The organism is Bradyrhizobium sp. LMTR 3 (genome assembly GCF_001693485.1).
GTDB lineage: Bacteria > Pseudomonadota > Alphaproteobacteria > Rhizobiales > Xanthobacteraceae > Bradyrhizobium.
Genome location: NZ_MAXC01000010.1, coordinates 1 through 57671 on the forward strand (window position 1 = coordinate 1; position 57671 = coordinate 57671).

45 protein-coding genes (1 of these 45 running past the window's edge) are annotated in these 57671 nt (G+C 63.5%); 21 read left to right on the top strand and 24 right to left on the bottom strand.

The annotated features are described in order from the left end of the window. Window positions 1-383: 383 nt before the first annotated feature. Entirely contained in the window at window positions 384-1664 is a 1281-nt protein-coding gene (locus tag LMTR3_RS08290) for an amidohydrolase family protein (protein WP_065744607.1), read from the bottom strand. A 335-nt stretch (window positions 1665-1999) separates the two neighbouring features. On the opposite strand from LMTR3_RS08290, the gene LMTR3_RS08295 reads away from it, so the two are divergent. Then, entirely contained in the window at window positions 2000-2224 is a 225-nt protein-coding gene (locus tag LMTR3_RS08295; RefSeq protein ID WP_065744608.1) for a hypothetical protein, read from the top strand. Window positions 2225-2321: 97 nt separating this feature from the next. On the opposite strand, the gene LMTR3_RS08300 is transcribed toward LMTR3_RS08295, so the two are convergent. The 4 genes from LMTR3_RS08300 to LMTR3_RS08315 all read right to left on the bottom strand — a co-directional run bounded on the left by LMTR3_RS08300 (window position 2322) and on the right by LMTR3_RS08315 (window position 9679). Continuing rightward, complete coding sequence (locus LMTR3_RS08300; protein WP_065744609.1) at window positions 2322-3494, bottom strand: thiolase family protein; 1173 nt, start codon at window positions 3492-3494, stop codon at window positions 2322-2324. A 364-nt stretch (window positions 3495-3858) separates the two neighbouring features. Beyond that, window positions 3859-5433, bottom strand: coding sequence for an alkaline phosphatase D family protein (locus LMTR3_RS08305; RefSeq protein ID WP_065744610.1), 1575 nt, complete (start codon window positions 5431-5433; stop codon window positions 3859-3861). 188 nt (window positions 5434-5621) lie between these two features. Beyond that, window positions 5622-6062 (bottom strand): hypothetical protein, encoded by a 441-nt coding sequence (locus LMTR3_RS08310; protein WP_065744611.1) that lies wholly within the window; start codon window positions 6060-6062, stop codon window positions 5622-5624. A gap of 143 nt (window positions 6063-6205) precedes the next feature. Further along, a complete protein-coding gene (locus LMTR3_RS08315; RefSeq protein WP_065744612.1) occupies window positions 6206-9679 on the bottom strand; it encodes an indolepyruvate ferredoxin oxidoreductase family protein in 3474 nt (1157 codons plus the stop codon). Window positions 9680-9881: 202 nt separating this feature from the next. Here LMTR3_RS08315 and LMTR3_RS08320 point away from each other — a divergent pair, with 202 nt between their 5' ends. From LMTR3_RS08320 to LMTR3_RS08330, 3 genes are all read left to right on the top strand, one after another. Next, window positions 9882-10823, top strand: coding sequence for a hypothetical protein (locus tag LMTR3_RS08320; RefSeq protein ID WP_065744613.1), 942 nt, complete (start codon window positions 9882-9884; stop codon window positions 10821-10823). Window positions 10824-10889: 66 nt separating this feature from the next. Beyond that, window positions 10890-11690, top strand: coding sequence for an SDR family NAD(P)-dependent oxidoreductase (locus LMTR3_RS08325; protein ID WP_065744614.1), 801 nt, complete (start codon window positions 10890-10892; stop codon window positions 11688-11690). A 384-nt stretch (window positions 11691-12074) separates the two neighbouring features. Beyond that, the gene (locus tag LMTR3_RS08330; RefSeq protein WP_065744615.1) at window positions 12075-12299 is read left to right on the top strand and encodes a hypothetical protein; all 225 of its coding nucleotides are present in this window, start codon (window positions 12075-12077) and stop codon (window positions 12297-12299) included. Between the two features lie 228 nt (window positions 12300-12527). Here the strand turns inward: LMTR3_RS08330 and LMTR3_RS08335 are convergent, their stop codons facing one another. From LMTR3_RS08335 to LMTR3_RS08345, 3 genes are read right to left on the bottom strand one after another with little or no spacing between them, the layout of a single operon-like run. Then, window positions 12528-12911, bottom strand: a complete 384-nt coding sequence (locus LMTR3_RS08335; protein ID WP_065744616.1) for a cupin domain-containing protein — start codon at window positions 12909-12911, stop codon at window positions 12528-12530. 18 nt (window positions 12912-12929) lie between these two features. Then, a complete protein-coding gene (locus LMTR3_RS08340) occupies window positions 12930-13634 on the bottom strand; it encodes an SDR family oxidoreductase (RefSeq protein ID WP_065744617.1) in 705 nt (234 codons plus the stop codon). A 20-nt stretch (window positions 13635-13654) separates the two neighbouring features. After that, a complete protein-coding gene (locus LMTR3_RS08345; RefSeq protein ID WP_065744618.1) occupies window positions 13655-15454 on the bottom strand; it encodes a thiamine pyrophosphate-binding protein in 1800 nt (599 codons plus the stop codon). Between the two features lie 206 nt (window positions 15455-15660). Between LMTR3_RS08345 and LMTR3_RS08350 the strand changes: the two genes are divergently transcribed. From LMTR3_RS08350 to LMTR3_RS08365, 4 genes are all read left to right on the top strand, one after another. Beyond that, a complete protein-coding gene (locus LMTR3_RS08350; protein WP_065744690.1) occupies window positions 15661-16554 on the top strand; it encodes an IclR family transcriptional regulator in 894 nt (297 codons plus the stop codon). A 177-nt stretch (window positions 16555-16731) separates the two neighbouring features. Next, the gene (locus LMTR3_RS08355) at window positions 16732-17976 is read left to right on the top strand and encodes an ABC transporter substrate-binding protein (protein ID WP_065744619.1); all 1245 of its coding nucleotides are present in this window, start codon (window positions 16732-16734) and stop codon (window positions 17974-17976) included. A gap of 227 nt (window positions 17977-18203) precedes the next feature. Further along, window positions 18204-19079: a branched-chain amino acid ABC transporter permease gene (locus tag LMTR3_RS08360; RefSeq protein ID WP_065744620.1), complete on the top strand. Its 876-nt coding sequence runs from the start codon at window positions 18204-18206 to the stop codon at window positions 19077-19079. After that, the gene (locus LMTR3_RS08365) at window positions 19076-21610 is read left to right on the top strand and encodes a branched-chain amino acid ABC transporter ATP-binding protein/permease (protein ID WP_084029487.1); all 2535 of its coding nucleotides are present in this window, start codon (window positions 19076-19078) and stop codon (window positions 21608-21610) included. The genes LMTR3_RS08360 and LMTR3_RS08365 overlap by 4 nt, the downstream gene beginning before the upstream one ends. Before the next feature lie 147 nt (window positions 21611-21757). Here the strand turns inward: LMTR3_RS08365 and hemC are convergent, their stop codons facing one another. From hemC to LMTR3_RS08385, 4 genes are all read right to left on the bottom strand, one after another. Beyond that, window positions 21758-22744, bottom strand: coding sequence for a hydroxymethylbilane synthase (hemC, locus tag LMTR3_RS08370; RefSeq protein ID WP_084029493.1), 987 nt, complete (start codon window positions 22742-22744; stop codon window positions 21758-21760). Window positions 22745-22932: 188 nt separating this feature from the next. Then, window positions 22933-25035 carry an acetate--CoA ligase family protein gene (locus LMTR3_RS08375; protein WP_065744621.1) on the bottom strand — a complete coding sequence of 701 codons (2103 nt, stop codon included), beginning with the start codon at window positions 25033-25035 and terminating at the stop codon, window positions 22933-22935. 10 nt (window positions 25036-25045) lie between these two features. Then, the gene (locus LMTR3_RS08380) at window positions 25046-25831 is read right to left on the bottom strand and encodes an enoyl-CoA hydratase/isomerase family protein (RefSeq protein ID WP_065744622.1); all 786 of its coding nucleotides are present in this window, start codon (window positions 25829-25831) and stop codon (window positions 25046-25048) included. Between the two features lie 56 nt (window positions 25832-25887). Next, on the bottom strand, window positions 25888-26892 hold the full coding sequence (locus tag LMTR3_RS08385) for a Bug family tripartite tricarboxylate transporter substrate binding protein (protein ID WP_065744623.1): 1005 nt from the start codon (window positions 26890-26892) through the stop codon (window positions 25888-25890). Window positions 26893-27120: 228 nt separating this feature from the next. On the opposite strand from LMTR3_RS08385, the gene LMTR3_RS08390 reads away from it, so the two are divergent. From LMTR3_RS08390 to LMTR3_RS08425, 8 genes are all read left to right on the top strand, one after another. Further along, the gene (locus tag LMTR3_RS08390) at window positions 27121-27876 is read left to right on the top strand and encodes an IclR family transcriptional regulator (protein ID WP_065744624.1); all 756 of its coding nucleotides are present in this window, start codon (window positions 27121-27123) and stop codon (window positions 27874-27876) included. Window positions 27877-28000: 124 nt separating this feature from the next. Beyond that, window positions 28001-29248 (top strand): multidrug effflux MFS transporter, encoded by a 1248-nt coding sequence (locus tag LMTR3_RS08395; protein ID WP_065744625.1) that lies wholly within the window; start codon window positions 28001-28003, stop codon window positions 29246-29248. Window positions 29249-29339: 91 nt separating this feature from the next. Next, window positions 29340-30758 (top strand): M20 family metallopeptidase, encoded by a 1419-nt coding sequence (locus LMTR3_RS08400; RefSeq protein WP_065744626.1) that lies wholly within the window; start codon window positions 29340-29342, stop codon window positions 30756-30758. Window positions 30759-31062: 304 nt separating this feature from the next. After that, window positions 31063-32853 (top strand): peptide ABC transporter substrate-binding protein, encoded by a 1791-nt coding sequence (locus tag LMTR3_RS08405; protein WP_065744693.1) that lies wholly within the window; start codon window positions 31063-31065, stop codon window positions 32851-32853. 25 nt (window positions 32854-32878) lie between these two features. Further along, a complete protein-coding gene (locus tag LMTR3_RS08410) occupies window positions 32879-33838 on the top strand; it encodes an ABC transporter permease (protein ID WP_065744627.1) in 960 nt (319 codons plus the stop codon). Continuing rightward, window positions 33804-34724 carry an ABC transporter permease gene (locus LMTR3_RS08415; RefSeq protein WP_065744628.1) on the top strand — a complete coding sequence of 307 codons (921 nt, stop codon included), beginning with the start codon at window positions 33804-33806 and terminating at the stop codon, window positions 34722-34724. The genes LMTR3_RS08410 and LMTR3_RS08415 overlap by 35 nt, the downstream gene beginning before the upstream one ends. Further along, complete coding sequence (locus LMTR3_RS08420) at window positions 34724-35716, top strand: ABC transporter ATP-binding protein (protein WP_065744629.1); 993 nt, start codon at window positions 34724-34726, stop codon at window positions 35714-35716. The genes LMTR3_RS08415 and LMTR3_RS08420 overlap by 1 nt, the downstream gene beginning before the upstream one ends. Next, the gene (locus tag LMTR3_RS08425) at window positions 35713-36681 is read left to right on the top strand and encodes an ABC transporter ATP-binding protein (RefSeq protein ID WP_065744630.1); all 969 of its coding nucleotides are present in this window, start codon (window positions 35713-35715) and stop codon (window positions 36679-36681) included. Before LMTR3_RS08420 ends, LMTR3_RS08425 begins: the two co-directional genes overlap by 4 nt. A 144-nt stretch (window positions 36682-36825) precedes the next feature. On the opposite strand, the gene LMTR3_RS37370 is transcribed toward LMTR3_RS08425, so the two are convergent. Both LMTR3_RS37370 and LMTR3_RS08430 read right to left on the bottom strand, forming a co-directional pair. Next, window positions 36826-37071: a hypothetical protein gene (locus tag LMTR3_RS37370; RefSeq protein ID WP_141686523.1), complete on the bottom strand. Its 246-nt coding sequence runs from the start codon at window positions 37069-37071 to the stop codon at window positions 36826-36828. A gap of 821 nt (window positions 37072-37892) precedes the next feature. Beyond that, entirely contained in the window at window positions 37893-38093 is a 201-nt protein-coding gene (locus LMTR3_RS08430) for a hypothetical protein (RefSeq protein ID WP_065744631.1), read from the bottom strand. Between the two features lie 111 nt (window positions 38094-38204). Here LMTR3_RS08430 and LMTR3_RS08435 point away from each other — a divergent pair, with 111 nt between their 5' ends. Continuing rightward, a complete protein-coding gene (locus tag LMTR3_RS08435; protein ID WP_065744632.1) occupies window positions 38205-38636 on the top strand; it encodes a hypothetical protein in 432 nt (143 codons plus the stop codon). A gap of 21 nt (window positions 38637-38657) precedes the next feature. Here the strand turns inward: LMTR3_RS08435 and LMTR3_RS08440 are convergent, their stop codons facing one another. Together LMTR3_RS08440 and LMTR3_RS08445 are read right to left on the bottom strand one after the other, a co-directional pair. Further along, entirely contained in the window at window positions 38658-39440 is a 783-nt protein-coding gene (locus tag LMTR3_RS08440) for a 2-keto-4-pentenoate hydratase (RefSeq protein ID WP_065744633.1), read from the bottom strand. A 3-nt stretch (window positions 39441-39443) separates the two neighbouring features. Continuing rightward, the gene (locus LMTR3_RS08445) at window positions 39444-41195 is read right to left on the bottom strand and encodes an acyl-CoA dehydrogenase family protein (protein ID WP_141686524.1); all 1752 of its coding nucleotides are present in this window, start codon (window positions 41193-41195) and stop codon (window positions 39444-39446) included. Between the two features lie 182 nt (window positions 41196-41377). On the opposite strand from LMTR3_RS08445, the gene LMTR3_RS08450 reads away from it, so the two are divergent. Continuing rightward, window positions 41378-42316, top strand: coding sequence for a LysR substrate-binding domain-containing protein (locus LMTR3_RS08450; protein WP_084029488.1), 939 nt, complete (start codon window positions 41378-41380; stop codon window positions 42314-42316). Between the two features lie 103 nt (window positions 42317-42419). Here the strand turns inward: LMTR3_RS08450 and LMTR3_RS08455 are convergent, their stop codons facing one another. Further along, window positions 42420-42866, bottom strand: coding sequence for a hypothetical protein (locus LMTR3_RS08455; protein WP_065744635.1), 447 nt, complete (start codon window positions 42864-42866; stop codon window positions 42420-42422). Window positions 42867-43287: 421 nt separating this feature from the next. On the opposite strand from LMTR3_RS08455, the gene LMTR3_RS08460 reads away from it, so the two are divergent. After that, window positions 43288-43854, top strand: a complete 567-nt coding sequence (locus tag LMTR3_RS08460; RefSeq protein WP_176721840.1) for a 4'-phosphopantetheinyl transferase family protein — start codon at window positions 43288-43290, stop codon at window positions 43852-43854. 4 nt (window positions 43855-43858) lie between these two features. Here the strand turns inward: LMTR3_RS08460 and LMTR3_RS08465 are convergent, their stop codons facing one another. The 3 genes from LMTR3_RS08465 to LMTR3_RS08475 all read right to left on the bottom strand — a co-directional run bounded on the left by LMTR3_RS08465 (window position 43859) and on the right by LMTR3_RS08475 (window position 48172). Next, on the bottom strand, window positions 43859-45157 hold the full coding sequence (locus LMTR3_RS08465) for a lysine N(6)-hydroxylase/L-ornithine N(5)-oxygenase family protein (RefSeq protein ID WP_065744637.1): 1299 nt from the start codon (window positions 45155-45157) through the stop codon (window positions 43859-43861). A 20-nt stretch (window positions 45158-45177) separates the two neighbouring features. Further along, window positions 45178-46176: a GNAT family N-acetyltransferase gene (locus LMTR3_RS08470; RefSeq protein ID WP_210184682.1), complete on the bottom strand. Its 999-nt coding sequence runs from the start codon at window positions 46174-46176 to the stop codon at window positions 45178-45180. Window positions 46177-46468: 292 nt separating this feature from the next. Continuing rightward, window positions 46469-48172: a cyclic peptide export ABC transporter gene (locus LMTR3_RS08475; RefSeq protein ID WP_065744639.1), complete on the bottom strand. Its 1704-nt coding sequence runs from the start codon at window positions 48170-48172 to the stop codon at window positions 46469-46471. A gap of 314 nt (window positions 48173-48486) precedes the next feature. Between LMTR3_RS08475 and LMTR3_RS08480 the strand changes: the two genes are divergently transcribed. Then, the gene (locus tag LMTR3_RS08480; RefSeq protein ID WP_176721841.1) at window positions 48487-49548 is read left to right on the top strand and encodes a siderophore-interacting protein; all 1062 of its coding nucleotides are present in this window, start codon (window positions 48487-48489) and stop codon (window positions 49546-49548) included. A 70-nt stretch (window positions 49549-49618) separates the two neighbouring features. Further along, a complete protein-coding gene (locus LMTR3_RS08485) occupies window positions 49619-50443 on the top strand; it encodes an ATP-binding cassette domain-containing protein (protein WP_065744641.1) in 825 nt (274 codons plus the stop codon). A gap of 29 nt (window positions 50444-50472) precedes the next feature. Here LMTR3_RS08485 and fhuB read toward each other — a convergent pair whose 3' ends face one another. From fhuB to LMTR3_RS08505, 4 genes are all read right to left on the bottom strand, one after another. Further along, window positions 50473-52479: a Fe(3+)-hydroxamate ABC transporter permease FhuB gene (fhuB, locus tag LMTR3_RS08490; RefSeq protein WP_210184683.1), complete on the bottom strand. Its 2007-nt coding sequence runs from the start codon at window positions 52477-52479 to the stop codon at window positions 50473-50475. Then, window positions 52466-53401, bottom strand: a complete 936-nt coding sequence (locus LMTR3_RS08495; RefSeq protein ID WP_065744642.1) for an ABC transporter substrate-binding protein — start codon at window positions 53399-53401, stop codon at window positions 52466-52468. The genes fhuB and LMTR3_RS08495 overlap by 14 nt, the downstream gene beginning before the upstream one ends. A 91-nt stretch (window positions 53402-53492) precedes the next feature. Further along, on the bottom strand, window positions 53493-54497 hold the full coding sequence (locus tag LMTR3_RS08500; protein WP_065744643.1) for an alpha/beta hydrolase: 1005 nt from the start codon (window positions 54495-54497) through the stop codon (window positions 53493-53495). A gap of 8 nt (window positions 54498-54505) precedes the next feature. After that, on the bottom strand, window positions 54506-57671 hold the final stretch of the coding sequence (locus LMTR3_RS08505) for a non-ribosomal peptide synthetase (RefSeq protein ID WP_065744644.1). It continues 13277 nt past the right edge of the window; the window shows 3166 of its 16443 coding nt (coding positions 13278-16443); its start codon lies beyond the right edge, outside the window; it ends in the stop codon at window positions 54506-54508.

A 57671-nucleotide genomic window follows, 5' to 3' on the forward strand; every position in this document is an offset into this window, starting at 1 on the left:
GCGGCTGGAATTGCTACTACAAGCCGCCGGGCCCAAAGACCATGCGCGACGGATGGAATCGGCTCGCCGCCACACTCGAGGGATATGCCCTTGCCACCCAACACGAAAATCCGGGAATCCCGTAGCCTTGCGGGGGAGGGTTAGGGAGAGGGGTGCCACACGACGTGCACTCTCAGTGCGGGCGGATCCCACCACGAGCGACCGGGATTGAGAAGGTGGTGCTCGCATCGATTATCTCGCCCGGGGCTTACCCCTCTCCCCAACCCTCCCCCGCAAGGGGGGAGGGAGCCTAACCGGTGTGCTCACCTTACGCAGGCGCAGCGGGAGAGGGAGGCCAATCTCTTCGCGGTCGCCATGCGACCATGATCTAGCGGAGCGGCGGCTCACCGCACCGCGAACGGCGCCTGGTAGGGCCGGCCGAACGGCACGCCGTTGATCACGGTCTGCACGGGTTTGAGCAACAGCTTGCCCTCGCGCTTGTTGTTGCGGGTGTCGACGAACGAGGTCTGCGCCTCCACCAGATCCAGGATGGCGACGTCGCCGGGTGCGCCGATCTGGAGCGTGCCGATCTTGGGCGCGCGGTTGATGATTTTCGCCGGCGTCGATGTCGCCGCCGCCACCACCTGCTCCAATGTGAGGCCGAGCGTGATGAACTTGCTCATGACATTCGGCAGATACGGCATGCCCGGCGAGTTGCCGGAGAAGACGTGGATGTCGGAGGAGATCGTATCCGGTGTGCAGCCGCCGGGAAGCGCGACCTCCGCCACCGTGAAATCAAAACTGCCGCCGCCATGGCCGACGTCGAACATCACGCCGCGCTGCTTGGCGGAGAGCGCTGCCGGCAACAGCTTGCCGTCCTGAACGATGTTGGTGAAGGCGCCGGCGATATTCGGAGCGCCGGAATAGGCATGCGTCAGCACGTCGCCCGGCCGCATCAGATCGAGAATCTGCGACATCAGCTCCTTGGTCTCGACGCCGCCGATATGCACCATCATCTTGGCCGGCCAGCCGCACATCTCGCAGGCCTTGATGCCGCGCTTCAGCGGCTCCAGCCCGTGCTTGGCGATCACGTTCTCCGACATCCTGACCTTCACGCCGAGCAGGAAGTCCGGATTTTCCGCCAGCGCCATCGCGCAGGCATCGACTTGCGCGTAATCGATGTTGTAGAGCTCGGCGACCGGGAAACCGGACAATCCGTTGTTGGCGATATGCACGAAGGCATAAATTCGCGCCCGCGATTGCGCCACGATATAACGCCGCAGCGCCGCGAGATTGTTGACGCCGGCATCGCCTGCCGACACCACCGTGGTGGTGGCCTGGGCCTGCACCAGCTCGTCGGCGGGAATGCCGATCGCCGAACCATAGGGGTAGACGTGCGAATGCAGATCGATCAGGCCGGGTGTCACCAGCTTGCCTGAGGCGTCGATGGTCCTGGCGGCGCGCGCGGCCGGAATCTCGTTCTCGACGGCCTCGATCATGCCCCAGCGGATACCGATGTCTCGCTTGCCCTTGAGCGACTGACTCGGATCGAGCACGTCGCCGCCCTTGATCACCAGGTCGAACTTGTCATTCGGCCCCATCGCGGCATGGGCGCTTCCGGACATCGCGGCGACCGCGGCCGATCCGGTCAGGCTCAGGAAATGACGGCGTGAAACCTCGCTCATGGCAGCCTCCCCAATTTGATTGTTGTGGCGCGATGATGCGCCCGCTCCCAACCTTCCGCAAGCAAGAGTAAAACCTGCCCATTCTCGTCCCACGCTGGATTGAAGCGCCGCGCTGCCGGTTTCCAGTGGGCGCTTGCTGTATCGACGTTCGCAGCTTTGCCTGTCGCGGCGCATGCATGCGAGACACGGCCACAAAAAAAGAGGCGATCGGACGATGATCGATTCGGGCTGCATTACACACGCGTCTGAACAAGCGTTCAGAATTCTCTTCCAGTTCCGCGGGAACGTTCTGCAAAATTTGATGTTCTATCCCTGCTCAATTGAGGAGGATTGGAATGAGGAAGCTTGGATACGTGATTGCCGCACTCGGCGCGCTCGTCATTGCGGCGCCGTCGATTGCGAGCGCCGAGACCGTCGTGATCAAGAAGCGCGGCTACCATGTTGGACACCATCACCACCATCACGGCGCACGCGCCGAATTCAGGCGGCATCGCGGCTGGCATCGCGGACACCATCATGGCCACAGGACCGTGGTCATCAAGAAGAAGTATCGTTACTGACGCCTCGGATGGCATCGCACGTTCGATCCGGATGCCCCCAAACGAAAAATGGCCCCTCGCGGGGCCATTCTCTTTGTTTTGCTGCGTTCGAAAAATCTCAGCTATAGATCTCGAACAGGCCGGCGCCGCCCTGGCCGCCGCCGATGCACATCGTGACGACGCCCCACTTGGCCTTGCGCCGGCGGCCTTCCTGCAGGATGTGGCCGGTGAGACGCGCACCGGTCATGCCGAAGGGATGGCCGATCGCGATCGAGCCGCCGTTGACGTTGTACTTCTCCGGATCGATGCCGAGCTTGTCGCGGGAATACAGACACTGGCTGGCGAAGGCTTCGTTGAGCTCCCAGAGATCGATGTCGTCGATCTTCAGGCCATGGCGCTTCAGAAGTTTTGGCACGGCGTAGATCGGACCGATGCCCATCTCGTCCGGCTCGCAGCCCGCCGCCGCCCAGGCGACGAAGCGGCCCATCGGGTTGAGACCGCGCTTCTCGGCATCCTTGGCTTCCATCAGAACGACCGCCGCCGCGCCATCCGAGAGCTGGCTGGCGTTGCCGGCGGTGACGTACTTGCCCGGGCCCTTGACCGGCTCGAGCTTGCCAAGGCCTTCCATCGTTGTATCGGGACGATTGCACTCGTCACGGTCGACGGTGTAGTCGACGATGCTCTCCGCCTTGGTCTGCTTGTCGACCACCTTCATCTTGGTCTTCATTGGGACGATTTCGTCCTTGAACTTGTTGGCCTGCTGGGCGGCGGCCATGCGGCGTTGCGATTCCAGCGAGTACTCGTCCTGATATTCACGGCTGAGTTTGTAACGCTCGGCAACGATATCGGCGGTATCGATCATCGCCATGAAGATATCGGGCGCGACCTTGAGCAGGTCCGGATCGATCGATTCCTTGGGCGAGCCGCCGCCTGGGATCGAGATGCTCTCGACGCCGCCGGCCACGATGCAGTCAGCTCCGTCAGAGCGGATCGAGTTGGCGGCCATCGCGATGGTCTGCAGGCCGGAGGAGCAGAAGCGGTTCACCGAGACGCCGCCTGTCGACTTCGGCAATCCCGCGAGCAGCGCGGCCTGGCGGCCGATATTCGGCGCGCCATGCGCGCAATTGCCGAGATAGCAGTCCTCGACATATTCCTTGTCGACGCCGGCGCGCTCGACGGCGTGCTTGATGGCGTGAGCCGCCATCGACATCGGCGGGGTGATGTTGAACCCGCCGCGGCCGGACTTCGCCAGCCCCGTACGTGCATAGGAAACGATGACAGCTTCACGCATTTGAAAGACCTCCCTTTGATGCGATCCAGTATGGACTGGCGCCGCGGCAGTGTGTAGCGAAAACCAGAATTCCGGCGGGCGGAACAGAATGAACCGCAGGCCGGCTCAAGGCCGGGATTTGCACACTGACTGTCCGTCGGCAAGGCCGCGTTTGGCTTCCCGCCGCGTTAAGCCGATGTGCGACCCTCCAGCTATTTCACTAAGCGAAATTGAGCTTTGGAGATCGCCGCGCGAAAGGCAATCACGACCAAGTCAGGGGTGCGATGGTAAGGGCGTTCGCCACCGTGCTCGGGGGTGATCATCGCCCTCTCCGTGCAAACCTTGGTCGGCGGCTATCTGCTGGTGCGCCCCTGACAACGCCGCCTCAGATATGCTGCGCCATGATCCGGCCGGGCCGCGCATCGGGGCGAGGCTCGATATCGACCGACCACAGGTCGCGGTTGTCGACGTCCTTCAATGTCACGGTCATGACTTCGGTTTTGCCGTCGATGTCGACGCGGCCGAAAAACTGCATCCCAAAACACGGCGCGAGATTCTCGCCGCTGCACCCCTTCTGGAACATCGCTTTCGGCCCGAACGTATTGTCGATCGGGGCCGGCGCCCAGGTGCCCGCATGCAGCGGGCCGGAGACGAACTCCCAGAACGGCTCGAAATCCTGATAGATCGCGCGGCTCGGATCGTAGTGATGCGCGGCCGTGTAATGCATATCGGCGGTCAGCCAGACAATGTTGCGGATGCCGGCCCGCTTCATGAACGACAGCAAATCGGCGATCTCATGCTCGCGCCGCTCCGGCGGGCCGTCGCCGAGCGCAATCGCGTCGTCGCTGATCAGGCCGATCGGCATGTCGGCCGCGATCACCTTCCAGGTGGCGCCGGAAGCCACCAGTTCGCGCTTTAGCCAGGCCAGTTGCGCCGCGCCGAGGATGCAGGTGTCGCTGTGGTCGTCGCGCTGGTTCAAAGTGGAATCGCGGTAGCTGCGCATGTCGATCATGAAGACATCGAGCAGCGGACCGTAGGCGATCTTGCGATAGATGCGGCCGTCTTCCTGTGCGGGTGCCGCGCGCATCGGCATGAATTCATGGAACGCGCGGCGCGCCCGCGCCACCAGGTGCGAGGTGCCGTCCTCGGCGTAGCCGCTCGCGTCGGCCGTGCCGACCGGCGCCCAGTCGTTGGTGACCTCGTGATCGTCCCATTGCGCAAACAAGGGGACGGCGGCATGGAAGGCGCGAAAATTTGGATCGAGCCAGTTGTATTTGTAGTTGCCGCGGAACTGGGCGGGGGTTTGGGCGACGACAGACTTTTCCTCGGTAACGAGGTTTCGCCAGACCCCGCCATCGGGCAGCTTCAGTTCCCGCTCCACCGGGCAGTCCGCATAGATGTGGTCGCCGCAATGGATGAAGAAGTCCGGGCGGTTGTCGAGCATGGTCCGGTAAGTCCGCATGCCGCCGCGGCTTTCGTCGATGCCCCAGCCCTGCCCCGTCGTATCGCCCGACCAGGCGAACGACACTGAGCTGCGCGCCGTGGGCGCCGTGCGGAAATGCCCGACCTGCGCCTCGCCGGCGATGCCCGGCTCGCTTTCAAACCGCACGCGATAGAAGATGTCCCGTCCCGGCGGCAATCCGTCGAGCAGAACTTTCGAAGTGAAATCGGCATCCGGCAACGCATCGGCAGAAGCCGTGCCGATGATGGTCCTGAAATCTTCGCTGGCCGAACATTCGACCTGCATCCGCGCCGGCCGGTCGGCGCGTGCCCAGACCACTGCGGAATTGGCCGAGACGTCGCCCGATTGAATGCCGCTGGTGATGAGCGGCCTATCCGCGGCGCGGCTGAGGTAGGGTCTGGCGAGGCCGCCGAAACCAGCGACGGCGAATGTTGCGGCGGAGCGGACCAGCCATTGACGCCGCGTCACGGCGGGCTTGGCGCGAATCGCAATCGGCATCGAACACCCCTCGTCGAATCACGACGAAGGTGTGCCCGAGCAATTTGAATGCTGGCCGAAGGTTTTACGACAGGTGGATGAAGGTGAAGAATTGTAGGGTGGGTTAGCGAAGCGTAACCCACCAAAGTGGCTTCCGCGAGGAGATCAAAGTGGTGGGTTACGCTTCGCTAACCCACCCTACGAAGCAACTACCGCTGCCAGTCGCAGATGCCGCCTGACTTGCACGGCCAGGTCTGGATCCGCGTGTCGCGGGCCTGCGCGTCGAGCGGGTTGCTGTGGGGTCGCGCCAACTTGGTGCGGGCAGCGCCGCGCGGTTTCTGCACGCGCTCAACACGCTCATGTGCCGCGTGAGCTTTGGTCGCAGCCGTCTTGGGCGCAGCCGTCTTGGGCGCGGCGGCGGCCTTTGGCACGACCACGCGCTCCGTCTTCACCTGCTTGCGATCTGTTCTGGCCTCGATCCGGACCGGGGCGAATCGCGTCTCCGGGCCGAGTCGCTTCGGTGAGAGCATGGCTTGGGAAGGATCGAGCTCGAAAAGTTCGCCCGCGCGATACTCGTCTGCCAGCGCGGCGCTGCCCGACATCAGGAGCCCCGTGCAAAGTACTGCGGCAATAGCGTTTTTCAGGACCATCGCAGGCCTCCTGAAATCAACCCAAAGAATTAAGAACAGCCGACATGTAGGGAGCCGGCTGGGCAATTCCAGCCGCTCCTGCGCTCAGGGTACCGGTGACTGAGCCAGCCTGTGAAAAACTTCAGGTGCCGGATGAACAGTCCCTACTCGGCGGCCTGCGCCACCGGCTGGCCGATCGCCGCTTCCAGCCGCGAGCGCTCCGCACGGTATTTCGCGACATTGGCTTCCTTGACGTGGCCATAGCCGCGCACGAGTTCCGCGGATTTTGCCAGCGCCACCAGACGCGGCCAGTCGTGCGGCTTCGCCTTGTCGAGATGGCCGAGGATCATCGCGGAGTATTCTCCCGGCAGTGCCCGTTCCATCCGCCGCTCGGCCGTATAGCCAAACGGATCGAATGCGGTGCCGCGCAGGAACTTAAACCGGGTGAGAATATCGAAAGTGCGGAATATCCAGGCGCCGAACTCGCGCTTGCGCAAATGCCCGGTCAGTCTATCGCGGGATGCCAGCAGCGGCGGCGCGAGGCTGACTTTGACGCCGGGGTCACCGTCGAACTGCTCTTTCAGCGCTTTTGCAAACTCGCCGTCGGAATAAAGCCGGGCGACCTCGTATTCGTCCTTGTAGGCCATCAGCTTGAACAGGCCCTTGGCGAAAGCCTCGGTCAGTTCATGCGAGCCCGGCGCGGCCTTGGCTTCCGCGCCGCGGACGCGCTCGACATCGGCGAGGTAGCGCTTCGAATAGGCCTCATTCTGGTAGTCCGTCAGGAACCTGGCGCGGAACGCGATGCTTTCGTCGAGCGTGCGCCGGACCGGCGCCGCGCCCGAACTCTTGAAGCGCGCGGCGCTGACGACGCGCGGCAGATCGTGCGCCGCGAGCCGGCCCCAGGAGAACGCGAGCTTGTTCATCTCGATCGCCGCGCCATTGAGGTCGATCGCCTTCATGATCGCTTCCAGCGACAGCGGAATCGCCCCGCGCTGGAACGCAAAGCCGAGCATGAAGGAATTGGTCGCGATGCTGTCGCCCATCAGCGCGGTGGCAAGCCCGGTGGCATCGAGAATGTCGAGGTCGGAGGCGGTGACCGCCTCGTTGAGCGCATCCCGCATCGTTCCCGCCTCGAAATCGATGTCGGGATTGATGACGAAGCTCGCGGTCGGCAGCAAGTCGGCATTGACGATCGCCCGCGTCACGCCGCGCTCGGCCCGGCTCAGCGCCGGGATGCTGGTGGCGACCACGATATCGCAGCCGAGGATGAGATTGGCGCCGCCGGGGGCGATGCGGACGGTCGAGAGATCGTCAGCCTGCGGCGCGATGCGGACATGGCTCATGACCGCGCCGTTCTTCTGCGATAGCCCTGTGAAGTCGAGCGTCGAGCACGCCCTGCCCTCGACATGGGCAGCCATGCCGAGCAGCGCGCCGATGGTGATGACGCCGGTGCCGCCGATGCCGGTGACGAGGATGTTGTAGGCGCCATCGAGCGCGGGTGTGGCGGGCGTCGGCAGATCGGAAAACAGCGCCGAGGGATCAGCCGCGGCGCGGTCGGCTTTCCGCAAGCGTCCGCCATGCACCGTGACAAAGCTCGGGCAAAAGCCCTCGATGCAGGAAAAGTCCTTGTTGCAGTTCGACTGGTCGATCCGCCGCTTGCGGCCGAACTCGGTCTCCAGTGGCTGCACCGAGACGCAGTTCGAAACGGAAGAGCAGTCGCCACAGCCTTCGCAGACGCGCTCGTTGATGAATACGCGCTTCGGCGGATCCGGATAGAGTCCGCGCTTGCGGCGGCGGCGCTTTTCCGCCGCGCAGGTCTGGTCATAGATCAGGACAGTCAGGCCCTTGACCTCGCGCAGCTCCTTCTGCACGGCGTCGAGTTCGCGGCGGTGGTGGACGGTCGCGCCGGAAGGGAAATAACTCGTCGGATATTTCTCGGGATCGTCGGAGACGATGACGAGGCGCTTGGCGCCCTCCGCCGAAACCTGATGCGCGATCTGCGATACGGTCAGGCCGCCTTCGGCCGGCTGGCCGCCGGTCATCGCGACCGCATCATTATAGAGGATCTTGTAGGTGATATTGACGCCGGCAGCCGCCGCCGCGCGGATCGCGAGCAGGCCGGAATGGGTGTAGGTGCCGTCGCCCAAATTCTGGAACACATGTGCTTCGCTGGTGAACGGCGCCTGCCCGATCCAGGTGACGCCTTCGGCGCCCATATGCGAAATCGTCTGGGTGCGGCGGTTCGGCACCGACAGCGCCATGCCGTGACAGCCGATGCCGGCCATCGCGCGGCTGCCCTCGGGGATCTTGGTCGAGGTGTTGTGCGGACAGCCCGAGCAGAAATACGGCGTGCGCTGCAGCTTTGCCGCGCCGGCGCCGTCCCCGGGACGGTCGAACGCCTCGAGTTTTGCGAGGCGCTGTTCCAGCGCCGGGCTGCGATGACCGAGCTTGCGTAACCGTGCGACCACGGCAGCCGCCACCATGGTCGGCGTCAGTTCGCCCTCGCTCGGCAACAGCATGGCGCCGCTCTCGTCACGCTTACCGACCACCGAGGGCCGCTTCGACGCATCGACATTATAGAGAATGCGCAGGAGCTGGTCCTCGATAAAGCCGCGCTTCTCCTCGACCACGAGCACGTCCTGCAGGCCTTCGGCAAAGGCCCGTGCACCGGATTCCTCCAGCGGCCAGGTCAGCGCCACCTTGTAGATGCGCAAGCCCAGCGCCTGCGCCTCGGCATCATTAATGCCGAGATCGGCCAGCGCCTGCCGCAGATCCAGATAGGCCTTGCCGGTCGCCATAATGCCGAGCCGCGCCGGCCTTGAATCCAGCACGACCCGGTCGAAGCGATTGACGCGCGCGAATGCGGCGACCGCCTGCATCTTCGGGCCGTGCAAGCGCCGCTCCTGCTCCATCGGCGCATCGGGCCAGCGGATCGAAAGCCCGCCCGGCGGCATTTCGAAATCATCGGGCGTGATGATCTTGATGCGGTCGGGATCGCTGATGATCGAGGCCGAGCTTTCGACCGTCTCGGAAATCGCCTTGAACCCCACCCAGCAGCCGGAATAGCGCGACAGCGCAAAGCCCAAAATCCCGAGATCGAGATAATCCTGCAGCGTGGCCGGGTTGACCACCGGCATCAAGGCTGCCGCGAATACCTGCTCGCTCTGGTGGGCGAGCGTCGAGGACTGGCAGCCATGGTCGTCGCCGGCCAGTGCAATCACGCCGCCATTCGGCGAGGTGCCGGCGGAGTTCGCATGCTTCAGCGCATCGACGGAACGGTCGACGCCGGGGCCCTTGCCATACCAGATGCCGAATACGCCATCGACCTTGGCGCCCGGGAACATGCCGACCTGCTGGCTCCCCCATACAGCGGTAGCCGCCAGGTCCTCGTTGAGACCGGGCGAGAACTCGATGTCATGCTGCTTGAGGAAGGTTTTGGCGCGCCACAGCGCGTGATCGTACATGCCGAGCGGCGAGCCGCGATAGCCTGATATGAAGCCTGCGGTATTGAGCCCCTGTGCGCGGTCGCGTTCGCGCTGCAACATCGGCAACCGGACCAGCGCCTGCGTACCGGACAGAAAAATCCGCTTCGCATCCAGACGGTATTTGTCGTCCAGACCCACTTCCATCAACGCCATTTCGTCCGCTCCCCGTCGCGCTTTTCTGTCCGCCGATTGTTCGAACCGGTCTAATTGCGAACAGCATGCACCGATTTTGCTATGCGTGCCCAGCGTGAATTCATGGCCGCAGGGCATATCTCGCCCGTCGTGTGGATCGGCCGGGCCTCTTGCGGGAGCCCGCCTTCTTTGAAACGCTTGGGGGTAAAGGGAGACACCAGCGATGACAGAACCGGCGTTCAGGACCGAGATATTGGAGAACGGTAATCTGCTCGCCGGGCCATGGCGGAGCCCGAGGCAAATGCTCCACGCGCAGGTCTATGATTCGCACGCCTCGATCCACGACGATGCAACCGCGCAGAAGCTCGGGTTTCAGGGCGGCACAATCGAGGGCCCGACCCATTTCAGCCAGTTCGCGCCGCTGTGCGAACGCATCTGGGGCCAGGCTTGGTTCGAAACCGGCTGCCTGTCCGCGCACTACCGCAATCCCGCCTTCGAAGGCGAAGAAGTGCAGGCCAACATCGAGAAACCGAAGCCGGGGCAAACGACTTGCGCGATCGGCATGACCAAGCGCGATGGCACCGAGATTTTGCGCGGCACCGCCTCCGTCGGCGAAGTAATGGAAACGGCGCTTTCCCGGCGGCTCGGCGAATTGAAGCCGCTCGCCGATCCCGTCATCCTCGCCGATCTCAAGGTCGGCATGAAGACGCCGCGTCAGATCGTGAAAATGGATTTCGACCAGCATATGGGCGATCTCTATCCGTTTTCGCTTGAGCAGAAGTTGAAGGTTATCACCGAACCATCGGCGTATTATTCCCAGGAGCTCAATCCCTGGGGCCGCGCGATCATCCCGTTCGAAATGCTGAGCGTGCTGTTTCAGTACCGCGCCCGCGAGGACCGGCTGCCGGTCCGCGGACCCGCGGTCGGGCTGTTCGCGGATCAGGAGATCCGCCTGCTACGCGGGCCGCTGTTCGTCGGCGAGAACTATGCAACCGAACGCGAGGTCGTCGCGCTCAGCGGCAGCCGCCGCACCGAAAGCGTGTGGATGCGCACGACCGTGTTCGCCATGGACGATACGCTCGTCGCCACCATGCTGTTGAACATGGCGAGCATCAAGGATTCCTACGCCAACTACGAGCAGGAGCATAAAGCGCTCTATGGCTAGGTGAGCCCGAGCCGACAACGAACAATGAGGTACTGCAACAGTACCCGATCCCGGGAGTGGAACGAGATGCGCCTGAAAGATCGTATCGCCATCGTCGTCGGCGCTGGCCAGAGCCCCGGCGAAGGCATCGGCAACGGCCGCGCCACCGCGCTGACCTTCGCGCGCGAGGGCGCCAAAGTGCTGTGCGTCGATCATAATCTGGCCTCTGCCCAGGAAACCGTCGACATGATCGCCGAGAGCCACGGCGTGGCGGCAGCATTCAGGGCCGACGTTACCAAAAATGCCGAGCTCAAGGCGATGGTGGCAGACGCGCAAGCACGCTGGGGCCGCATAGACGTGCTGCACAATAATGTCGGCGTCAGCCTGGCCGGCGGCGATGCCGAGCTGCTCGAGATCAGCGAGGAAGCGTTCGACCGCTGCGTCGCGATCAACCTGAAGAGCTGCGTGTGGGCGGCCAGGCACGTCATCCCGATCATGCGCCAGCAAAGAAGCGGCGCGATCATCAACATCTCCTCGATGGCCGCGATCACGACCTATCCGTACGTCGCCTACAAGGCGACCAAGTCGGCGATGATCGCCTTCACCGAACAGCTCGCCTACCAGAACGCGCAATACGGCATCCGCGCCAACGTCATCCTGCCCGGACTGATGAACACGCCGATGGCGGTCGACACCCGCGCCCGCGAATTCAACAAGAGCCGCGCCGAGGTCGAGGCCGAACGCGACAGCAAGGTGCCGCTGCGCCAGAAGATGGGCACCGGCTGGGACGTCGCCAACGCAGCGCTGTTCCTCGCCTCGGACGAAGCGAGTTTTATCACCGGCGTGACATTGCCGGTCGACGGCGGCGCCAGCGTGCGGCGGGGATAGACGCGTGAATCGTAGGGTGGGCAAAGGAGCGTAAGCGACGTGCCCACCATTCCCCGGCACAAAAGATGGTGGGCACGCTGCGCTTTTGCCCACCCTATGCGGCCTACGGCCGACGAAACAACCGCGCCGTTTACCTTTCGTTAGTAACTTTCTCTTAACGGTTGCGGCGATTGGGCGGTCTTTTTGACGCCCGTGCTCACGCGACCTGCGCCAGCGTCATTTGTTTTTGGCCCACGCGCGTGATTCGACAACATCGACCAATTCCAATGACACGATGATGTGACAGCGCATCGTCGCTTGTCGAAATCCCGACTCGTTGCGGTCGCACGAATTTCATGTGCGCTCGCTATGAGACGCCACAAGAATTGTGGAAGCCGAGGCACCATGAACGAAGAATTCGACTACGACCTGACGCCGTCCCAGTGGGAAACGTTGAAGGCATTGCGGAGCCCGGCATCAAGGCTGCCGCGCATGAGCCGCACCACGATCGACGGCCTGATCGCGCTCGAACTCGCCGTGATGCACGGCGACGCACCCGCCATCACGGCAAAGGGACGCAAGGTGCTGATTCGCGGCTCGTCGCTGCTGTTGCAGGATCTGGCGGCGTGATTCGTCGCAGCGCGATCGGATCAGGTACAACTGCAGCCGCGAGGAGACTGCGCTCCCTCTCCCGCTTGCGGGGGAGGGTTGGGGTGGGGGTATCGCCGCGAGTCACACTGTTCGTGTGGAGAGAGCCCCCACCCGGATCACATCTGACGATGTGATCCGACCTCCCCCGCAAGCGGGAGAGGTGGCAATCCCCGAGTGGCTTATTCATCCACGCGTCACCTAATAACTTCACACCGGCCTCTCCTCATCCGTCACCGGCGAGGTGATCACCAGGAACACCAGATCGACCAGCCCGGAATTCGAGATCGCGTGTTCGACACCAGGCGGCAGGAAGATGACGTCGTGCTTGCGTACCACGTGATTTTTTCCTGCAATCTCCATCAGCCCCTCGCCTTCGAGCACATGATAGATCTGCTCCTGCACAAGGTGCTTGTGGCGCGCGACATGGGCCATCGGCTGGTACATCGAGATGCGATAGTCGATGTGGCGAGAGCCTGCAGTCTCCGGCATCACCAGCGGTTTTGATAGTGCGCCGCCAAAGTGATTGGGGAATTCGCGCCAAGGTACCTCGGCGATATTGCGGATGAAGGCGCCGTTGTTTTCTGGAGCCATGATTGCCTCCTTTGCCGGTCAGATCACTAGCGCCCCGCCATCGATATAGACGATCGATCCCGTCGCAAAACCGTTCGCCATGAAGCTCAGGATTTGCCGCGCGATGTCCTCAGCCGCACCGACGCGGCCGACCGGAAGCGCGGCCGCCGTCTTCGCCAGCATGTCGCGCCGCGCCTCTTCCGGCATCGCAGCGCGGATCGCGGTGTCGATCACGCCCGGCGAGACGGCATTGACACGCACCGGCGCCAATTCCAGCGCGAGCGCCCTCGCCAGCGACTCCAGCGCGCCGTTGGCGGCGCCGACGATTGCCGAGTTCGGCCGCGGGCGAACGCTGAGAAAACCGGAGACCAGGGTCAGCGAGCCGCCGGCGCGGATTTCGGCCTCGCGCGCGACCCGCCACGCGCCCCAAAACTTGCCTTCCATGGTGGCGCGAACATCCTCCATCGCCACCGTCTTGAACGGGCCGGTGCGAAGCTGCGCCGCCGTGACCACGACGTGATCGACCGGACCGCAACGCCGGAACAGCTTTGCGACGCTGTCATCGCTGGTGACGTCGGCGGGGATCGCGATGGCGTTCAGCTTCTCCGCCACATGGTCGAGCTTTTCGACATTGCGGGACGCAATGATGACATCGGCGCCCTCGCGCTTCGCCATCTCCGCGGTCGCCAGACCGATACCGGAGGAACCACCGACGACGACGACTTTCTTGCCTGCAAGTAGCATGTGATTTCCTCGAAGTGAGATCAGGCGGGCTGGTAGCGCGTGCCGATGCCGGCGTTGCTCTGCCCAAGCCCGGGCAATTCCCAGACGCCCGCACCGACCGGATTGATGTCGGCGGCGATATCGACGTCGATCAGATAGGGTTTGTTCGCTGCGATGCCTTTGCGGATGGCCTCGCCGAGATCGCCGGCGCGATCGATCCGCACGCCCTCGACGCCGCAGGAACGCGCCATCGCGGCGAAATCCGGATTGTAGCGCTCGCCGGTGTGGGGATCGTGGAAATCGGTCGCGAGCTCGCGGCCGCCGAGATAGCCGCGCTGCAGCCCGCGGATCGAGGCATAGGCGTAATTGTTCCAGACCACCCAGACCACGGGCAGATTATATTCCACTGCCGTGCCCAGCACGTTGGCGTGCATGAAGAAGGCGCCGTCGCCGCACACCGACACGCAGGGACGATCGGGTGCCGCGAACTTCGCGCCCATCACGCCGGCCACGCCAAAGCCCATCGGGCCAAATCCCATCGAACCGATCAGCGAATCCGGCCGCCGCGGCTTGCAGAAGCCGAGCAGCCAATTGTGATGCACGCCGATGTCGCTGACGAGGATCGCATCCTCCGGCAGCGCCTTGTCGATCTCGAGCGCGGCGCGCTGCGGATTGATCGGTGTGGTGTCGTCGGAAAAGCCGGGCGCGACGAACTTGTCCCACTCCTTCCGATAGCCATCGATCTGCGAAAGCCACTTCTTCCGCGCGTCCAGCTTCTTCGAGAGATCGCCGCGGCGATCGAGCTCGGCGTGAACCTGCCGCAGGAAGGTGCGCACATCGGCCATCAGGCCGAGCGCGACCGGATAGTTGCGGCCGATCTCCTCGGGATCGATATCGACATGGATCAGCCGCGTCGGCGGAATGGTGAAGGAATAGCCCGGGATCCACGAGCTCGACGTGCGGTCGTCGAACCGCATTCCCATTGCCAGCAGCACGTCGGCCTGACGCGTTGCATGATTGGCTTGATAATGGCCGGCGCGCGCGACGAGGCCCAGCGCCAGCGGATGGTTGCAGTCGATCGCGCCGAGGCCGCTGGCCGAGGCCGCGACCGGTATCTGCAGCCGCTCGGCGAGGCGCAGCAGTTCCTCCGCCGCGCCGCCATAGCGCACGCCCTGCCCGACAATGATCGTCGGTCGCTCGGCGGAAAGCAGCATGTCGACGGCTTTCACGACGCCCTCCGGATCGGCGCCGCAGCGGCTCGATATGTTGGCATTCCATTCGATCGCATTCGGCGCCTCCTCGGCCGCCGATTCCATGAACACGTCGAACGGCACGTCGAGCACGACGGGACCGGGCCGGCCGGTCGTCATGGTCTTCCAGGCCTGCCGCACCGCCAGCGGCACCATCTCGCCGCGCGTCGGCTGGAACACCTTCTTGCAGATCGTGCGCACGGTGGAAGGAAAATCGGCCTGATGATGCCGATACATCTCCTGGAAGGCGCCGCGGTTGAACTGGCTGGTCGGCACGTTGCCGGTCACCGCCAGAAACGGCACGGAATCGAGAAAGGCATTCGCAAGCGAGATCGGCAGGTTCGCCGAGCCGGGCCCGCAGGAGGTAAACGTCGCCGCCGGCCGGCCCGAGACGCGGTAGTAAACGTCGGCCATGAAGCCGGCGACGCTCTCGTGATGTACCGAGATCGTCTTGATATCGTGGGAACGCTCGTACAGCGCGTCGATGAACTGGATGTTGCCGTGGCCACACAGGCCGAACACCTGCGGTACTTTCTCCTGGATCAGATAGTCGACGATGACCTGGGCACCGTTGAGCATGTTACGCGACATCGACCACTCTCTCCCTAAGCCCAACGAATTCGCCTCCGCGTCTTTACCGCGCGCGGTCGGCTGTCTCGCGAACCTATTTCTCATAATACTGTACGTCAATTGCTATTGTGGTATGCTTCTGATTGCGCCTCCGACCGGGGGTGATGCCGTTGAAGCGTAAGGGCGGCCTGCTAGACTTCGTCTCGCCCATCTGGAGAACTGATTCCGTGAAACCGCGCACCAAGCCGAAGACGACCGACAAGCCTGCAGGCCCACGCAAGGTTTCGATCGCAAGGCTGATGCCATCGAACGAGCCCAACATCGACGACGAAGCGGAGGAGCGTGCGCGCGGCGGCGTGCAGTCGCTCGGCCGCGCGTTCTCGATCCTCGAAGAAGTCGCACGTCACCGCGAAGGCATTGGATTGGCTGATCTCAGCAAGCTGGTGGGGCTACACAACTCCACCACCTTTCACCTCGCCAAGACGCTGGTCTCGCTCGGCTATCTCAGGCAGGAGCGCGATTCAAAACGCTACCGCGTCGGCCGGCCGCTGTTTGCGCTGGCGGCAAGCGCGCTCGACGAAATCGAGATGGTCAATCTGGCGACACCGATCCTGGAAGAGCTGTCGCGGGAGACCGGCGAAAGCGGCCATTTTGCCGTGAGAATGGGCGATACCGTGGTCGTAATCGCCCGCACCAGCGGGGCTGGCGCGTTCCAACTGACCGACCGCGTCGGCGTGGTGCGCCCTGCGCATTGCACCGCGCTCGGCAAGATCATGCTGGCCTCGCTGCGCCCCGATCAGTTGAAGCGCTTTCTCGAACGGGTCGAACTGAAACCATCGACAAAGAAGTCGATCACCGACCCTGCCGAGCTGATGCGCGAGATCGCCGAAATCCGCCGCAGCGCGATCGCCTTCGACGACGGCGAATTCAACGCCGAAGTCCGCTGCGTCGCCGTGCCGGTCTATCATTTCACCGGCGAAGTGATCGGCGCGCTCGGCATCTCCGGCCCGATCTGGCGCATGACCGACGAGGTGGTGCAGAGCCGCGCCAAGCTGGTGCAATCGGCCGCCAGCCGACTGTCGATCGAATTCGGCGCGCGGGGTCTGGCGAAATCCTCCTGATCCGATTGATCTAAATCCTCTCCGCACGGCAGAACGCGGCTGCGACGCATTTGGCGTTGACAGGAGCGGCCGCGTCCGGAAATATCTTACAACAATAAAAGAACGTCTCTCACATTGTCGCATAAGCGGGAATCGGAGAGGGAACGTCGCGACGTACTCTCGGGGAGGAGATCAGTGATGACCCGCTACAGCCGACGTACTTTGTTGAAGGCCGGCGCCGCCTTTGCCGGCGTATCCGCTATCGGATCTCCCGCCATCGTCCACGCACAGGCTGCGCGGATCAAAATCGGCCATCTGGTGCCGCTGACCGGTTTCCTCGGCGCGATTGGCAGCTACGCCCAGCTAGGAGTGAAGATGGCGGCGGAAGAGATCAACGCGTCCGGCGGCATCATGGGCAAGCAGATCGACCTGATGTCGGAAGACTCTGTCAATCCCGCCACCGCTTCGACCAAGGCGCAGCGCATGATCGAGCAGGACGGCGCCGTGCTCTTGTTCGGCGAAATCTCATCCGCCTCGTCGCTGACCATCATGCAGGTCGCCGAACGCAACAAGAAGGTGTTCTTCTCGACCGGCGCGCGCTCCGACGCGCTGCGCGGCAAGGATTGCAACCGCTACTCTTTCCATTGCGACATTCCCAACACTGTGATGGTCAATGCCGTCGGCACCGCGCTCAAGCAAAAGGGCATGGTGAAGGGCAAGAAGTTCGTCACGCTGACGGCCGACTACATTTTCGGCCACGACCTCTTGAAGGCGGCGAAGGCCTTCTTCGGCGCCAACGACGCTACCCTGATCGGTGACGAGGTGATCGCGACAGACGTTACCGACTTCAGCCCGTATCTCCTGAAGGTGCGGCAGGCCAAGCCCGATGTCGTCTGCTGCAACCTCGCCGGCAACCAGGTCACCAATCTCGTCAAGCAATATGCCGAGTTCGGCTTCCCCTACCCGCTCGTCGGCTTCAATCTCAACACCGGCGACGCCTGGGCGATGGGCGAAGGCAATCTTTCCGGCACCTGGCCGACGGTCTGGTACCACACGCTCGACAATCCGGCGTCCAAGGCCTTCGTCGAGGCCTTCAGCAAGAAATACGGCAAGCCGCCGGAGAACCATGCCTGGATCGAATACATCACGCTGAAAATGATCGCGCAGGCGATCACCGAGACCAAGTCGACCGAGAGCGACGCGCTGATCGCCTATTTCGAGAAGCAGACGCAGTTCGACATCATGAAGTCGCGCAAGGCGTATTTCCGGTCCTGGGACCATCAGCTCGTCCAGGAAGCCTATCCGTTCACGGTGAAGGCGAAGAACGAGATGAAGGACAAGTGGGACATGCTGGTGCTCGGCGAGGCCGTTCCGGCCGCCGGCGCCGACCTCGAATCGATCTACCCGACGAAGACGCAAAATCCCTGCAATATGAAGGCATAGAGCATGATCCGGCTCATAAACCCTCATGGTGAGGAGCGCGCAGCGCGTCTCGGACCATGAGGCCCCGTCTGTAGCCTACATCCTTCGAGACGCCCGCTTCTAGCGGGCTCCTCAGGATGAGGAGTTCGAGCAGTTATGACGCACTAAAAGCCCGACACGGGTGGGCAATGCTGGCGCCACGGCGCCATCTCTTTTTCCAAAGCGCGCTTCTGAAGTCGGATCGATAGATGCAATTCGGATTCCTGCTTGAACAGGTGGTGAATGGCCTGGTGCTCGGAGGCTATTACCTCCTGATTGCGCTTGGACTGTCGCTGATCTTCAGCGTCGGCGGTATCGTCAATCTCGCCCATGGCGCGTTCTATGCGCTGGGTGCCTACATTTCCGTCGAGATCACGAAATATCTCGGCTTCGGCTCGGCGGTGGTGCTGTCGCCGGTCGCCGTGGCGGTGCTCGGCATTCTCTTCGAGCGCTTCATCCTGCGAAGGTTCTACGACGCCGATCCGATCCTGAGCCTTTTGGTGACGTTCGCCCTCGCCATGGTGACCGAGCAGGCGATCCGCATCATCTGGGGCGCGCCGCCGATCTCGGCCGCGATCCCGCAGGCGCTTCGCGGCTCGGTGTTCCTCGGCGATTTCCTGTTCTCGCGCTATCGCTTGCTCATCCTTACCGTCGTCGCTGCAGTCCTGCTCGGTGTCTGGCTCTTGCTGCACAAGACGTCGTTCGGCCGCGTGGTGCGCGCCGGCATCCAGCGGCCGGACATGGTCGCCGCACTCGGCATTCGCTTGCAGCCCTACATGACCGCGATCGTCATGCTGGGCGTCGGCATGGCCGCGCTCGGCGGCGCCTTCTTTGCACCGATCACGATCGTGCATCCTGCGATGGGCGCCGAGATCATCACCGTCGCCTTTGTCGTCGTCGTGATCGGCGGCCTCGGCAGTTTTTGGGGCGTGGTGATATCAGCTCTTCTGGTCGGTGTCGTCAGGGGCATCACCATCCACTTCGCGCCGGCTGCCGGTGAAGCCTCGATCTATTTGCTGATGTTCCTGGTGCTCATGGTGCGGCCGCGCGGGCTGCTCGGCGAACGTATTGAGAAGTTCGAATGATGACGTCCGCTGCCAAACATCGTCCGTTGCTGCTGGCCGCGCTTGCCGTCATCGCGCTGCCGTTCGGTCTTTATCTGCTCGGCCTCTCGCTCAACACCGGCACCATGGTGGTGGCGCTCGCCATTGCCGCGATGGGGCTCAACCTTTGCATCGGCTACACCGGCCTCGTCTCCTTCGGCCACGGCGCCTGGTTTGGCATCGGCGCCTATGCGGCGGGACTGATCCAACGCAACTGGTTCAACAATGATATCTTCCTGCCGCTCGCGCTGGCGGCAATCGTCGTCGCGGTCATCGCGACCTTCGTCGGCTTCGTCATTTTGCGCCGGCGTGGCGTCTATTTCTCGCTGCTGACGCTGGCGCTGTCGGCGCTGACCTACACCATCGCTTTTCGCTGGACCGCGGTGACCGGCGGCGAGGACGGCCTCGGCGGGCTGAAGCGGGGCAGCATCGGCCCGTTCAGCCTCGACAACGCGCTCAACTATTACGTCGTCGTCTCCGCACTCTGCCTCGGCGTGCTTTATCTCCTGCTGCGGCTGGTGCGCTCGCCGTTCGGCCATGTGCTGATGGCGATCCGCGAGAACCAGTTGCGCGCCACGTTCCAGGGCTATCCGGTCGAGCGCTACAAGCTCGGCGTCTTCGTGATCTCGGCGGTCGTGACCGGCTTTGCCGGCGGGCTGATCGGATTCCAGAACTATCTGGTCTCTGCCGAGGCCGTCTCCGTCCCCTTCTCAGGCGAACTGCTCGCCATCGTCGTGATCGGCGGCATGCGCAGCATGCTCGGGCCGGCGATCGGCGCGCTGTTCTTCATCCTGTTCCGCGAGTTGTTTTCGATCTGGACGCCGAACTGGCTGCTCTGGTTCGGTCTCGTCTTCGTCGCCTTCGTGCTGTATTCGCCAGGCGGCCTCGTCGGCATCTGGGCGACACTCGCAAAGCGCTGGTGGCCGCCGCCGGAAGAAGCCGCCGCGATGAGCAGGCGAAAAATCTACCAAGGCCTGCCTTTGCCGGCCTTCCTGCGGCCCAAAGCGCTCGAGGGTATTGTGCTCGACGTGCAAGGTGTCTCGAAGAGCTTTGGCGGCATCCGCGCGGTGACCGATGCGAGCCTCGCGGTCGGCGCGGGCGAAATCCACGCCTTGATCGGGCCGAACGGCGCAGGAAAAACCACGCTGTTCAACCTGGTCTCCGGCCTCTATCCGACCGACAGCGGCACCATCAGGCTGAACGGCCGCGAGATCCAGGGCGTGCCGTCGGAGGCGATCTGCCATTGGGGACTGGCGCGCTCGTTCCAGATCACCAATCTGTTCAAGGGCCTTTCGATCTACGAAAATCTCCGCCTGTCGCTGCAGGCGCAGAGCCCCGGCCGTTTCGACCTGTGGCGCGACATCGACCATTACAGGGACATCCACGCCGAGACCGCGGAGCTGATCAAGTTTCTCGGCCTCGAAGGCATCGAAGCAATCGAAGGCGGCGAACTGTCCTATGGCGGGCAGCGGCTGGTCGATCTCGGCATCGCGCTCGGGTCCAAGCCGCAGGTGCTGCTTCTGGATGAACCGCTCGCCGGGCTTGCCGCGGCCGAGCGCGAGCGCGTCTCGAGCCTCGTGAAAAACATCGCCGCCAACATTCCGGTCCTGATCGTCGAGCACGACATCGATCGCGTGCTCGGCTTCTCCCGCACCGTCACCGTGATGAACCAGGGCGAGGTGCTGATGACCGGCACGCCCGAGGCCGTGCGCGCCGACCGCAAGGTGCAGGAAATCTATACCGGCACCGGCGTGCCCGAGGTCGAGCACATCACGAGCGAGCAAGCCCGCGACGGCACAGCCCCCATTCTGCGCTTCGAGAGCGTCAACACGTTTTACGGCAAGAGCCATATCCTGCACGACGCCACCCTCGACGTGCACGAAGGTGAAATCGTTGCGCTGCTCGGCCGCAACGGCGCCGGCAAGTCGACGCTCCTGAAGACGCTCGCGGGCCTCGTGCCGCTGTCTTCGGGCACGATTGAGTACGCCGGCATGGACATCTCCCGCCTGCCTGCGCCTGAGATCGCGCGCGCCGGCATCGGCTATGTGCCGCAGGGCCGCGGCCTGTTCGCCGGGATGACGGTGCGGGAAAATCTGTCGCTCGGGCGTCTCGCGCGCAAGACCGACGGCAGCAACGGCGTGGTGTGGGACGAAACGCAGATCCTCAACTATTTCCCGCGCCTGCGCGAGCGCATGGACGTCGCGGCGGATTATCTTTCCGGCGGCGAGCAGCAGATGGTGGCGGTGGCGCGCGCGATGTCGGGCAATGTCAAACTCCTGCTGCTCGACGAGCCCTTCGAGGGCCTGGCACCGGCCGTGATCCTCGAACTGTTCAAGGTGTTCGACCGGCTGCGGCAACACATCTCCATCGTGATCGTCGAGCACAATCTCGACCTGGTGCTGGCGCTCGCCGACCGCGTCTTCGCGCTGGAACGCGGCGCCGTGTTCCATCAGGGACCGGCGCAACCGCTGCTGACGGATCTCGAGTACCGCAAGAAGATATTGTGGCTGTAACGCTCACCCGTCATTGCGAGGAGCGTAGCGACGAAGCAATCCATCTCTCCGCGTGCTGCGGCGTGATTGCTTCGCGGAGCCTGTCACCGGGCGCGCATTCGCGCGACCCGTTGGCTCGCAATGACGGCTGGGCGCGATCGCGGCCTCTCACGCCAGCAGCGAATCTTCCTCCGGCCGCGTGCGCGCGATAATCTCTGCCGCGCCCTTGTCGAGCAGATCGAGGCCGACGGCACGGCCGAGCTCGCGGGGGCGATCTGACGCGCCGGTCCGCGACACCTCGATGAAGCGGTCACCTGCTTCATCCAGCACGGCGGCCGTCAGCGTCATCTCATTACCCGCCAACGTCGCATGGCCGGCGATCGGCGAGTTGCAGTGGCCGTTCAAAACCCACAATACCTCGCGCTCGGCCTCGGCGCAGAGGCGCGACGAGGCGTCCTCGATCTTGGCCAACCGCCCGCGCGTGACCCAGTCCTTCTCGACGCATTCCACCGCGACGATGCCCTGCCCCACCGCGGGCAGCATTTCCCGGACCGAAAAATCATGAACGATGCGCGACGCCATTCCGATGCGTTCGAGCCCTGACCTTGCCATCACCAGCGCATCCGCCGGTCCTACCTCGCCGCCATCGGGAAGCCGCTGCTTGTCGCCGCGGTCGAGTTTTGCGACGCGGGTGTCGGCCGCGCCGCGGAAGTGAATGACGGTGGCCTCGGGGAACAGGCGGCGCAGATAGGCGGCGCGGCGCACCGCATTGGTGCCGATCTTGAAACCTTTACCCTTCGATGCGCGAATCGCATCCAGCGAAAGGCCCGGACGCAGTACCAGCGCGTCGTTGGCCGGATCGCGCGGCAGGGTCGCCGCGATGATCAGGCCAGGGGTCTCCTCGTTGCCGGGAACGTCCTTGAGCGAATGCATCGCCGCCTGCAATTCTCCGCCGCGCATCGCCTCGCGAATTTCAGCGACGAACGCGCCGCCCTTGCCGCCATGGCGTAGCAGCTTGCTGGTCTGGTCCTGGTCGCCGCGGGTTTCGAACTTGACGATTTCGACATCGAGCGCGGGATCGGCCGCGCGCAGCAGCCGCGCGATCGCCTCCGTCTGCGCCAGCGCCATCGCGCTCTTGCGCGTGCCGATCTTCAAAGTCTGTCCGGACACGAGGTCTCCGTTCGGTCACACCGATTGCTTCCAGCGTAGGGGATAGAGCAAGCGGCGCACCAGAACAACGTCTTTGGCTGACGGAAAACAGTGACTCGATGACCGAACTTGCAAACACGCTGCCGTCTCGGAGCAACCCCTTGTGTGGCAAAGCAATTTCCTGCCAACGTGGTTCAGCTTCCGGCCTCCGCATCTGCCACCACGACGACGCCGTCCGCCGCTTTAACGCCGTTCCCACTGGGCAAGACAAACAACGGATTGATCTCCGCCTCCAGCAGGTTCTTCCCGATCGAAGTCACCATGTTGGAGAAAGCGAGCATTGCGTCGACGAGGGCATCCACATCCGCAACGGGGCGGCCGCGAAAGCCGCGCAGCAGCGGAGCGGACTTCAGCTCGCCGATCATTTCCTCCGCATCCTGTCGTGAAAGCGGCGCCAGTCTCACGGCGGTGTCCTTGTAAAGCTCGGCGGCGATGCCGCCCATGCCCAACAGGATCGACGGTCCTAGCTGCTTGTCGTCCTTGAAGCCGAGGATCAGTTCGACGGCGCCGGTCACCAGTTCCTGGACCAGAAATCCCTCCGGCCTCCGGTTCGTCGCCGTCGAAAATGCCTCCGCCATCCGCCGGCACGTCGCCGCGGAATCGCGCGGCGAGACATTGACGGCAACTCCCCCGAGATCGGACTTGTGGAGCACGTCGCGCGAGAGAACCTTGATCACGACGTTGCCGCCGAAATTCAACGCGGCGGGCGCAGCTTCCTCAGGCGTCGCGACACAGACCTCACGGGTGATGGGAACGCCGAACTTCGCAAACAGCGCCTTGCTCTCATATTCGTTGAGCGGACCGGGACGCAGCATGCGCCGGACGTCGGCTCCAACCGCCACGGGTATAGCCGGCTCACCGGTTTGCGGGGAAATCTTACGGCGAATGTGCCACATTGCCGAAAATGCCGTGACGCAGGCCTCCGGCGCGGCGAAGGTTGGTATGCCCGAGAGATTGAGATGCCTGACTGCGTGCGGCGCGTGCGGGCTGGCAAACACCACAACCGGCTTGTCGGTCCGAGCGAAGCAATCGCGCAACGGCGCGCCGACAATCTCCGGCTCCGTGATCGAAGACGATCCCAGAATGACGGCAACCGCATCGTAGGAAGGACTTTCGAGCACGCTGTCGAGCACATTTCGAAAGTATTCGGATTTTACACCCGCGAGGGTAACGTCGATGGGGTTTCGATCCAGCACGGCGTCGGGAATGTTCAGAGCCTTCAAGCGTTCAGCGGTCATCGGGTCTGGCGCCGGGGTTTCAAACCCCGCCAGGCCGGCCGCATCAGCGACCAGACTAGCCGAGCCGCCAGTTGACGTTACGACGGCAACGCGACGGCCTTGCAATCGGCGGGCGGAACTCAGCGCGAGCGGAATATCGAGCAGATCGGAGAATTGCAGCGCCCTGATGATGCCGAGTTGCCTGAACAATGCATCGTAGACGACATCCGACCCTGCCAACGCCCCGGTGTGCGAGCTTGCCGATTGGGCGCCGGACTCGGATCGCCCGACCTTGAAAGCGACGATTGGCTTGCCGGCTCGCGCCGCCCGCAGGGCCGCCTGGCGAAATTGCGCCGGCTTGCGCAGGCCTTCCAGATAGAGCGCAATCACCTGCGTGGCAGGATCGTCAACCAGGTAATCGACAAGGTCAGAGACGTCTATATCGGATTCGTTGCCCGTCGCGACCAGCTTGGAAAAGCCGACACCCTGGGCCTCGGCTCTCGACAGCAGGGCCCCTAGAATGCCTCCGCTTTGCGAGACCAGCGCGATGGAGCCCGGTGCGGGCTGGTTGATCTGGAGCGCCGCACTCGCCGATAGTGCGATACCATCGGTGACATTGACGAGGCCGATCGTGTTCGGGCCGAGCAGCCGCATGGTGCCGGCGGCGCTCTTCAGCTCTTGCTGCCGGGCCATTCCGTCGGCGCCGCTTTCACCAAATCCGCCGGCGAGAACGATTGCCGCCCCCGTTCCGATCGCGCCGAGTTCCCGGACCGCGTCCGGAACGCGGGCAGAGCCGACAAGGACGATGGCGACGTCGGGTGCGTGCGGTAGCGACCGGATATCCGGAAAGCATGGATAGCCTCCGATCGATTGATAGCGCGGGTTGACTGGGAAGACTTCATGGCCGTAGCCATATTTCTGCAGAAAGGCGAGCGGACGGCCGGTCAATTTGCCGGCGTCGGCTGAGGCGCCGATGATCGCCACGCTCTTCGGTCGGATCAGACGTTCCAGCGCATCCATATCGCCCCTCCTAGCGCGCGGATTTGTCGAGGAATGCCGCAACGGATTCCCGGTGTTCGGAAGTCGTGTAGCAAATGGCCTGGGCTTCCCGGCCGAGCGCAAAGACCTGCTCTTCCGCCGTTTCAAACGTGCGGTCGATGATCCCCTTGGTCAGAGCGATGGCCGCAACAGACCCACGACTGAGATCGCGCGCCCATGTGGAAGCGTCATGCACGAGCGTCGCAGCCGGACCCACGCGATCCGCCAGTCCGATCGCGAGTGCTTCTGCTGAGCCTACGGGACGGCCGGTAAAGATCATCTCTTTCGCGCGCGACAAACCGATCCGCCGCGGCAGGAAGTACATTCCTCCACCGTCGGAAACCAGTCCACGACGAACAAAGCTCATGCTGAACACAGCATCTTCCGAGGCCACGATGAAATCGCACGCGAGCGCGAGATCGCATCCGAGACCCGCCGCGGCGCCGTTCACGGCTGCGATCGTCACCTTTCCCATGCCGTGGAGCGCGGCAATACTCCTGTGAGTCTGCTGTTGTCTGCGCCAGCCGTTGAACGCCACCTTTCCGGAGGGCCCCTGCAGCCGATCGCGCATGCCGGAAATGTCGCCGCCCGAACAGAACGACTTGCCGTTTCCGGTCAGAACCACGGCCCGCACGGCTTCGTCGTTACCGGCACGGTCGAGCGCGGCGACGAACTGGGCGCGCATCTCATCGTTGATGGCGTTGCGCACATCCGGCCGGTTCAACCGCACGACCGCGACGGAATCTTCGACTGACAATTCGACCAGGCTGGTCATCATTACCTCTCAAACCGGTGATGGATTTCGTGGACGTCGGGAGCGATGGTGCGAAAGCGCTATTCCACCTTGACGTTCGCGTCCTTGATCACCTTGCGCCATCGCTCTTCCTCGTCCCGAACATAGCGGTCGAGTTCTTCGGGCGCGCCGCCGACCATGATCAGGCCCTCGTTGCTTTCGAGCCGCTTGAAAGCTGGAGACTGCACGGCCTTCGCAACGGCCTTGTTCAGACGCTCGATGATCGGCGCAGGCGTCTTGGCCGGGGCGTATAATCCGTACCAGCTCTCTGCGGCGTAGCCCGGCACCCCGCTTTCGGCGACCGTCGGCAAATCGGGGAACGCACGCGAGCGTTCCGCGGTCGTGACGGCCAGGGCCCGGAGTTGCCCGCCGCCGATCAGCGAAGCGGCGCTTGCCACCGTGGTGAAGATGACATCGATCTGGCCGCCCAGGAGATCGGTGATCGCCGGCGCGGCGCCGCGGTAGGACACCGTCGTCAGGTTCACATTCGCCAGCGATTTGAACAGTTCGCCCGCCAGATGAGCCGACGTTCCTGTGCCGAACGTGCCGTAGTTGAGCTTTGCGGGGTTGGCCTTGGCTTCCGCGATCAGGTCGGCGATCGATTTGATCTTCGAGGCTGGATTGACGACGACGATGTTGAGGGATCGCGCGATCAGCGAGACCGCGGCGAAATCCTTGCGCGGATCGAACGGAAGCTTGCTGTTCAAGCTCGGATTGACCGCGTGGGCGAAGCTTGCCAGCAACAGCGTGTAGCCATCGGGCTCGCTGGTCGCGACCACCTGCGTCCCGATGACGGTACCCGCGCCCGGCTTGTTTTCGATGATGACCGGCTTGCCGAGATCCGACGTGATCTCCTGCGCCAGCGTTCGTGCGATGATGTCGGTGCCGCCGCCGGAGGAGAAGGGAACGACGATCTTGATGGTCTTGGCCGGATATTCGGCTCGGACCGGCGTAACGGCTAGCGCAGCCAGCACCGACATGGCGGCAACAATGATCTGCAGGCGCCGGTGCGCTCCTGAAAGATACGTGACCTTGCTCTCTTGCATGCGTGCTCCCTTGGGCTGTTGTTCGGGCATTTTGAAAATGCGTTCTGGCGTGGCGGCTTCTCTGTCCGGGCCGTCTGTGGAGCTAGCACGGGCAACTCGGCTGCTCTTGACCCCATTTCCACCTGGTGGAATTGGGTCGCGGCTGCGTTCGCCGACATTTGCCCGACCCGCTTGCATCTCTTGGGCTATCCCGCCTATCCCTTGGATGGCCGAGGGAGGCGACGCGCCATGAGCTCTGCGGGCGGCAATCGTTCCTTGCAAAGAGGGATCGAGATCCTGCGCGCGTTCCGTCAGGGCATCGACGTTCTCGGAAATGGAGAGATCGCGGAGCGAACCGGAATCCCGCGCGCCACCGTCAGCCGGCTTACGCGTACGCTTGTGCAATCGGGCATGCTGGACGACGTTCGCAGCGAGCGCGCCTACCGGCTGGCCGCAGCCGTAATCAGCTTCGGGCATGCGATGCGCGTCAGCTCGCCGGTCCTCAATGCGCTCGGCCCGATGATGCGCATCGAATCGATGCGGCGGAAGATGAATGTCGGATTGGCCACCGCGGACCGCTCGATGATGGTCTATCTGGAATCGGTTCGCTTCAATCCGCGCGTGGCGCTGCGCAACGTCGTTGCGGGGCAGCAAGTGCCGATGGAATTGACCTCGCTCGGGCGCGCCTATCTGGCCGGCATATCAGAACAGGAAAGAGCCAGGCTGCTTGCAACGTTCAAGCGGCGCAGCGCCGGGGCGACGCAAAACTTGCTCGCCGAGGTGCAGAAGTCGATCCGGTCCGTCAAGCGCGACGGATATTGCGCCGTCTCCTGGCAGCGCGGCGTGCTCGCTGTTGCGACACCGCTCATCGTCCGAGGGATGCCGGTGTACGCGCTCAACATGAGCACACAGAATGTGCAACCCACTGCACGGCTTTCCGCCGATATGGGCGCCTACCTCCTGGCGTTTGCCAAGCGGTGCAATGAGGCCCTCGCCGGCGAGTAGGTCAGCCTGGCGACACCGTCTGCTCCATGTGCGCTGGCCCGCTCGCCGACGGTCTGCCATTCGAAAAAGCGGATTGTGCATCGCACCAAAATCCATAAGGTGCCTTCCTCGAGAGGGTTTTTCGTTGTCCGATACCAGTGCCGATGCCTTGGCCGCTTCAGGCCACCGCCCGATGGGCTTCCCCGAATTCGTGATCGTGATCGCGTCGATCATGGCGCTGAATCCGCTTGCGATGGACATGATGCTGCCGGCGCTGCCGGACATCGCGTCCGCCTTTCACATCACCTCGGCCAACCGGCCGCAGATGGTGCTGTCGATCTTCCTGGTCGGCTTCGGCGTCGGGCAGTTCGTCATGGGCCCCTTGTCCGACCGGTTCGGGCGACGGCCGGTCCTGCTCGGGGGCATGGCCGTCTATTGCATCGCCAGCCTGCTCGCGATTGCCGCTCCCTCTTTCGAAACGCTGCTGCTGGCTCGCGCACTGCAAGGCCTCTGCACCTCGGCAACCCGCGTGATCGCGACGTCGATCGTGCGCGACTGCTATGCCGGCCGGCGCATGGCGAGCGTGATGTCGCTGGCGATGATGATGTTCATCGCGGTGCCCGTGGTCGCCCCGGCCTTCGGCCAGGCCGTGCTGCTGCTGACGCAATGGCGCGGCATCTTCATCGTACTGATGCTGTATGGCGTGGTGGCGCTGATCTGGAGCGCGCTTCGCATGCCGGAGACGCTGCCGGTCGAAAAGCGAAGGTCGCTCGCCGTCGGCGAGGTATTTGACGCGTTCCGCCAGACCGTGACCAATCGCCAGACGCTGGGTTATGCGCTGGTCGCCGGCGGCGTATTGGGTTCGCTGTTCGCGTTCGTGTTCACTTCGCAGCAGGTGTTCACCGGGATCTACAAGCTCGGATATTATTTTCCGCTTGCGTTCGCAGGCGTCGCGGTCGGAACCGCCATTGCCGGCTTCGTCAATTCCCGCCTCGTCGGCCGCCTCGGCATGCGCGTGATCTCCCACGCTGCTCTGCTAGGCTTCGTGGTCATCGCCGCAACCATGCTGGTGGCGGCGAAAATACAGATGCTGCCGTTGCCGCTGTTCATGGTGCTCTCGATATCCATGATGTTTGCGTTCGGGTTGATGATCGCCAATTTCACCGCACTCGCCATGGAGCCGCAGGGCCATATCGCCGGCACCGCTGCGTCGCTGTACGGCTCGATCACCACGCTGCTCGGCATCGGCATCGGCGCCACCATCGGCCAGGATTACGACGGCACGCTGGTGCCGTTCGCGACCGGCTTTCTGCTCTGCACGCTGGCGGCGCTCGCGGTGGTGCTGGTGGTGGAGAAGGGCCGGCTGTTCAGGCCGCACGTCTTGAAGGTGTGACGAGCATGGCGGATACCTGCCCTGCGCTGGGCCTTCTCTCGCGAAGCTGATAATAATTGCTCACATCGCCTTCAGTTTCAGGAATTGGAAGATGGATAACCGCAGTAGCATCTGGCGTGGCGTCGACACCATCAAACCGCGCTTCATAGACTTGAGCAACCGGGTCTGGGCGATGCCCGAGATCTGCTACACCGAGGCGCGTTCTTGCGCCGAACATCTCGCCGAGCTGCGTCATCAGGGTTTCCGCGTCACGGAGCAGGTCGCAGGCATTCCCACCGCCCTGATGGGCGAATGGGGCGAAGGCGGACCCGTGATCGCCTTCCTTGGCGAATATGACGCCCTGCCCGGCCTCAGCCAGGAGGCTGGCGTGGCGGAACCGCGGCCGCTGCAGGCCGGCGACCACGGCCATGGCTGCGGCCACAATCTGCTCGGCTCCGCCGCCCTGCTCGCGGCCACGGCCGTGAAGGATTGGCTAGCCGAGCACAAGGTGCCGGGGCGCGTGCGCTACTATGGCTGCCCCGCGGAGGAAGGTGGAGCGGCGAAAACCTTCATGGTGCGATCAGGCGCCTTCGACGACGCCGATATTGCGATCACCTGGCATCCCCACAGTTTCTGGGAAGTGGCGGTGACGCCCTCGCTCGCCAACACCCGCGCCGATTTCATTTTCACCGGGCGCACCTCGCATGCCGCGGCCTCGCCGCATCTCGGCCGCAGCGCGCTGGATGCGGTCGAACTGATGAATGTCGGCGTCAACTACATGCGCGAGCACATGCCGAGCGATGCGCGTGTACACTATGCCCTGCTCGACACCGGCGGCATCGCCCCCAACGTGGTGCAGGCCCATGCCCGCGTGCGCTATTCGATCCGCGCCCGCGATCTGCCCGGCATGAACGAACTGGTGGAGCGCGTCCACAAGATCGCCCAAGGCGCGGCGCTGATGACCGAAACGAGTGTGGAGATGCGGATCATTTCCGCCGTCTCCAATTTGCTGCCCAACACCCCGCTCGAACAGGCCCTTCACGGCATCATGGAGGAACTCGGCCCGCCGCATTTCGACGAGGCCGACAAGGATTTCGCGCAAAAGATCCGCTCGACGCTGACCGAGAAGGATATCGCCACCGTCTATCATGCGATCGGCATGGAGCCGACCGAGCGGCCGCTGGCCGATTTCATCGTGCCGCTGGACGCCAAGCGCAACCCGCTGATCGGATCCACCGATGTTGGCGACGTGAGCTGGGTCGTACCGACCGTCCAGGTTCACGCCCCGACCATTGCCATCGGCACCCCCTTGCACACCTGGCAGGTGGTGGCGCAGGGCAAGAGCCCGCACGCCCACAAGGCCATGGTGCAGGCCGCCAAGGCCATGGCAGGCTTGGGCGTCCGGGCGCTGTCGGAACCGGACTTGATCGCCGCCGCCAAGGCCGACCTGAACAAGCGCACCGCCCGCACCCCCTATGTCAGCCCGCTGCCTGACGGCGTGGCCCCGCCGCTGGACATGTCGCTGGTTTGACCCTGACCTGACCCTGACTTGGCCTTGTCCTGATTTGGTCCGGCCGATCCGGCGAACAAATTTTTTGCAGTGCAAAGCGCGATTTCGCGCGCTTTGACGCGCCGAGACCGCCGGAATGCCAACGCGATGTGCGCTGCAATGGGGTTTCTGCCCAAGCAGAAATCATTGGCCGCTTCCATACTGCCAATTGTTGACAGGCGGACATTGACCTCCGGGGCATTTGATGTGCCATCTTATCCTGGGACACATGACGCTGCCGCCCGGCGGCGCTCCGCACAACGCCAAAACCAGATGGGGGACAACGATGCTGGACACCGAACTGCGGACCATGATCGACGAGGTGAAGGACGGCCGCATGGATCGCCGCGCCTTCGTTCAGCGGATGCTTGCCTTCGGTCTCACCGCGCCGATGGCGACGCAAATCCTCGCCGTCGGCGGCGTGGCCATGGCGCAGAGCCCCGCCCCCTACAAGCCGACCAAGCGCGGCGGCGGTGGCCCGCTGAAGCTTTTGTGGTGGCAGGGAGCGACCTTGCTCAATCCGCATTTTGCCACCGGCACCAAGGACCAGGACGGTTCGCGCCTGTTCTACGAGCCGCTCGCGAGTTGGGATGCCAACGGCAACCTTTGTCCGATTCTCGCTGCGCAAATCCCGTCTATTCAAAACGGCGGTCTCGCCGCCGACGGCAAGTCGGTGACCTGGAAGCTCAAGCCCGGCGTCAAATGGCACGACGGCAAACCTTTCACCGCCGACGACGTCGTGTTCAACTGGGAATACGCCCGAGATCCCGCCACCGCGGCGCTGACTATCGGCGTCTACCAGGACATCACCGTCGAAAAAATCGATGACCTCACCGTCCGCGTCCTGTTCAAGAATCCCACCCCGTTCTGGGCCGACGCCTTCGTCGCCGTGGTCGGCTGCATTCTGCCCAAACATCTGTTCGCGGAATACAAGGGCGCCAAGTCCCGCGAGGCCCCGAACAATCTGAAGCCGGTCGGCACCGGTCCCTACAAGTTCGTCGAGTTCAAGCCGGGCGATCTTGTGCGCGGGGAAATCAATCCCGACTACCACATGCCGAACCGCCCCTACTTCGATACGATCGAGATCAAGGGCGGCGGCGATGCCGTCTCGGCGGCACGCGCGGTGATCCAGACCGGCGAATATGATTATGCCTGGAACATGCAGGTGGAAGACGAGGTCCTGCTGCGCCTGGAGAAGGGCGGCAAGGGCAAGACCGTCTACACGACCGGCGGCGATATCGAATTCATCGCACTGAACTTCACCGATCCCAACACCGAGATCGACGGCGAACGTTCGTCGATGAAGACCAAGCATCCGCTGTTCTCCGATCCGGCCGTACGCAAGGCGCTGGCGCTCCTGATCGACCGCGAAGCCGTTCAGAAGCACATCTATGGTCGCGCCGGCCGCACCACGGCCAGCTTCCTCAACGGTCCCGAACAATTCGTCTCCAAGAACACGAAATGGGAGTTCAGCGTCGAGAAAGCGGTCCAGGTGTTGGAGGAGGCTGGATGGAAGGCCGGGGCCGACGGAATCCGTGAGAAGGACGGCAAGAAGCTGAAAATCCTGTACCAGACCTCGATCAACGGCCCGCGGCAGAAAACCCAGGCGATCGTCAAGCAGGCGTGCCGGAAGGCCGGCATCGACATCGAACTGAAATCGGTGGTGGCCTCGGTGTTCTTCTCCTCCGATGTCGCCAATCCCGACACCTATTCCAAGTTCTACGCCGACATCCAGATGTTCCAGATTCCGATGACCCAGCCCGACCCCGCTCAGCACATGCGACGCTTTCATTCGCGCTTCGTGGCCACCAAGGAAAACAAGTGGCAGGGCCGAAATTTCCCGCGCTGGGTCAACAAGGAGTTCGACGCGGCGATCGATGCGGCCGAAGCTGAAACCGATCCGGTCAAACGTGCGGCACACTATATCAAGGCCAACGACATCATGTGGCAGGACACGGTGACCATCGCCGTGCAGCACCGCCTGAAGGTCGGCGCGGCAGTCAACTCGCTGCGCCCGGTGCTCAGCGGCTGGACCAACGACACCGACAATATCCAGGACTGGTATCGAGAGGCCTGAAAGCCGGCATAGGCGGATCGTCCTCATGCGGCAGTATATCCTGCGTCGCCTGCTGATCGCAGTGCCGAGCCTGCTCGGCATTTCGCTCGTTCTGTTCACGGTACTTGCGCTGGCGCCCGGCGATCCGTTCGCAGAGCTCGTGACCAATCCAAACGTGCCGCCCGAAGTGGCAGCGTCGCTTCGGGCCAAGTTCGGCCTCGACGATCCGGTCTACGTCCGCTACCTGCGCTGGCTCTCGGCGATGGCGCAGGGCGACTGGGGCTTTTCCTTTGTCAGCCGGATGAACGTGGATATGCTGATCCTGCAGCGCCTGCCGACCACGCTATACGTGATCGGATCGGCGCAAATACTGGCACTGCTGATCGCAATACCGGTCGGCGTCTTCGCCGCCACCCGGCCCTATTCGATCTTCGACCAGATCGCCAACACGCTCGCCTTCATCGGCTTCTCGCTGCCGACTTTCTTCACGGGGCTGCTATTCATCCTGATCTTCTCGATCACGCTGGACTGGCTGCCCTTTGTCTATTCCAGCGATATCAAGGCGACCGGGATACGCTGGCTCTTCGAGCATATCCGCCAGGCCATCATGCCGGTGATGGTGCTCGGCCTGTTCCAGGCGGCTTCGATGACGCGCTTCGTGCGCTCGGCCATGCTGGACGTGATCCGCCTTGACTACGTCACCACCGCCCGCGCCAAGGGCCTCGGGCAATCGAGGGTGATCGTCAAGCACGCGATGCGCAACGCGATGATTCCGGTCGTCACCCTGGTCGCGCTGCAGATGCCCGCCGTGTTCGGCGGCGCCATTGTCACCGAGCAGATCTTCCGGATTCCGGGAATCGGCTCACTGCTGATTTCCTCCATCCTCTCCAACGACACGCCGGTTGTGATGGCCGTGACCTTCGTCTTCGCCTGTCTTGTGGTGCTCTTCAACCTGATCGCGGATGTCCTCTATGGCTGGCTTGACCCTCGCATCTCCTTCCGCTGAGCGGCGGCCGGCCTGGTCGCCCTGGCGCGAGACTTGGCGGCGCTATCGCCGCCATAAGCTCGCCGTGGTCAGCGCGTTCCTGCTGCTTGTCCTGATCGCAGCGGTGGTATTCGGCCCATTCGTCTGGCGCGTCAGCATCAACGACATCGATTTCACTGCGCGCCTTGAGGGCCCCTCGCTCGCCCACCCCTTCGGCACCGATGATCTCGGGCAGGATATCCTCGCCCGCATGATCTATGGTGGACGTATCTCGCTCGCGGTTGGGCTTGCCGCCATGGCGGTCGCCGTCCTCGTCGGCACGCTGATCGGTGCGCTCGCCGGCATGTCGCGCGGGGCGCTCGGGCACGCGCTGATGTGGCTGACCGACCTGTTCCTCTCGCTACCGCAACTGCCGCTGCTGCTGCTTCTGATCTATCTGTTCCGCGACGGGCTCAAATCCGTGTTCGGGCCCGAGGGCGGCATCTTCATCTTGATCGTGCTCGTCATCGGCGGCCTGCGCTGGATGCCGGTCGCGCGGCTGGTGCGCGCTCAGTTCCTCTCCTTGCGCGAGAAGGAATTCGTCGAAGCCGCGCGCGCGCTCGGCGCCAGCCCGTTGCGGCAGGTGGTGCGGCACATCCTGCCCAACGCAGTCGGCCCCGTGATCATCGCCGGCACCATCGACGTCGCCGCCGCGATCATCGCCGAATCGACGCTGTCGTTTCTCGGCCTCGGCTTTCCGCCTGATACCCCGACCTGGGGACGGTTATTGTTCGACGCCAAGGACTATCTCGACATCGCTGCGCATTGGGCGATGTTTCCGGGCGGCGCCATCTTCATCGCGGTCGTCGCGATCAATTTCATCGGCGACGGCCTGCGCGATGCGCTCGATGCGCGGCGGGTGATCTGATGACCCCATTGCTCGAAATCAAGGGCCTGAAAACCCACTTCGCCACCGACGACGGCATGGTTCAGGCAGTCGACGGCGTCGACATCACGCTTCATAAGGGCGAGACGCTGTGCGTGGTCGGCGAGTCCGGCTGCGGCAAGACCGTCACCGCGATGTCGATCCTGAAACTGATCGCAATGCCGCCCGGCCAAATCGTCCAGGGCCAGATCCTGTTCGAGGGCCGCGACCTCGTGCCGCTCACCAGCAGCGAACTGGATAACATCCGCGCCAAGGATATCGGCTTCATCTTCCAGGAGCCGATGACCTCGCTCAACCCGGTGCTATCGGTCGGCGAACAGGTTGCCGAGAGCCTGCGCCGCCACGAGGGCCTCTCCAACAAGGACGCACTCGCCCGCACGGTCGAGATGTTCAAGCTGGTGCAGATCCCCAACGCGGAAGCCCGAGTCCATGATTACCCGCATCAGTTCTCGGGCGGCATGCGCCAGCGCGTCATGATCGCGATGGCGCTGGCCTGCAAGCCCAAGCTCGTCATCGCCGACGAACCGACCACCGCGCTCGACGTGACCATCCAGGCGCAGATCCTCGACCTGCTGCAGGACATGAAGGACCGCTTCGGCATGGCGGTGATGCTGATCACCCACGCCATGGGCGTGGTGGCCGAAACCGCGCAGCGGGTCGTGGTCATGTATGCCGGCAAGGTGGTCGAAGAGGCCGATGTCGACAGCCTGTTCGAAAGCCCGCGCCATCCCTACACGCAGGGCCTGATCCGCTCGATCCCGCGCATCGACCTTGCTGCCGCGCACAAGACCCGGCTGGAAGCGATCGGCGGCTCGGTGCCGATCCTGATCAATCCCGCGCCCGGCTGCCGCTTCGCGCCGCGCTGCCGCTACGCCTTTGGTCGTTGCGCCGAACAGGAGCCGGTGCTGCGCGAGGTCGCACCGGGCCATCGCATGGCGTGTCACCTCGAAGAAGCGCGCGGAGAGACGGCATGAGCGAACCCCTGCTGCGCGTCACCGGTCTGAAAAAGCATTTTCCCGTCAAGGGCGGACTCCTTTCGCGGGAGGTCGGGCGCGTGCATGCGGTGGACGGCGTGTCGTTTGCAGTCAATCGCGGCGAAACGCTCGGGCTGGTCGGCGAGTCCGGCTGCGGCAAGTCCACCACCGCGCGCTGCGTGCTGCGCCTGGTCGAACCCAGCGAAGGCGAGATCGTCTTCGATGGGCGCGACGTGCGAGGCCTTTCCGGCGGCGACCTGCGCGCCATGCGGCGCAACATGCAGATCGTCTTCCAGGACCCCTTTGCCTCGCTCAATCCGCGCATGACGGTCGGCGCGATTCTCGGCGAAGCCTTCACCATCCACGCGCTCGCTTCCTCGGCAAGCGAGCGGGATGACCGCGTGGCGAGCCTGCTCGTCAAGGTCGGGCTGAAGGCCGAGCACATGCGCCGCTACCCGCACGAATTTTCCGGCGGCCAGCGCCAGCGCATCGTGATTGCGCGCGCACTTGCGGTGGAGCCGAAGTTCATCGTCTGCGACGAACCGGTTTCCGCGCTCGACGTCTCCATTCAGGCGCAGGTGATCAATCTGTTGGAAGACCTGCAGGCCGAGCTCAAGCTCACCTATCTGTTCGTCGCCCACGATCTCTCCGTGGTCGAGCATATTTCCGACCGCGTCGCGGTGATGTATCTCGGGCGCATCGTCGAGTTGGCTGACGCGAGCGACCTCTACCGCAATCCCCGACATCCCTACACGCAGGCGCTGCTTTCCGCCGTGCCGGTGCCGGACCCGAAGGTGAAGCGCAAGCGGATCCGGCTGCAGGGCGACGTACCCAGCCCGATGAACCCGCCGCGCGGCTGCCACTTCCACACCCGCTGCCCGATCGCCGAGCCGCGCTGCCGGGAAAGCGCGCCCGAACTGAAGCAAGGCAGCAACGGGCATTTCGTGGCGTGTCATCTGGCCTGACAGCGGCGCGTATCCGGCCGAGCTATCCGCCGCTTCTCGGGCGGCGGCAAAGAATTCAATCCCTGAAAACAATGCGGCCCCGCCCCGGCAGCGGTCGAACCACTCGTGCCGGGGCGGGGCCGAAATCAGATCGTGGGCGCTGGTCTAGCGCGTGTGAACGCCGTTTTTGCGGATCAGGTCCGAAAGCTGGGACAAAAGCTCCCGAAGCCTGGCATTCTCCTCGATCAGCGCATGGGCTTCGTCGGCCTGTTCGTTGCGACGAAGGGCGGGCTCATCCCCGCTAAGGGCATTCTCAAGCAGTGAAAGAGCGTCGTCGGTAGGTTCCTCAACCCAAAATGAAGGTTCAGCGCGGCGGTCTCGCTTATTAAGCTGCGGATGGTCTACTCGCATGATGATACTCCAATTTTAAAAAGCGAATCGTGCCCCCAGTCACCTTGTCGCGCGCGGAGAATGAGGTGAGTCGGCAGGCAAATTTGCGACTAAAATTGGAATCGTGCGGAGACGACCCCGGCGCTAAAGCGGCGTGATTGCGGCAAGCCGTGAGGCCCGCGCGCTGCAAACCTGCAGCCTGCGCGTGCGATTTAGAGAAACGTCGACAATTGATAGAGCGCGTAAAGAACCTCAAGCCCCATGAGAACGAGGGCTGCGATCATCAGATAATAACCAAAATGCATGCGGAATTTGAAACCAATGCCTCTCGCGGCCCGTGCGGAATCGCGCCAGGCCGTAAATCAAACTCGATACGCGTCGGAAGGGACAAGCCTCCGGCGAACCATGCGTCGGGCAACCAGGAACAAAAAGGCCTCCGCCGCCGCGGAAGTGACGCCTTTGCCTCTGCCTTTGTCGCGAGCCTCTTCTTGACCGGAGGTCTCTAGTTCGACGCCAGCTCGCCTGTTCACACACCGTGGAAAATCTTGATTCCCCACAGCACGATGACGATGGCCAATACCAGCGTAGCCGCCGTCAGTACACTTTCTAAGGAAGCGACTCTCATACTAACTCTCCGCTTCCCAGCCCCGCTAACGGTCTAGGCGATTCGTTGATTCGACCGCAATCGCGCGATCACAATGGCTTGAACGTTGCTTGGCGGTTGTGTTTTAGAGGTCACACATCTGGGTATGGCGGCGCATTTCTCCGCCGCAACGACGCAGCCACGCGCCTGCGGAAGCGGAAATGCCCGCCTCGTACGACGGCTTCTTCGATTGAAGGGTTTATTCGGGCCGGCTTGCCGGAGCGTAGGGACCGGGCGGAACCGGCGCGCTTCGCCGCCGTTCGGCGAGCGCCGCCAGGCGATCGTATTCTTCCGCCACCTTGAGCAGGCGCCCCTGGTCCTTGACGGCGACCGCAGCTAGCTCCCTCGTCCGTTCCGCGCGCTTGCGCCAGTGCTCCGCATTGGTCAGGAAATCCGTCATCGGTACGCCCCTAAGGTGGTTTGCTCCCCAGCCCACCCCGAGACGCCAGAAAGGCCGGCGGTACGTCAAAAATTAGGCCTAATCCGATCTGCCGTGTGACTCGAACGACGCATGAACTATCTGGCGAGCCTTTTCGCCGTTGCCTTTCCGACGCAAATTTGCCCCGGACTCAATGGAAAGTTCGTCGCTGAAAAGGCGACTGTGCCACCTTGTGATCAGGAAATTGTCATGAGTACCGAACATTCACCGCGTGCCAGACGGGCCGGCGTCGATGCATTTCGGGACGCCGGACATCGCGACAACGTCGTGCCGCTGCGTCAGGACAAGTACGAGCTTCGAGCACGCAACGCGCCGCTTCGAGGCGACGCCCTCCTTGCCGCGCTATCGCCCCTGCTCGACGAAGCCGACGGACTTCGCAGAGACGGCGCGCGGCAGCAGGAAAACGCCAATCTCGGGCTGCTGCTCGAGGAGAATGTCCGGCTGCGAAAGCTTGCGGTCAGGCTGTCGAATCTTCTTGGCGACCTTCCCGAACAGGGCAAGTGAGATCGGCCTTGCCGCCGCTCGTCACGCATAGGTCGCCGTAACGCGCCCGAACGGGCCGAAATCCGCGACATAGGTCTCACCGGGCTTCGGCCGCAACATGCCTGTCAGCGTCCCCGTGCTGACGGTCTGCCCCGCCTTCATTCCGATGCCGGTGCGCGAGAGCTCGTTGGCGAGCCAGGTGAGCGGCACCATGGGATGGTCGAGCGCCTCCCCCGCCGTGCCCTTTCGGCGCAGCGTGCTGTTGCAGGTCAACGACACTTCCTGCCCGGCGATGTCGCGCGTCTTCCAATCGGGGATCGCGGTGCCGCAGACGATGATGCCGCTTCCCGCGCCATCGGCGAGGATCGCAGGCAGCGGCGGAAACGTGGCGTCGTGGACGAAGCGGCATTCGGCGAGTTCGATTCCCGTATGCAGCGACACCACCGCCTCGGTGACCTCAGCCAGCGTGTAGGACTTTTCGCGCGGCGGCAGATCGACGCCCAAGCGCGCCTGATACTCGACTTCGGGAATCGGGCTGCAGAGTTTGGCATGCTCGACGCTGGCCGGCGACTCCATGATCGGCGCGAACACCCGGCCATAGATCGGCGAGTCCGTGCGAAGCTGACGCTGTAGCCCCTCCTTCATGCCGGCGATCTTCCAGCCGACGACCTCCCAGCCCAGCTCTTCCGCGACCATGCCGGCGACGCGATAGGCTGTCGCCTTGTCGGGCGGCACCAGCCGTCGATCGAGGCCGCTTTGCGGGCGTCGTTCACGGCGCAGCGTCGCGAGCAGGCGGGCGAGTTCACGTTGGTGAGCGATGTCCATGACTTACCCCTGCACCAGCGCGGCAGCCTCGCGCAGCGAGACCGGCGCATCGCCGAGCAGCAAATCGATCGCTGCGTTCTCCCAATGCTGCGCCTGCAGATTGGTAGACGAATGTTCGGCCAAGCGATGCTCGAGCACAAAACGCGAAAGCAGCAGGCGGCGTGCGTCGCCGCCGTCGTTGCCGAGGCGCGTGCCTTCGGACGCCAGTAGCGCAGCCGTCGTCGCGTGGTAGAGCTTTCCGGCGGCGATCCTGCAAAAACGCTCGTTCTCGGGATCCGCCGCAACCTGTTCCGCAAACCGCATCGCATCCGTCAGCGCGCCGGAAAGGCGCGTCCGGAACTGACCCGGCATCCCGGCCGTGTCGTCCAACCGGCGGCCGAGATCGTCGCGCAACGCCTCATGGCCCCGCGCCTTTCCCACCGCGCGCTGGACCGCATCGAGCGCGTTGATGTTGCTGGTGCCTTCCCACAACAGGCCGAGATGGGCATCGCGAACCAGCCGCGCGTTCGGCCAGTCCTCGATGTAGCCATTGCCGCCGCGGGCCTCCATCGCACCCGTGGCGACCGTGACGTTGTCCCGGCACGCCCGGTATTTGGCGATCGGCGTCAGCAGCCGCAGCACCTTGTCGGACGCGGTCGACGAGTACAATAGCGCCGACAGCGCCTGCTCCGTCGGGACCATCAGCTTGAGCAACTGCCGGCGCATCAGCGGATGGTCGATCACGGTGCGCCCGAACGCGTTGCGATGCCGCGCGGCGATCATCGCCTCATTGAAGCATCGCCGCATCATGCCCGCCGCGCGCGCAAGGTGCGACACGCGGCTCGAATTCACCATGACCAGCATGTGCTTGAGGCCCTGATCGAGCTCGCCGAGCTGGTAGGCTGTGGCGCCCTCGAAAACGATCTCGCCGCTTGCCATGGTGCGGCTGCCGAGCTTGTCCTTCAACCGCAGGATCCGGTAGGAATTCCGCCGTCCATCGGAAAGCACTTTTGGCATCAGGAACAGGCCGAGCCCGCGACCGCCCGCCACCGCGCCTTCGGGCCGGGCGAGCAGCACCGCCAGTTCGGCGTCGACGTTCGAGCAGAACCACTTTTCGCCCCACAGCTTCCAATCCCGGCCATCGCTGACAGCGACGAGTTCGCCGGCGCCCACATCGGAACCGCCGGTTTTCTCGGTCATGAACTGCGCGCACTTGAGCAGCGCGGCAGGATCCTGACTCCACATCGGTTCGAGATATCGCTGGCGCAGCTCATCCGTACCGAAACGGCGCACCAGCTCAGAAGAACTGTCGGTGAGGTTGACCGGACAAAGCAGGCCGAACTCGGCTTGCGCGAACAGATAATGAAAGACGTATTTTGCGATCGGCGGCATCGGCGAAGGCCAGTCCAAGACGCCACCGCGATTGCACATCGCGTGCATGCCGAATTTTCCGAACGCGATGCTTTCCATCTCGCGATACGCTGGGTGATACTCGACCCACTCCTCGTCGCGGCCGTAGCCGTCGCGCGGGTGCAGCACCGGTTGATGGCGCTCGGCCTGATCAGACAAATCATGCAGCCGGCCTCCGGCGAGTTCGCCGAGTTCCGAAAGGTGCGGCGCGAGATGCGCCAGCAGTGGAGCCTCCATGTATTGGGGCAAGAGGCCGCGCAGGCTTTGGTCGAGCGAATAATAGTTCAGCCCGCGACAGGTGGGTGCCAGCGCTCTGGAGCGCCGGGCTGCCGCCTCGCGGCCGGTCAGATCGACATGAATGGTCATGGGCATCTCCCTCGGCTCCGCCCGCCCGGGCCGCACCGGCCTGGACGAAACTTGCGGAAAATATCGGCGTATGAGCCGGGGAGCTCCCGTGCAAACGACTTCTTGGGTCGGGGGCTTGAGCCAGACTCAACGCTGCGGTTCCCCCCGTTTGCCGGCCGGTCCTTTTGAACTAAGCTCTCGCGATGGCATCACGACGACTTCCTCCGTTGCATGCGGTGCGGGCGTTCGAGGCCGCCGCACGGCACTTGTCGATCACCCGGGCAGCCGACGAACTGAACGTGACCGTCGGCGCCGTGAGCCGGCACGTCCGCGCCCTGGAAGCGCGAATGGGGACCGCCCTTTTCCTGCGCGGCTCGCGCGGCCTGGTTCTCACCTCCGCGGGCAAGACGTTTGCCGATTCCGCCCGCGAAGCATTGGACCGGATCGCAGATGCCGCCGACGGGCTGCGGTTGCGGCGTTTCAGGCGGCTTTCGATCGGGGTCTATGGCTTCTTCGTCTCGCGCTTCCTGCTGCCGATCTGGCCCACGCTCAATGCGGCCTATCCCGATCTGGAAGTCGACCTGCACACGAGCTCCAATCCGCTCGACCTTCTCGCCAGCCGTTACGATGCGGTGATCGCCGTCTCGGACGGGCAGCCTCGCGCCGGGCTCGTCACCCATTCGTTGCTGCCGATTGCGACCGTGCCGGTCTGCGCGCCGCAGTTCATGACGAACGGCGCCGTGGATTTCGCAACCGTTCCTCTCCTGCATGCACGGCCGCGCCCGGACGATTGGCGGCGGTGGCTCGATCACGCCCAATTCGCCGACGTGCCCGTGCAGGGCGGCAGCAGCTTCGAAAGCCTCGGCCTGACCATTGAAGCGGCGGCCGCCGGCATGGGTGCCGCCATCGCCATCGACGGCCTTCTCGCGTCCGACCTCGCACGCGGCAATCTCGTCAAGGCCCATCCAACCGTTCGCCCGACGCGCCGGCAGTTCGTGCTCGAATACGAGCAGCGCATGGCTGACGATCCCGCGCTGACGGCCTTCGTCGCCTGGCTGAACAATGCGCGTGGCCAGCAAGCGCCCAAGAAGCCCGCCGCGAAGAAGACAACTGCGAAGGCAGGTTCAGAATGCGCGCGTTGAGTTTTACCGTTGAGTTTCACTCAAGGCGCGCTCAAAAAAACTCGAGTGTTTCAGTTTTGGCGGATGAGACGTAGACGGGTAGCGAACGGGCGGCACCCTCGCATCAAGTATCTTGGCTCACCGCAATCCGCCGTTCCGGCCGCCGGATATCTTCGCGCTCGCCGTATGAACCGAACTCGCGCAAGAGCTTGTCTCTGTCCTCGGCCGAGATGACCGATCTGGGCGCGAACCGGCTGGCCTTTTTCTCGAGCAAAGCGTGCCGAAAGCCAAATCGGCAGATCACGCTATCCAGACTCTCATCGTTGCGCCGAAGGCGGCGGCCATGAAAATCCATCCACTTCTCGATCCGTTGCAAACTCAGGCGTCCGAGGCCAGGCTGCCCAAGGAGCTCACCCCTGGTGTGCAGCGACGCAATCTCGAGGAGGTAGTTGATGCGCGTGGATGGCTCCTTGCTGACGAGCCCCGCGTGGCGACTGCGAACCAATATGGTTGCAATTCGCTCCGGCAGATAGCTATCGATATGCTGCTCGAGAGGGACGGATTTTATCATGACCGGTTCCACGTTGAATATCTGCCGATGCGAGTGAGAATGAATCTATCAGCACCGCAAGCGCACGTGACCTCGGCCTGTCTCAGTTAGATGGATTCTAAGTCAGATCACCTCGACACGGACCTCTGTACACCCGCGGGTTGCAAGCGGTTGCGCGTTGGCCGATAAGCCCGTGGACATGGCCGACTCCCTGAAGGCTCGACAAGGACCATTTGCCGCATCGCTTTCAGTGGCGCGTGCAAGCGCCTCCCACGCGTGGTCCATAGCCGTGAAATGCGCGGCTCCGCAGGATCAATTGCGGGTGCGATGCTTGGGCGATGCTGACATCATGAGGCCGGCCGGACAGTTGGAACCGGAAGAGATCGTTCTCTGGCTGGCAGCGATACCTCCATCGCGGGAGATCGCTGCCAGAGAACCCGGCATGCTCAGCATCGATCGAGCTGCGAAACTGCTCGATGCCGGTGAGACCGATCGCATGGGGCGATTTCTGCACATCGAAGATCGACTGAGCTATCTGGCTGCGCATGCGGCCGTTCGCCTCATGCTTGGCGGACTTGTCGATCAACCGCCCGAAGCCCTGCGGTTTCAACCATCGGAGCATGGCAAGCTCATGCTCGTTGCCGGCCCAGTGGAGATCGACTTCAGCCTGAGCCACGCGAGGGGCACTGTCGCCGTTGCAGCGGCCCGTATGCCGATCGGAATCGATATCGAACCGCTGCGGGAAATCGCCGATATGGATTCGGTCGCCGAAATCGTTCTGGCGGCCGAAGAGCGGGAGGTTCTACGGAACGCTCCCGCGGCGCTTCGGTCCCGGCTCTTTCTTCGCTACTGGACCCTCAAGGAAGCCGTGCTGAAGGCAGCCGCCCTCGGATTCACGATAGCTCCGAACACCGTGACCGTCGACGCGGGCCCGTCACCCGCCGTGCTGTCGGTTCCGGCTGCGCTTGGATCAGCCGAAGAGTGGCGACTCATCGCGCCGGCGATCTAATGGCCTAAGCGATGAGCTCGCGGCGCGAAATCGTCGAAAGCAGCGATTCTGCGATTTCCTGCGAGCGCGTGGCAAGAACGGAGAGCAGCGTATCGCTCAGGCCGTGAGAGGCCTCCGAATATCCCTGAAGATGGATTTGCGGTCGAAAAGCCGGACTGGTGACGAGCCTATAGTTGCGGTCCAACACGGTGTCGCGAATGTAGCGCTGGATCGGCTCAAGAAACGCGTGCGGCGTCTCCCTGTCATAGCCCGTCGCCAGAATGACAGCATCGTAGGTGGATCGGCGCTTTGCGCTGCCGAACTTGTCAACGGTGCCGATCTCGATGCCTTCAGCGGTAGCATCTATGCTCGTTACTTCGCTACGCGGATGCAACGCGATCCCCGTCGTGCCGCTGACGCGCTGCTGATAGAGCAATCGATACAACTGGTCCAGGAGGTCGGCATCGACCACCGCATAGTTCGTGTTCCGGAAGTTGCGAACGATCGCGTCTCGCCGCTCGGCGGGCTGCGCATAGATGAAATCGGTGTAATCAGGATTGAAAATCTCGTTGACGAACGGGCTGCTGTCGGACGGCTTCAAGGCATGGCCGCGAAAGATCAGGTCAATGCTCGCGTCCGGAAATCGCCCGCGAAGGTCGACCGTCACCTCGGTCGCGCTCTGCCCTCCCCCGACCACGGCCACGCGCGCGGCCTTTCCACCGAGGCCTATGTCATCGACGGTGTCGAGATAGCGGCTGGAGTGCAATAATCTCGGATCATCGGCGATCTCTGCAAATACTTGCGGGGTATACGGTCGCCCTCCCACCGCGACCACCAGGTTCCTTGCAAGCCGCACCGTTTCCCCGCCGGCGAGCGTCCGTGAATGAACGCGCAACGACGTCACCGACTGCCCGACCGTCACCGGCTCGATGGCGACGATGGTTTCGCCGTAGGCCGCCTGAGACTTGAACTGGGCTGCTACCCACCGCAGATAGTCGTTGAATTCAATCCGGCTCGGATAGAACGTTCGGCAGTTGATGAAATCCTGCAAACGGCCGCGCTTGTGCAAATAGTTCACGAAGGTGAACGGACTGGTCGGATCACGCAACGAAACGAGGTCCTTGAGAAACGAGATCTGCATGTCGCTGCCTGGAAGCAGCATGCCGCCGTGCCAGGTGAACTGCGGCTGCTTCTCCACGAACAGAGCGGTGCATTTCAGACGTGATCTTCTGGCGGATTCATCCAATGCGATCGCAAGCGCAAGATTGGACGGCCCGAATCCGACGCCGATGACGTCGTGCTCGATCGCAAACTGGTGAGACATAGCTGCGCTCCGTTCGGGCGTTAGGACGTGATCGCCGGGCTGGTAGCTGCCGGCAGCCACAGCCGGTCACCAAAGAAGCGTTCGCGCAACAGCATCACGAGCGTGGCTCGCTTGTGCGGAAAATCGAAGTTTTTGATCTTTGCGAATCCCGAGACTTCCAGATTTCGGAGTTGCTGCGCATGCGCCGCCGCCGGCTCACCGACGATTCGTTGTGTTCGACAATCGTCCAGGAACATGTAGTGCATCAGTGATGGCAGCCAGGCGCTGATATAGCGGCTCCCGCGATAGGCGTCCTCGCCGACGACGACATGCCAGCCGCGATCGTAATCGTCGGCATCGTAGAACGGCGCGATACGATTCTCCTTGGCCCAGTAGAGCTCGAAATAGCCGAACGGCTCGTCGTCGAAGCAGCCGATGAGCGGCAGCATGTGCGGGTCCGCCAGGATGCCGGAGAGATAGCGCCGATGCTTTTCGAGATCGCCCGCTTCGTTCCAGAACGCGTCGACGCGGGGATCGTTCATCCACCGGTGCAGTAGATGCAGGTCACCGTCCGTGTTGGCGACGCGAAAGGAGATCACTTCGGCGAGCCAGGGTATGAAGCGGGCGTAGACCTTTCCAACAGGCTTTGGCGACCGTCGCGGATGGCGCTTGCCGTCCGTCATGACGTGCAGTTGCGGCAATGGCGGCCGTTTCGCATTGACGAGCCAATTGTCCCGCCGCTGCATGATCAGTTCGGGAAGCAGCACGAGGTCTGCCCCCGCCGTGAGAGCGAGACCGTGGTTCATCAGCTCGCGCGCAAGCTCCACGCTGGCTGAATCCAGCACAAGCCGGTCAAGTGTCGGCCGCCATCCAAACGTGGCTTCGGCCGCCGCCGAAACCGCCGAGATCGCCAGTTGCGGATCGTCGGGTGTGGTCAATACCTTCAGATGATCGAGCCGTTCATCGAGACGCAGGCGCATCACCGTCGTGATGCCCACGGCAATGCGGAGATCTCCCCCGCCGTCCTGAACGACGGTCATGGAAAAATCCGGTCCGATCGGGAATGCGCGAGGCCCTGTCGCGGAGCTCGAAGCTTTGTTCATCCGGCCCTCGCATCGCAAACGTGGTTGCTTGAAACAGCACGCGATCTTGACGCGCGCCTGCGATGTAAAGCACTCGCGTACAGGATGACAAGAAATGCAGGCACACGCAGTTTAGATTTCTTACAAATCCGACAAAGCGGCGTCGCCAAAGACATCGCACGCGTTCCCCTGCGCGCATCTCGAAAGAGCCAGAACTTCGACGCAAATCTTCCGAAAGAATAAAATAGCTCTAAAGAGAGGCGTCGGTTGGAACCGATGACGACTTGATGATGTCATGGGCTCGCGCATCGCCCGCGACAATCTTTCCGTGCCGCAATCGCACCAGATGATCTGCCACACCGAAATAGCGGTCATCATGCGAGATCACGATGATCGTCTTGCCCATACGCTTCAGGTCCGGCAGCAGTTCCGTGTAGAAGATGTGCCGGAAGGCAGGGTCCTGATCGGCGGCCCACTCGTCGAACACGAGTACCGGCCTCTCCTCGAGCCAGGCATTCATCAGTGCCAGCCGCTTGCGTTGACCGGTCGACAAATCCGTCGTCGTAAACACGCCGTTCTCGACCGAGACCTTGTGCGCGACCTCCAATCGCTCCAGATAGCGCTCCGCGACGTCAGGCACCATGCCCGCTCCCTGCAGAAGATCTTCGAACAGGTAATAGTCGGAAAAAATTGTCGTGAAGAGCTGCCGGTAATCATCCCGCGTTTCCGCTACGACAGGCAGACCGTCGCGAAGCAGCGCACCGCTCTGTGGCGCGTAGAGACCCAACAGCAACTTGATCAGCGTGGTTTTTCCGCTACCGTTTTCACCGACAATGAAAACGATGTCCCCTTGGCGGACGTGCAGGTCAATCGGTCCGAGCACGAAGGGGTTGCTGCCGGGCACTGCGCGGAAGCCGTACGATACGCCACGGAGCTCGATCGATTCGATCCTGCCTGATCCATCCGGCGCGGCCGGGGGCGCGGCCAGCAAGCCCTGCTCGGGCGTCGCGAACTGCTCCGAAAGCTCGGCGATCCGCTTCATCGCCACCTGCGCGCGGCCCAATGCCGGCAGGATGCCGATCACCTGATCGATGGGCCCCCGCATATAGAGCAGCACCAGAACGAAGCCGCTGGAGACGGCGGCCGGGCTGTCGGGCCAGAGGAACGGACGCAAGGTCAGCGCGACGCCGATCACGACGAAGAACAACATCGTGCCCAACGCCCGCGCAGTCACAAAGAGGTTGATCGATTTGATCTGCACCGCGCTGATCCGGTCGACGGTGCGCTGAAGCTGGTCGACATAGACACGCTGACGGCGGGCGCGGTTCAGGCGCAGCTCCTTCGCGCCCTCGGCGATCGCGCGGTAGTGCTTCTGCAACTGGTCTTCGGAATCGCGGGCGACGTTGAAGCCCTGAACGCCGCGCGTTCGCGCATAGGCATGCGCGAGCGAGCCGAGGGCGATGACCAGCCCCGTGATCAGAAAAAGCGGCCACGACAGGACCGCCAGATAGACCATGCAGCCGAGCGTGATGACGACGGACACGAAGAAGGAGGAGAAGAAGAACGCGAAATCGCTGATGGTGTCGACGTCATGGGTGAGGACCGGAATCAATCGATGCGTCCGGTAGATTTCGAGCTGGTCGATCGGAGCTGCCAGAATTTTTGCGGCGAGCGACTTGCGCAGCTCGGCGATGATCCGCTGGCCAACATAGTTGGCGCTGATATCGGCGCCGATCGAGCCGATCAGGATCAAGAGACACAGGCCCGCAAACGCGAACAGCAACGTTGCGACGTCGTCTTGCGACGCGTAAAGCCCGCGATTGACGACCGCGAGCAGCCCCGCAACGCTGGCGCCACCGACAACGCCGAGAACGGTGCCGCCCAGCACGATCGGCCAGTAGGGCCGCAGGAGATGCAGAATCTGCGCCGTCAGGCCGCTTCGTGGATTCATCATGAGTGCCGCGCTGGAGTAGAGCTGAAGCGAACCTACACGGCCCGTCGTAGTACGAATAGACTTGCGGGAGTGATGCGAATACATGATGGCAGCATCGCTCTTCCAGCGCTTATTTTTCGGCCTCTTTCGATTGATTCTAATTTGTGATCGGCAACGCGTTTAATAAAATGCGAGTAGTAGAGCCTTTGCGTCGCAGCCGGCGAGCGAGTAGGACATGGATCCACCAGGGACATGGATCCGGTGTCGAGCTGCGATATCCGGAAATCGAAGCGTGCGCAGGCCAGCATCGGGCAGGCCCGACTGGAGAAATGACTTTGGATTCGCTTGTTTCCGAAACCCGCATTCCGATTGCTGATGCCGCCGGCCTTGCTGCCCGAATGATCGATCATCTTGCCGAGCATGATATCGCCTTCGAGGACCAAGGCGGCCTGATGGTGGCGAAGCTGCCGTTTGGAACCAGTTCGCTCGCCGTCGAGGCCGAGGCGCTCAAGATCCGCGTCGAGGCCAACGACAAGGGCAATCTGGAAATGCTGCGCTCGGTCGTCGCTGCCCACGTCATCGAGTTCGCCGGCGATGAGCCGCCGACCATCGTCTGGTCCGGCCATGAATCCAACGGCGGCACGCTGGCCAACTTCCGCGAGGTGCGGCTGAAGGCAGCGATCGACCTGACGCCCCGCATGCGCCGGCTGACCTTCACCGGCGACGACATCGCCCGCTTCGTGAACGACGATGAGCTGCACGTCCGCCTGTATTTTCCGCCGGAAGGCCTCGCCAAGCCTGAATGGCCGTGGCCCGCCCCCGACGGACGCATCCTGTGGCCGGAACCGGACCGCAGGCCCGTCACCCGCTACTACACCATCCGCCGCATCGATCTGCAGGCTTGCGAGATCGATATCGATTTCGTGGTCCACGATCACGCCGGACCGGGCTCGGCATTCGCCCTCAATGCGCAAACCGGCGCCATTTGCGGCATGGCCGGCCCGCTCGGACGCAGCATTCGTCCGGCGCGCTGGTTGCTGCTGGCGGGCGACGAGACCGCCCTTCCCGCCATTGCGCGAATTCTCGAGACGCTGCCGGCGACAGCAACCGGTGAAGTCTTCATCGAAGTCGCCGACCGGCTTGAGCAGATTCCGTTGATCGCGCCAGCCGGCGTATCGATCCAATGGCTGCATCGCGACGAGCGTCCGGCCGGGACGACGCAGCTATTGGTCGATGCCGTCAGGGACGTGCGATGGCCGGATCATCGCGAGGTTTTTGCATGGGTCGCATGCGAAGCGCAGGCGCTGAAGGCGCTGCGAAACCATCTGCGCGACGAGCGAAAGCTCGCCCGCGAGCAGCATCTTGCGGTCGCGTATTGGAGCCTGCGGCAGCCATGACGTCCCTACACTTGCAGACCGACGGGACGACCTTGACCTCGCACCGCATTATCGCCGCAGGCACTTTCTCATGCACGTAGTTCGGCCAACCGAAATCGCGCAAGCCGCGCCCGATGCGGCCGCGCCCTTGTTCGAACTGGAGCAGGTGGAGTTCGCTGTGGCTGGCCGCGCGCTGCTCGAACCGCTCACCCTGTCGCTTCCCGCGCGCAGCGTCGTCGGCCTGATCGGGCACAACGGCTCCGGCAAATCGACCTTGCTGAAGTTGCTGGCGCGGCAGCAGCCAAGCTCATCCGGCACGATCCGGTTCGAAGGCCGCACTTTGCGCGAATGGAGCGATCGGGAGTACGCCCGCAAGGTCGCCTATCTGCCGCAGCAGACGCCGCCAGCCGCCGGCATGCTGGTGAAGGAGCTGGTCGCGCTCGGGCGCTATCCCTGGCATGGCGCGCTTGGCCGGTTCGGCGACACTGATCGCGACAAGGTTGCGGAAGCCATGGCGCTGACCCACATCGAGCCGTTTGCGGATCGGCTGGTCGATACGCTGTCAGGCGGCGAGCGCCAGCGGGTCTGGATCGCCATGCTGGTTGCGCAGGATGCCGAATGCCTGCTGCTCGACGAGCCGACTTCGGCGCTCGACATTGCCCATCAGATCGAAGTGCTGTCGCTGGTGAAGCGGCTCGCGCGGGAGCGCAATCTCGGCGTGGTCGTCGTGCTCCATGATGTCAACATGGCGGCACGCTTCTGCAACGAGATCATCGCCTTGCATTCGGGAAAGCTGATTTCGCGCGGGGCGCCGGACAAGATCATGACGCCGGCCGAACTCGAAACCATCTACGGCATTCCGATGGCCGTGATGCCGTCTCCGGATCACAGCCATCTCATCAGCTTCGCACGGTAAGATCACAAATCATTCCTCACCGTCTCGCGTCATCCGCGCTGCGGTCGCAACAGCCACAGCAGATAGGGCCCGGCGAGCATCATCGCGAAAATGCCGGCCGGCATCTGGAACGGAAATATCACCATTCGCCCGGCCCAATCGGCTGACACCATCAGGATGGCTCCGATCAGCGCGGCCAGCGCCGTCTGATGAAGCGCGCGCTGCGCCCCCATCATCCGCGCCATATGCGGCGCGATGAAACCGACCAGGCTCAATAATCCAACCATCAGCGTCGCAGTCGCCGTCAGCAATGCGGTCAGCAGCATGATGATGATGCGGCTTCTCGCCATCGATACGCCGATCGAACGCGACGCCGCCGAGCCGAGCGGCAGAATATCGAGCCAGCGTGACAGCATCGGCACCATGATCAACAAAAGGGCCGCCGCGGCGGCCAGGACCCAGGCCTCGGCCGGACTGATCTGATAGAGCGATCCGGTCAGCAACGACAGCAGCATGCCGATGCGCGGATCGCCGGTCGCCAGCGCCATGGCGATGATCGCGCCGAACGCCGCGCTCATGGCGACACCAGCCAGCAGCACACGCTCCGGACTGAATTCGGACCGCCGGCTGAACAGCAGAACCAGCCCGAGCACGATGAAGGCTCCGATCCCGCCGCCCGCAATCTGCGCCACGCGCGTGTGGGAGGGAAGGAGATAGAGGAGAACGATCACGCCCATCGCGGCGCCGTAGCTGATCCCCATCACCTCTGGAGCCGCCATCGGATTTCCGGTCATGCGCTGCAGCAGCGTGCCAGCCACCGCCAGCGTGGCCCCCGCGGCCAGGGCCGACACCACGCGCGGCCAGCGCCACGGCAGGAATTCCTGGATGCCGGCGAGACCACTCCAGCTCCAGCCCTCGGCACCGACCCCGACTGCGAGCGCGACCCAGACCACGAACAACAGCAAGGCCAGACCAAACAGGATCACCCGCCAGGGATGATCAAGACGTGGTGGAACGGATGGGATGAGGTTTCCGACCGGGGCTGCGGACCGTAGCCGCGGCAACAGCACCAGCAACATGGGCGCGCCGATCAATGCCGTGGCTGCGCCGGCCGGCATCTCGCGATAGCCCGGCGGAATCAGCAGCACAAGCTCGTCTGCCAGCCACAGCAAGCCGGCGCCGCAGAGCGGCGCCCAAATCAGCCGATCGCGGAAACGCCGCGCGCCTGCAAGCATGGCAAGAGCCGGCCCGGTCAAACCGACAAAGCCCAATACGCCGACCACGCTGACGACCGAAGCGCTGAGAGCGATCGCAATGCCAAGCGCGCAGACCCGCGCGCCCGTCAGACCGAGGCCGAGATTGCGCGCGGTCTCGTCGTCGAAGCCGAGCAAGGTCAGCGGGCGGACCATTGCCGCGATCAGCACGAACGAGATCAGAAACCGCGGCGCCAGGAACGCCGCATTGCTCCAGTCCTGCTGATTGAGATAGCCCGCGCCCCAGATGAACAGGCCGATCAGGTAGTCATGGTTGAGCAACACCAGGGCCTGGGTCGTCACGGCGCAGTAGTAGCCCACGATCAACCCGGCCAGCACCAGCACGACCGGCGATAGCGCACGTTTCCAGGTGAGGCCGAACACGCACAGGAACGCAGCGAACCCGCCAACCAGCGCAATCCACTCGCGGCCCAAAGCGAGCAGCGATGGCGCCCACAAGGTCGTCACCGCCAGCGCGAGATAGGCGCCGTTCGAGACACCGAGCGTGGTCGGTTCGGCCAGCGGATTACGCAGCACCTGCTGACAGACGGCGCCGGCAAGGCCCAATGCTGCGCCGGCCAATAGCGCCACCGCAATTCGCGGAAAGACGGTATAATGCACGAGCATCTGCTGCGGATCGTTGATTTCAGGACGCCACAGCACTGGCAACCACGCGTTGACAGGCAGATATCCCGACAGATGCCGAAAGGTCAGCGCAGCCGCCGCCGCAAACAATAAGCCGATCAGTATCGCAGGATGCATCTCGATCCCGGATCGGGCGGGCAGCGCGTCAACCTTGTTCATTGTTTTCCTGCGGCAAACGTTCGGCGAGAAGACGTGCGAAGCGTTCGGCCGCCGGCACGCCGCCATAGAAGAATTGATTTCCCAGCACCGTCAGCCGCCCCGAGCGGAGGAACGGCAAGGTCCGCAGCACCGGGCTTGCGTTGAGCAGGGCTTCAATATCGGCAACCCGCGAACTCATCAGAACCAGCCGCGCATCCGGAACCTTAGCGAGCACTTCAAGGCCGACGCTGGTATGTCCCCACGGACCGCTCTGGCCGGTCCAGGCATTCTTCAACCCGAACTGACTGAGGACTTCCTGGTAAAGGCTGTTCGGCCCGAACACGAGCGCACGGTTGCGCGCGATTTCGCTGACGAGATACAGCGGCTTGTCGTTGCGACCGCGAAGCTGATCGCGGTAGCCGGTCATGGCGGCATCGAAGCGCGCCAGATAGGCCGCGCATGCCGCCTGCACACCGAGACGCTGGGCCAGCTCCATCGTCGAACTGCGCGCTGTTTCAAGCGGATGCCGGCCGGGCTTGAAAATCGTGAAGACCTCGACCGGGGCAATCAGCTTGAGCCGGGGTATTGCGGCCGTGATGCTTGGATCGATGATGATAATATCGGGCGCAAAACTCTGCAGCAGTTCGAGATTTGGCTCCGAACGCAGGCCGATTTCCTGAACGCTTGACGGGACAGCCGGCTCGACGACGAGCCGGCTGTAACGCTCGATCTCCGGCACAACCAGCGGCACGATGCCGAGCGCCAGTATAGTCTGCGCGCAAGCCCAGCCGAGCGCGGCGATGCGGGGGCCTCCTTGCGGTGCTGCGGCTTGAGCAAGCGCCATCGGCCAGCCGCCTGCAAACACCCCTCCGCCGATGCCCGCGCCTGCCATCAGAAGCGCGCGGCGAGACAGCCTGTAATCGGAGAGTGAATTCTTGCTCATGGGGTGCGGCTCGGGGACGGCTTGCGGCGAGGCTGCGAGAGACGGGAGTTATGACATACCGTCATATGCCATACCTTCATATGCCATACCTTCATATGCCCCGTCTTTCCATGCCCGGCCGCTGCCTTTCGCCTGCGGCGCGAAACGCGCCAGCCAGCGCCTGCCCGATCGCCGCCCGCGCCTGCAGGGCATCGGCCACGACATTGCCCATGCGCAAGAACTCGTGGATCATGCCCGGATAGATCTGCAGGTCGACGGGAACGCCGGCGGCGCGGAGCCTTGCTGCGTAGTCGCGCCCTTCGTCCACCAAGGGATCGCATTCGGCAAGCACGATGAGCGCTGGGGGCAGTCCTGAGAGATCTTCCGCGGCCAGCGGCGCAAACCGCCAGTCGTCACGGTCTGAATCGTCGCGGAGATACTGCCGGAAGAACCAGTCGACGGTGCTGCGCTCCAGGAGATAACCGGAACCGTATCGCTCGTAGGAATTAGATGTTTGCCGGGAGCTCAGGCCGGGATAGGCAAGAACCTGAAGGACGGGCTGCGGCAGGTTTCGGTTCGCCCTTGCTTCGATGGCGAGCGCCGCGGCGAGCGTGCCGCCAGCGCTATCGCCGCCGACGGCCACGCGGTCGGCATCCAACCCCGCAGCAGACCCCTCACGGCCGATCCAGGCCAGCGCATCGACCGCATCCTCGAACGCGGTCGGAAACCTGTGCTCCGGCGCAAGCCGATAGCCGACCGATAGCACGGCGGCGCCGCTGTCTTCCGCAAGACCGCGGCACAATGGCTGATGTGAGTCCAGGCTTCCGACGACAAAGCCACCGCCGTGCATACAGAGAAGGACCGGCGCCGGATTGCGACGGCTCGGCTCCTGCTTCGCGTAGAGCCGCGCGTCGATCGTGGCTCCATCGCGCGTCGGCAGCGCGAGATGGCGCTCATACGCGAGCGCCGGCGGATCGACATCGAGCAACGGCGAGGATGCATCGAAATCAGCGCGTGCCTGTACGGCCGTCAGTTGCGGAAACGGAATGCGTGATCCGCTTTCGGTGCCAGCCTGCACCATCTCGAGCAGTGCGGCGATATCGGGATCAAGGCTCATGCGACTATTCACTCCGCCGGTTCCGGCACCGTATCCTGCGACGCTGCGGAAGCCGTCTCCGGCGCGAGCAGCCCGCAGATCTCATCGAGCAAGCCGGCATCCTTCAGGATGGTGAAGTGGTTGTCTCCGGTGACGCCGCGGTCAATGGCGTCAGGCAGTTGCGTCTCCAGCCGATCGCGCTGCGTCAGGCGGCCCGACGTCCACCAGCACAATGGCCTGGTTGCAAGATGGCGCGGCGGCGCGGCATTTTGCGTCAGGGTCTTGAGGTGCCGGCCGACTGCGAAGGCTGCCGACAGGTCGTCGACGCCGAGCAGTGTGTCGTCCGCCGATACTCCCTCCCCCAATATCTGTGCAACCAGACGCCGGACGCTCTCGGATGTCTCCGGCATGCCTGCGGCCTTCGCCTCCTCCATATACGAACTGATACGAACGGCTGCGGCGTGCGGAAGAACGGCCGACAGCAATCCCGCGAGATCATCGATCCAGTGGGCGGCCGCTGCCTGCCGGTCCGATCCGCCGTGCTCACGCAGCACAAAGCTGTCGATCATCAGGAGACAATCGACGCGTTCACCGCACCGTTCGAGCTCGGCTGCAACAAGCGTGACGAGTAGGCCTCCGAGCGACCAGCCGACCAAGCTATAAGGACCGTTTGGCTGAACCTGCCTGATCTCGTTCGCATAGTCCGCCGCCATCGCTTCGAGCGACCGGTCGCTCCATGAACTATCGACCAGCATCCTGGACTGCAGCCCGATCACCTGCCGCCGTCCTTCCAGGCGGCGCGCCAGCGGCCCATAATCGAAAACGGTGCCGAAGCCGCCATGCACGCAAAACACCCGATGCACGCCACGAACCGCGGCATTCAGCGGCAGCAGCGCTGTCGGCGGCGGCGCAGCGCCGGGCACCGGGGAAGCGTTATCCGCGAGCAGCGCGCGGATCGTGGGCTTCTGCAGGAGATCGCGCAGCTTGATCTCGATGCCAAACGTCTTGTCCTGCCGCAGCCGGGCCACGACCTTCAGGCTGAGAATCGAATTGCCGCCGAGCTCGAAAAAATTATCGGTGACGCCGACCCGCGGCAGCTTGAGGACGTCGGCCCACAGCCGCGCCATCGCGGTTTCGGCCGGCCCTTGCGGAGCAACGAAGCTTCGCCCGGCCGCGTCGGGGGCCGGCAGCGCACGCCGGTCAATCTTGCCGCTCGACAACACCGGCAGCCGCTCAAGCACCATGATCCGCGCCGGCACCATGTAAACCGGCAAGGTCTGCTTCAGGAAGGAGGTCAATCTGTCGACCAGAGCCTCGGCAGCATCTCCCGCTGTGTTCTTTGCCGCCTTCGGCGCGACATAGGCCACGAGTTGGTTTCCGGCTGCGCCCGCTAGCGCCAACACGGCGGCCTGCTCGATCTCGTCGTGACGAAGCAGAGAGGTCTGGATCTCTCCAAGCTCGATCCGGAAGCCGTTGACCTTGACCTGGTCGTCGATGCGGCCGAGATATTCGACGGTCCCGTCTTCGCGCCAGCGCGCTAGGTCGCCGGTCCGGTATAGTCGGCCGCCCGGCACCGCCGAGAATGGATCAGGCACGAAACGCTCGGCGGTCATGCCCGCCTTGCCGTGATAGCCGCGCGCCAGCCCGAAGCCGCCGAGATAGAGCTCGCCGGCGACGCCGGCGGGAATGATGTTGAGCGAACTATCGAGGATGTAGGCGCGACGGTCACCGACCGGCAGACCGATCGGTGCGTACGGAGTATCGCATTCGGAGGCGCCATCGACCTTCCAGACCAGCGGGGTGACGACGGTTTCGGTCGGACCGTAGCCGTTGATCAGGATGCGCGGCTTCAGAACGCGCCTGATCTTGTCGAAGCCCGCCTTCGGCATCGCCTCGCCACCGAACGAATAGAGCTTGACCGGCGGCGGATTGCCCGCCTGCTCGACCGCCTCCGCAACCTGCTGCAGATAGGCCGGCGGCAACCCGATATGGCTGACATGGTGCGCGTGCAGGTTCTCAACTGTCTGCTCCGGCGTCCACAACTCGGCATCCCGCATCAAGAGACGCGCGCCGTGCGACAAGACCGTCAGCCAGCGTTCATGTGCACCATCGAAGGCGAGCGACAGGAAGTGCAGCTCGCACGAGCTCTTGTCGATCTCGTAAAGGCGTCCCGTCACGTGACAGTGCATCGCGAGCGGCCCATGGGCGACGGCCACGCCCTTCGGCGTTCCTGTCGAGCCGGACGTGTAGATCAGATAAGCGAGGTTCTCGGGATGCAGCTCCGGTTGCGGCGCATGCTCCGGCCCGGCATCGAAATCGAACGTCGAAAGGGAGATTCTCTCGACACTATCCAAGCCTTCCCGGACATCGAGTTGTCCGGTCAGCAAGAACGAAATCCCGGCATCGCGCATGACAAAGGCGCGCCGCTCGGCCGGAATTTCAGGATCGAGCGGAACGTAGGCCCCTCCCGCCTTCAGGACGGCCAGCAGCGCGACCATCGTAGCCTCGGTTCGTTCGACCACGACGCCGACGCGCTGCTCGGGCTTCAGTCCGCGGCCGATCAGGTGATGGGCAAGACGATTGGCCCTGGCGTCGAGCGCACCGAACGAGAGCGTTTTGCCGCCGATGGTAAGCGCCGTCCGTTGCGGATGACGCCGCGCGTGGATGCTGATCGACTCGTGAACCAGCGGCAATGCGACCGCTGACGTCGCATGGCGATTACAGTTTTTGGCGAGCGCGTCGTCGATCGCCGTGACCGGATCGATACTGCCGAGCAACGCCGACCCGTCGCGCGTCAGCGCTTCAAGCAGACGCTCGAACTGCGCCTTGATCTGCCCTGCCTGTGCCGCGGTGAAATGGCTCGGCATATAGGTGTACTCGACCTGAAGCGTGTCCTCGACGAGGACCGACAGGTCCATCGGATAGTTCGTGACGTCGACATTCCTGAGGCCGCCGAACTGCAATGAACCGTCGCCGCGCTGCATGCTGCGCTCGATCGGATAGTTTTCGAACACGATGATGCTGTCGAACATGGCCTGACCGGCGCGGCCGGCCCAGCTCTGGATATCGTAGAGCGGCGTATGCTCGTAATCCCGGATCGCCGAATTGCGATCCTGAAGCGCCCGCAGCCATTCTCCCACGGTGCTTGTGGATACCGGCTTTTCGATCACGGGCAGCGTGTTGATGAACAGCCCG

What these genes read in the sequence shown, in the direction of transcription:
- LMTR3_RS08445 (WP_141686524.1), bottom strand. Translation starts at nt 41,195, where the DNA reads ATGACCATTCATGTCGATCTGACCGGCCGCGAGGCGGCAGCCCGGCGC.
- LMTR3_RS08380 (WP_065744622.1), bottom strand. Translation starts at nt 25,831, where the DNA reads ATGATGACCAGCCTGGTCGAATTGTCAGTCGAAGATTCCGTCGCGGTC.
- LMTR3_RS08485 (WP_065744641.1), top strand. Translation starts at nt 49,619, where the DNA reads ATGCACGTAGTTCGGCCAACCGAAATCGCGCAAGCCGCGCCCGATGCG.
- LMTR3_RS08475 (WP_065744639.1), bottom strand. Translation starts at nt 48,172, where the DNA reads ATGATGAATCCACGAAGCGGCCTGACGGCGCAGATTCTGCATCTCCTG.
- LMTR3_RS08305 (WP_065744610.1), bottom strand. Translation starts at nt 5,433, where the DNA reads ATGCCGATTGCGATTCGCGCCAAGCCCGCCGTGACGCGGCGTCAATGG.
- LMTR3_RS08295 (WP_065744608.1), top strand. Translation starts at nt 2,000, where the DNA reads ATGAGGAAGCTTGGATACGTGATTGCCGCACTCGGCGCGCTCGTCATT.
- LMTR3_RS08385 (WP_065744623.1), bottom strand. Translation starts at nt 26,892, where the DNA reads ATGCAAGAGAGCAAGGTCACGTATCTTTCAGGAGCGCACCGGCGCCTG.
- LMTR3_RS08400 (WP_065744626.1), top strand. Translation starts at nt 29,340, where the DNA reads ATGGATAACCGCAGTAGCATCTGGCGTGGCGTCGACACCATCAAACCG.
- LMTR3_RS08415 (WP_065744628.1), top strand. Translation starts at nt 33,804, where the DNA reads ATGGCTGGCTTGACCCTCGCATCTCCTTCCGCTGAGCGGCGGCCGGCC.
- LMTR3_RS37370 (WP_141686523.1), bottom strand. Translation starts at nt 37,071, where the DNA reads ATGCGAGTAGACCATCCGCAGCTTAATAAGCGAGACCGCCGCGCTGAA.
- LMTR3_RS08360 (WP_065744620.1), top strand. Translation starts at nt 18,204, where the DNA reads ATGCAATTCGGATTCCTGCTTGAACAGGTGGTGAATGGCCTGGTGCTC.
- LMTR3_RS08320 (WP_065744613.1), top strand. Translation starts at nt 9,882, where the DNA reads ATGACAGAACCGGCGTTCAGGACCGAGATATTGGAGAACGGTAATCTG.
- LMTR3_RS08455 (WP_065744635.1), bottom strand. Translation starts at nt 42,866, where the DNA reads ATGATAAAATCCGTCCCTCTCGAGCAGCATATCGATAGCTATCTGCCG.
- LMTR3_RS08365 (WP_084029487.1), top strand. Translation starts at nt 19,076, where the DNA reads ATGATGACGTCCGCTGCCAAACATCGTCCGTTGCTGCTGGCCGCGCTT.
- LMTR3_RS08410 (WP_065744627.1), top strand. Translation starts at nt 32,879, where the DNA reads ATGCGGCAGTATATCCTGCGTCGCCTGCTGATCGCAGTGCCGAGCCTG.
- LMTR3_RS08345 (WP_065744618.1), bottom strand. Translation starts at nt 15,454, where the DNA reads ATGTCGCGTAACATGCTCAACGGTGCCCAGGTCATCGTCGACTATCTG.
- LMTR3_RS08450 (WP_084029488.1), top strand. Translation starts at nt 41,378, where the DNA reads ATGGCATCACGACGACTTCCTCCGTTGCATGCGGTGCGGGCGTTCGAG.
- LMTR3_RS08430 (WP_065744631.1), bottom strand. Translation starts at nt 38,093, where the DNA reads ATGACGGATTTCCTGACCAATGCGGAGCACTGGCGCAAGCGCGCGGAA.
- LMTR3_RS08495 (WP_065744642.1), bottom strand. Translation starts at nt 53,401, where the DNA reads ATGAGCAAGAATTCACTCTCCGATTACAGGCTGTCTCGCCGCGCGCTT.
- LMTR3_RS08355 (WP_065744619.1), top strand. Translation starts at nt 16,732, where the DNA reads ATGACCCGCTACAGCCGACGTACTTTGTTGAAGGCCGGCGCCGCCTTT.
- LMTR3_RS08315 (WP_065744612.1), bottom strand. Translation starts at nt 9,679, where the DNA reads ATGGCGTTGATGGAAGTGGGTCTGGACGACAAATACCGTCTGGATGCG.
- LMTR3_RS08300 (WP_065744609.1), bottom strand. Translation starts at nt 3,494, where the DNA reads ATGCGTGAAGCTGTCATCGTTTCCTATGCACGTACGGGGCTGGCGAAG.
- LMTR3_RS08405 (WP_065744693.1), top strand. Translation starts at nt 31,063, where the DNA reads ATGCTGGACACCGAACTGCGGACCATGATCGACGAGGTGAAGGACGGC.
- LMTR3_RS08390 (WP_065744624.1), top strand. Translation starts at nt 27,121, where the DNA reads ATGAGCTCTGCGGGCGGCAATCGTTCCTTGCAAAGAGGGATCGAGATC.
- LMTR3_RS08375 (WP_065744621.1), bottom strand. Translation starts at nt 25,035, where the DNA reads ATGGATGCGCTGGAACGTCTGATCCGACCGAAGAGCGTGGCGATCATC.
- LMTR3_RS08340 (WP_065744617.1), bottom strand. Translation starts at nt 13,634, where the DNA reads ATGCTACTTGCAGGCAAGAAAGTCGTCGTCGTCGGTGGTTCCTCCGGT.
- LMTR3_RS08460 (WP_176721840.1), top strand. Translation starts at nt 43,288, where the DNA reads ATGCTCAGCATCGATCGAGCTGCGAAACTGCTCGATGCCGGTGAGACC.
- LMTR3_RS08470 (WP_210184682.1), bottom strand. Translation starts at nt 46,176, where the DNA reads ATGACCGTCGTTCAGGACGGCGGGGGAGATCTCCGCATTGCCGTGGGC.
- LMTR3_RS08420 (WP_065744629.1), top strand. Translation starts at nt 34,724, where the DNA reads ATGACCCCATTGCTCGAAATCAAGGGCCTGAAAACCCACTTCGCCACC.
- LMTR3_RS08440 (WP_065744633.1), bottom strand. Translation starts at nt 39,440, where the DNA reads ATGGACATCGCTCACCAACGTGAACTCGCCCGCCTGCTCGCGACGCTG.
- LMTR3_RS08435 (WP_065744632.1), top strand. Translation starts at nt 38,205, where the DNA reads ATGAACTATCTGGCGAGCCTTTTCGCCGTTGCCTTTCCGACGCAAATT.
- LMTR3_RS08290 (WP_065744607.1), bottom strand. Translation starts at nt 1,664, where the DNA reads ATGAGCGAGGTTTCACGCCGTCATTTCCTGAGCCTGACCGGATCGGCC.
- LMTR3_RS08425 (WP_065744630.1), top strand. Translation starts at nt 35,713, where the DNA reads ATGAGCGAACCCCTGCTGCGCGTCACCGGTCTGAAAAAGCATTTTCCC.
- LMTR3_RS08330 (WP_065744615.1), top strand. Translation starts at nt 12,075, where the DNA reads ATGAACGAAGAATTCGACTACGACCTGACGCCGTCCCAGTGGGAAACG.
- LMTR3_RS08325 (WP_065744614.1), top strand. Translation starts at nt 10,890, where the DNA reads ATGCGCCTGAAAGATCGTATCGCCATCGTCGTCGGCGCTGGCCAGAGC.
- LMTR3_RS08310 (WP_065744611.1), bottom strand. Translation starts at nt 6,062, where the DNA reads ATGGTCCTGAAAAACGCTATTGCCGCAGTACTTTGCACGGGGCTCCTG.
- LMTR3_RS08465 (WP_065744637.1), bottom strand. Translation starts at nt 45,157, where the DNA reads ATGTCTCACCAGTTTGCGATCGAGCACGACGTCATCGGCGTCGGATTC.
- LMTR3_RS08500 (WP_065744643.1), bottom strand. Translation starts at nt 54,497, where the DNA reads ATGAGCCTTGATCCCGATATCGCCGCACTGCTCGAGATGGTGCAGGCT.
- fhuB (WP_210184683.1), bottom strand. Translation starts at nt 52,479, where the DNA reads ATGAACAAGGTTGACGCGCTGCCCGCCCGATCCGGGATCGAGATGCAT.
- LMTR3_RS08335 (WP_065744616.1), bottom strand. Translation starts at nt 12,911, where the DNA reads ATGGCTCCAGAAAACAACGGCGCCTTCATCCGCAATATCGCCGAGGTA.